We start from the raw sequence: 51295 nt of genomic DNA, 5'->3' as shown, positions 1-51295 counted from the left end.
CCGTCGGGCAGGGCGACGGCGGCGCGCGTCACGGTGGCTTCGCCGAGGTTGAAGGGGGCCCCGTCGCCGCCGACGCGGCCACGCACCATGACGAGGCCGATCTCCGGGGCGCGCAGCACTTCGGCGCGGTCGCCGGCCATGGCGTCCAGGGCCGCGAGCTCGCCGACGGTCGCGCGGGCGACGGTCGCCATGGTAGCCTTGCGGGCGCTTTGAAATGAATCGGTGGGTTCGTGGCGATCTGTCATGATTTGTATATTCGTCTAGACGATTATGGTTTTATGACAGTTCGGGCCCTGGGGCAAGCAGCGTGATGCGCCGGGGCCGATCGGGTGACGGGGATGATCCGCATATCGGCCGCCGGCCGTGACACGCGGATGACGGGAGGGCCGATGCTGGCGAGGGGCAGGGGAGTGACGGTCTGGCGGCAGATCGCCGAGGCGATCGAGGCCGAGATCGCCGGAGGCGGCCTCGTGCCGGGCACGCGCCTGCCGACGGAGGCGGCGCTGACCGAACGATTCGGCGTCAACCGCCACACGGTGCGCCAGGCGGTGAAGTCGCTGGTCGACAAGGGCCTCGTTCGGGTCACCCAGGGCTCCGGCACCTATGTCGAAGCCAAGCCCCTCTCCTATCCGATCAGCACGCGCACGCGCTTCTCCGAGATCGTCGTGGGGCAGGCGCGCGACCCCGCCGGACGGCTGCTCGGCCACAGGCAGGCCGGCGCCAGCCTTGAGATCGCCGAGGCGCTCGACCTGTCGCCGGAGGATCCCGTCGTCCTCGTCGAGAGCGCCCATTTCGCCGATGGCGTGCCGATCTCGTGGGCGGTGGCAGCCTTTCCGCTGCCGCGCTTCGCCGACGTGCCCGGGGTCTACGGCGCGACCGGATCGATCACCGCGGCGCTGACGGCCTGCGGCGTGCCCGACTATCGCCGGGCCTCGACCCGCATCGGTGCGGCGGTGGCCGATGCCACCGACTCGGCCCGGCTGGAGATCGCCGAGGGGCGGCCGGTCCTCGTCATCGACAGCATCAACGTCGATCCCGACGGCGTGCCGATCCAGTGGGCCCGCTCGCATTTCTGCGCCGACCGGGTGCGGCTGACCGTCGGCGGCTGAGGCGGCTGGGGCATCATCCCGATGCGCCGTTTCGAGACTAGGGCGCGGCGCGCTCGCCGATGAGGGCGAAGCGCAGCCGCGTCGAGACCTGGTCGATGATCGCCACGGTGACGAGGATCATCAGGATCAGCGCCGAGACGTGCTGGTATTCCAGCACGCGGATCTGTTCGGCCAGATGAAGGCCGATGCCGCCGGCGCCGACGATGCCGATGATGGTCGCCGAACGCGTGTTGCTCTCGAAGAAATAGAGCACCTGGCTGCCGAAGATCGGCAGGACCTGCGGCAGGATGCCGAAGCGGATGCCGTGCAGCTTGCTGCCGCCGGTCGAGGCGATGCCCTCGGAGGCCTTGCGGTCAGCCGCCTCGATGGCCTCGGAGAAGAGCTTCGAAAACAGGCCGAAATTGGCGCAGAGCAGGGCGAGAACGCCGGCGAAGGGGCCGAGGCCGACCACGCTCACCCAGATCAGCGCCCAGATCAGTTCGTCGACGCCGCGGATCGTGTCGACGATGCGGCGGGAGAGGAAATGGACGACCGCATTCGGCACGACGTTCTTCGCAGCGAGGAACCCCACCGGCAAGGCCACCAGGGCTGCGGTAAAGGTGCCGAGGAAGGCAATGGCCACCGTTTCGGCCAGGGCATGCAGATAGACGAAGAACTTCGCCCAGGTGCCGGTGGATGGCGGCAGCATGAACCAGAGGAACTGGCCGAGCTTGCCGACGCCGGTGGCGAGCTTCGCCGCATCGAAGTCGAGCACGACGAGCCCATAGCCGAAGAGGCCCGCGAGCAGGGCGAGGATCAGGCCGGTGCGGATCCGCCGCATCGGCGAGGGGTGGAAGATCTCGGGATGGCGCCGCATCAGGCCGTCGCGGTCTGCGCGGGCGGCGAGGCGCAGCGGATGGTCGGTGGCCGGCATGGTCATGAGCGGTTGTCCATGCCGATGAGGTGATGACGCAGCCGCTCGGTGGAGAGGTCGATGATCATGACGGTGGCGATGATCAGGACCAGGATGGCGGAGACGTCGGAATAGTAGAACTTGCGGATGGCCTCGACGAGGTCCTGGCCGATGCCGCCGGCGCCGACGAAGCCCATGACGGCCGCGCCGCGCACGTTCACCTCGAAGCGCAGCAGCGCGTAGCTGGCGAAGTTGGAGAGGACCTGCGGCACGACCGCGAAGCGCATGCACTCCGCCCAGGTGGCGCCGGTGGCCGTCAGTCCGTCCACCGGCTTCATGTCGATGTTCTCCGCCACCTCGGCGAACTGCTTGCCGAGCGCGCCGAAGGTGTGGATGGCAATCGCCAGCACCCCCGGCACGGGACCAAGGCCGAAGGCGACGACGAAGATCAGAGCGAAGACGATCTCGGGAACCGTGCGGCAGAACTCCAGCCAGCGCTTGGCCAGGAAGCCGATGGTGGAATTGGGCGTGAGATTGCGGGCGGAGAGGAAGGCGAAGACGAAGCCGCCGACGGCGCCGGTGAGCGTGCCGACATAGGCGATGAGCAGCGTCTCCCAGAGGAGCTTCACCCACTTGTCGAAGCCCCACATCCATTCGACCACGTCGAAGAGGACGAAGCGGCCGGCGGCGGCGCCCTGCTCCAGGGTGAAGATGCGGCCGAGATAGTCGGTGAAGCGCCAGAGGTTTGTGAAGAAGGTGGTAGGGCGGACCTCCGCCACGATGCCGGCCACGACATAGGCGAGCGCGAACAGCGCGAGGCCAAGATAGAGCTGGCGCCGCTTGGCGGAGACCGCCTCGGCATAGGCGGTGCCGTGGGCGGCGAGCTGGTGATCGGGCAGGCGGGGAACGGCGCTGGACATGGGAAGGGTTCAGCTCCGCCGGCGACGCATCTGGTCGATGAAGCGCGAGAGATCGATCATCACCTGGTAGTCCTCGCTCCTGACGGGAACGTAGCTGGTTGCAGCGCCGTCGCTGATGCGCAGGAAGGCCTCGCGATCGGCCGCAGCGGCCTCGATGAAGGCGCGGCGTACCGCGTCCCTCAAAGCCTCGGGCGCCGTGCGCATCATGGTGATGGGCGAGCCGGGGATGAGGTCGGACTTGAAGATGATGCGGTAGTCCTCGGCGCGCGCCATGTTCTTGGCGGCCATGCGCAGGAGGTTCGATTCCCGTTCGGTGTTCCACCAGTTGAAGGCGGCGTCACAGGTGCCCTGGGCGAGGCCGATCACCGCGTTCTCGTGGCTGCCGGAATAGACGATCTTGCCGAAATGGGCCTCGGGGTCGATGCCGAGCTTGTTCAGGGCAAAGCGCGGCACGTTGTTGCCCGAGGCAGAATTGGGATCGACGAGGCAGAGGTTGCGGCCCCTGAGGTCCGCGAGGCCCTGGGCCGGATCGGCGGCGCGCACGTAGAGCACGGAATAGTAGCCGATCGCCCCCTGGGAGTTGGCCATGGTCACGAGCGGCTCGACGCCGTTCTGGGTGACGATGGCGGCCCGTGCATAGGCGGCCGGGCCCATATGAGCGAAGTGCACCTGGCCGGCGCGCAGGCTCTCGATCACCGCAGCGTAATCGCTGGCAACCCTGAGGGTCACCTTCACGCCGAGGGCCTTCGACAGATAGGCCATGAAGGGGGAGTAGCGGTCGAGGACGCCCGAGGAATTCTCGGACGGGATGATCGAGAAGACGAGTTCGGGATGGGTGCGGCGCCAGTCCTCGCCCTGCGCCACGGCGGGCACGGCGAGGGACAGGCTGGCGGCAAGGGCCAGGGCGAGCCGGCGCGAGAGCATGGCGGATGTCCTGGGAGGTCTTCGAACGAGGAGGGGCCCCCGCGCGGCGGGAGCCCCGGTTCATGCCGTCAGGAGCGGGCGCGGCGCATCTGGTCGACGAACTTCTGCAGCTCGACGACGGGGATGTAGTCCTGATGCGTCACCTTCTGGAAGCCGCGATCCTTGCCGTCGGAGAGACGGTCGAAGGCCGCCTTGTCCTTCTGCGGCGCCTCGAGGAAGGCCTTCATGATGGCGGCCTTGGCATCGGCCGGCAGCGAGGTGAGCCAGGCATAGGGCGAGCCGGCGATCAGGTCGGACTTGAAGATGATCTTGAAGTCCTCGTTGCGCACCATGCCCTTGTTGACCATGCGCGAGAAGTTGGAGTCCTGCTCGGAGTTCCACCAGTTGAAAGCGGCGTCGCAGGTGCCCTGAGCGACCGCCGTGATGGCGTTCTCGTGGCTGCCCGCATAGACGACGCGGGCGAAATGCTGGTCGGGGTTGGCAATGCCCATGCGGCTCATGGCGAAGCGCGGCACGTTGTTGCCCGAGGTCGAGTTGGGGTCGACGAGGCAGAGGTTCTTGCCCTTCAGGTCCTGGATGGAGGCGGCGGTGCTGTTCGCCTTCACGTAGAGCACCGAGTAGTAGCCGATGGAGCCGTCGGAATTGATCGTCGTGACGAAGGGCTCGACGCCGCCATTGGTGACGGTGTGGGCGCGGACATAGGAGGAGGGGCCGTAATATCCGAGATGAATCTGGCCGGCGCGCTGGCCCTCGATCACCGCGGCGTAGTCGTTGGCGATGCGCAGCGTCACCTTCACGCCGAGCTCCTTCGACAGGTAGGCGTTGAAGGGCGCCATGCGCTCGGTGAGGCCCGAAGCATTCTCGGCCGGGACGACGGCGAAGACGAGCTCGGGATAGCGACTCTGCCAAGTGCCCTGGGCGGAGGCGGCGACGGAGGCGAGGGGCAGGCCGGCGAGGCCGGCGACGATCTGGCGGCGGTCAAACATGGGATGGTCTCCGGGACCCGGGGTGGATGAGGGAATGCGTCAGGCGAAGGCCGCCGCTGCCGGCAGGGCAGGCGCGGGGACGGGCGTGTGGCCGTCGAGAACGTCGCCGGATTCGATGCCGTAGAGGTCGCGGGCGACGTCATCGGTGAGGGCTGAGGGGGTGCCGTCGAAGACGACGCGGCCCTGGGCCATGCCGACCAGCCGGTCGCAATAGGACCGGGCGAGGTCGAGGGAGTGCAGATTGCAGACGATGGTGATTCCGTAGTGGCGGTTGATCCGCTGCAGCGCGTCCATGACGATGCGGGTATTGCGCGGGTCGAGGGAGGCGATGGGCTCGTCGGCGAGGATGATCCGCGGCTCCTGCACAAGGGCACGGGCGATCGCGACGCGCTGCTGCTGGCCGCCGGACAGGCTCTCGGCGCGCTGGGCGGCGAGCGAGGCGATGTAGAACTGCTCGAGGGCGGAGAGCGCGACGGCCTTGTCCTCCGGGCTCCAGAGCTTGAGGAGGGAACGGGCCTGGCCGACGTGGTTCAGCCGGCCCATGAGCACGTTGGTCAGCACGTCGAGGCGGCCGACCAGGTTGAACTGCTGGAAGATCATGGCGCAGGACTGGCGCCAGTCGCGCAGCGCAGCGCCCGACAGGGCGGTGACGTCGCGTCCCTCGAAGAGGATGCGCCCCGAGGAGGGTTCCTGCAGGCGGTTGACCATGCGCAGCAGGGTGGACTTGCCGGCGCCGGAGCGGCCGATGATGCCGACGAAGGCGCCGCGGGAGACCTCCAGCGACACGTCGTCCACGGCGGTCTTCGCTCCGAAGCGTCGCGACAGTCCGTCGATCGTCAGCATCCGCCAGCCCTCGGTGAACAGCGAGTCGGCAAAGGACCGAGCCTCCGCCTTCCAGCGCTCTAGGCCAGCCGAATTACAGTCGTGTGACAGGTGACGTGCGGGACGGCGCCGGCCGAATTCTGGGGAATACACGATCGCCGTCATGCAGCCGTCATCATCACGTCATCCGTGGCGGGGACGTGCAGCCTTTCGCACGGACATGACCCAAGGATGTCGCCGCCATGAGCAAGCTCGGCCTCGAGCCCTCGATCCACCCCAGCGCCACCGTGCGGGACAGCCGGCTCGGCGCCTTTACGGAGGTCGGCGCCCGCACCGTGATCTCCGAGACGGTGATGGGGGACTATTCGTACATCGTGCAGGACGGGCAGATCGACATGTCGACCATCGGCAAGTTCTGCTCCATCGCCTCCCCTGTGCGGATCAATCCCGGCAACCATCCGATGGAGCGGGCGAGCCAGAGTCATTTCCTCTACCGCGCCTCCCGCTATTTCGACGGCGAGCCGGATGAGGCGGGCTTCTTCGACTGGCGGCGCTCCCATGCCGTGACGATCGGCCACGACGTGTGGATCGGCCATGGCGGCGTCGTGCTGGCGGGCAAGTCGGTCGGCACCGGCGCGGTGGTGGCGGCGGGCGCCATCGTCACCAAGGACGTGGCGCCCTACACGGTGGTGGGCGGCAATCCGGCGCGGGTGATCAAGCGTCGATTTTCGGAAGCGGTTGCCGAACGGCTGGAAGCGCTCGCCTGGTGGGACTGGGACCACGAGCGGCTGCGGCAGGCGCTGCCGGACTTCCGCACGCTGCCGGTGGAGGCTTTCCTCGAGAAGCATGGCGGCTGAGCCGCGTCGGCCTTTCTAGCGTCATGTGTGCGGTGCAGCATTGATCCATGTCGTCGCCTCGGAAGAGGCGATGACGGCGAGATGGCGCCGCCGGCCTTCCTGCGCCTTCGTCCTGTGCCTAGAGTGCGCCACCGGCCTCTGCCCCCACGCCCCGACGGAGACCTGCCATGTCCCTCTATCGTCTCGACCGGTTCTTCGCGCCGCGCTCCGTCGCGGTGGTGGGAGCCACCGACCGGCCACATTCCATGGGGCAGGCGCTGATGGCCAACATGGCCCGGGCGGGGTTCACTGGCGCGCTTCTGCCCGTCAACCCGAAGCACCGGACGGTCGCCGGCCTCACCGCCTACGATTCGCTGTCCAGCCTGCCGTCCGTTCCCGACCTGGTGGTCATGGCGACGCCCGGCCCGACCGTGCCGGCGCTGGTCGAGGAGGCCGCACGGCTCGGCGTGCCGGCGGCGGTCGTCATCTCGGCGCTGGACCGCAAGGGCTATGAGACCGCGAGCGGCCGGCTGGACGCGGCGGTGCGCGAGAAGGCGATCCGCCTCGTCGGGCCCAACTGCTTCGGCGTCATCGCGCCGCACGGCGGGGTGGACGCGAGCTTCGCCTCGCGCCGGACGCGGCCGGGATCGCTGGCGCTGGTGTCGCAGTCGGGCGCCATCGCGGCGGCGCTGCTGGAATGGGCGGAGGTGCGGCACATCGGCTTTTCCGGCGTCGTGACGCTGGGAGACCAGCTCGACGTCGATATCGGCGACTGCCTCGACTATTTCGCCGCCGACTATCGCACGCGCGCGATCCTCGTTTACATCGAGGCGATCAAGGACGTGAGGAAGTTCATGGCGTCTGCGCGCGCGGCCGCGCGCTCGAAGCCGGTCATCGTCCTGAAATCGGGCCGCAGCCTCGCGGCGGCGAGCGCGGCGAAGTCGCACACGGGCGCGCTCGCGGGCGCGGACGACGTCTACGCGGCCGCCTTCGCGCGCGCGGGCCTCGTGCGCGTCAACGATCTCGACGAACTCATCGCCGCCGCCGAGACGCTGTCGCGCTATCCCGCCTTCTCCGGCGACCGCCTCGGCATCGTCACCAACGGCGGCGGGCTCGGCGTCCTCGCGGTCGACGCCCTCGTCGACCACGGCGGCAGGCTCGCGGGGCTCGGCGAGGCGACGAAGGCGAAGCTCGACGCCGCCATGCCGCCGACCTGGTCGGGCGGCAACCCCATCGACATCATCGGCGACGCCGACGCCGCCCGCTACGCTGCGGCCATGGAGGCCGCGCTCGACGACCGCGACGTCGACGCGGTGCTGGTGATGAACTGCCCGACGGCGCTCTTGCCGAGCCTCGACGCCGCCGAGGCGGTGGCCGGCGTCGTCTCCGCCCGCAAGGCCCGCGGCGGGCGGATGAAGCCGGTCTTCACCGTCTGGCTCGGCGACCAGGAGGCGGCCACCGACCTCTTCGCCAAGGCCGGCCTGCCGAGCTATCCGACCGAATCGGAGGCGGTGCGCGGCTTCATGCACATGGTGCGCTACCGGCGCGGCCAGGACGCGCTGATGGAGACGCCGGAGAACGCCGAGATCGTCTCGCCGGGAGACCTCGCGGCGCTGCGTGCCGAGCTCGACGCGGCAGTGAAGGCCAGAAAACGCTGGCTCGACCCGATTCTCGTCGACCGCATCCTCACCGCCTACGGCATCCCCACCGTGCCGATCGCCGCGGCGGCCTCGCCAAGCGAGGCGGCGGACCTCGCCGAACTCTTCCTCAAGGCCGGCCAGGCCATCGCCGTGAAGATCCTCTCCCCCGACATCACCCACAAGTCGGACGTCGGCGGGGTCAGGCTCGGGCTCGCCACGCGGGAGGCGGTGGAGACGGCGGTCGCCGAGATGCTCGCCCGCGTCGCCGCCGCCATGCCGAAAGCGCGCATCGACGGCGTCATGATCCAGCCGATGATCCACCGCCCCGGCGCCATCGAGCTCATCGCCGGCCTCGCCGACGATCCGACCTTCGGCTCGGTGATGCTGTTCGGCCGCGGCGGCAAGGCGGTGGAGCTCATCAAGGACCGCGCCCTGGCGCTTCCGCCCCTCGACATGCGCATCGCTCGGGACATGATCGCCGCCACCCGCATCTCCAAGCAGATGGCGGGCTATCGCGACGTGCCGCCGGTGGACACGCCGAAGGTGGCGGAAATCCTGGTGCGGCTGTCGCAGCTCGCCGCCGACCTGCCCCAGGTCGCCGAGATCGACATCAACCCGCTGCTGGCGGACGCCTCGGGCATCCTCGCCCTCGACGCCCGCATCGCGGTCGGCGCGCCGAAGGCCAGGGGCCTGGTGCGCGGCGGCCACCCGCGCTTCGCCATCCGGCCCTATCCGAAGGAGTGGGAGCAGGATCTCGTCACCGAGAGCGGCTTCGCCTGCAAGGTGCGCCCGGTGCGCCCGGAGGACGAGCAGCTGTTCCGCAGCTTCTTCGAGCGGGTGAACCCGGACGACGTGCGCCAGCGCTTCTTCGCCCCGGTGAAGGAGTTCTCCCACGCCTTCATCGCCCGCCTCACCCAGATCGACTATGCCCGTTCGATGGTTCTGGTGGCCCTCGACCCGACGGGCGGCGACATGCTCGGCGCGGTCCGCCTGCATGCCGATCCGGACAACGAGAACGCCGAATACGCGATCTTCGTGCGCTCCGACCAGCAGGGCCGCGGCCTCGGCCTGTCGCTGATGAAGATGATCATCGCCTATGGCCGCAAACAGGGCACGCGGCGCATCTACGGCCAGGTTCTGGCGGAAAACGTCCGCATGCTGGCGCTGGCCCGGGACCTCGGTTTCCGCATCGGCGCCGACCCCGACGATCCCGCCCTGCAGAAGGTGGTCCTGGAGCTGGGGGAGGGGGGATAGATTTCGGCGCAAAGCCAGGCGCCGCCTGGGTTGGTGCGGAAAGTTATCCATCAGCGTTACGCTGCATGGTAGGATTTGGGCCAGGTTGGGGAGGTGCGCCGGGAGGGTGCCGGCGCGGTGCGGGACGCTCCTTCACCTCTGCTCTGGAGAAAGGTGGCACTGCTCATTCGTCGGGGCGTGCCACGTTCGCATGCCCCACCCTTACCCTGCCTGCTGGCGCGGGGAGGGGGCGCTCCAGCGTGCCGCCCGTGCGATGGCGTCGTCGTCGACCCTACAGGCTGCCGCGGTGCGGTCGGCCTGGTGGCGCGGACTGCAAGAGGGCGGGACGTTGAAGTCCCCCTCTCCTCGCGGAGCGAGGGGAGGGTGCGGGTGGGGCATGTCCTTGCATTCGCCTCGCACGCCCCGCGTTGTGCGGTGTCGGCCTTCCCCTGCCGGGGAGAGGTGGCCGAAGGCTGCATGAGGCTGTTGCATCGCCCGTCACCCCCGGCGGGGCCGAAGGCCGAGGGAAGGGGGTCCAGAAGGGGACAGGTGGTGAGGGCGGGGCTGCGTCCGAGAGGCTGCTGTCCTGCAACCCCTGGATCCCCATCCCCTCGCTGCGCTCGGCCGGGGATGACGGGACCGCCACTGCCACGCCCCGCTCCTGTCCCGATCGTCTGGCGCCAGAAGCGAAAGCTGGTGCCCCCTCCGCTTCCCTTGCATCGGCGCAAGTCCGGCTTGGGCGCCGGCGGCTTGCGTTGGCGGACCGCGGGAACGACCATCCTCCCGCACCGTTTCCCCCGAAGAGGAGCCTTCCCATGACCACCGCCGTCATCGACGTCGTCGACAATCCGGAAGCCCAGCAGTTCCAGGCGCGGGTGGACGGCCATCTCGCCTTCGCCGAGTACCGGCTGATCAAGGGCGCGATCCTGTTCACCCACACGGAGGTCCCGGAGGCCCTCGGCGGGCGCGGCATCGGGTCGGCGCTGATCCAGGCCGGGCTGAAGGCGGCGCGGGAGCGCGAACTCAAGGTCATGCCCGTGTGCCCGTTCTTCGCCGCCTGGTTCGGCAAGCATCCGGAGGACCGCGACCTGCTGCATCCGTCCTACCGCACCGCCCTCGGACTGTGACCGCCCGCTGGCCAAGACGGCTCTGCGGCTGCTTTGCCAGCGGTCGTTCCACCCTCTAGGCTTCCCGTGCGACCTGAGCGGGGGCCTGGCCATGGTCTACATCGCGGTATTCGGTGTCACCGCCATCCTGTTGTTGCAGGCGACTGGCATGATCCCTCTGGCCAGTGTGGGCGGGCCGCTCACGATCGGCGCAGTCATCCTGGGGATCATTCTGTCCGTGGGGATCCACGAGGCCTGGTCGAGGCGGCGCGGTCCCTTAGGCTGGCTCGTCAACCTCGTCGTCGCGACGATCGGCGGCCTGTTGGGCGCCCAGCTCGGCGGCTTCGCCGCAGCCATGTCCCTTCCATATACGGGTTCGCTGGCGGCCGCCGGCGGTGTCGTCTTCGCCGTCGCTCTGGTGGCCAGCGTCCTGTGCGCCATTGCCGGGGCGTGGGCTGCCATCGCACTCGTCAATCGCTGGCGCCAGGTCCCAGGCCGCTGACGGCCTCGGCGCCGGGCATAGGCCGAGAGACTTCAGGCGGCTCACGTTTCGCACCATTCCTTCGGCCGATGGCCGGGGGAAGCCGCCCGTGCCAGTCTCGCCGCCGCACCGCCCCCATCTGCGGAGAACCCGATGCCCCGTCACGCGCCGTCGACCCGCCTCGCCACCCACGAGGTGACGAACCAGCCGCCGGATTTCGCCGGCCGCAACCTGTTCACCGCCGATCCCGTGCTGCGCCACTGGGCGCTGCGGGAGGGCGGCGACTGGGTGGACGGGCCGCTGACCGCGCTCGGCGCCGCCGTCGGCTCGGAGGAGGTGCTGGCCTGGGGCGATGAGGCGAACCGCTATCCGCCGGAACTGACGGTCTTCGACCGCTATGGCCGGCGCATCGACGAGGTGCGCTTCCATCCGAGCTACCACCGGCTCATGGACCTCGCCATGGCGCACCGGATCCACGCCATCGCCTGGGCCGAGGAGCGCCCCGGCAACCACGTCGCCCATGCGGCGCTGCTCGCCCTCTTCACCGAGGCCGAGCAGGGAACGATGTGCCCGATCTCCATGACCTATGCGAGCGTGCCGGCGCTGCGCCACCAGCCCGACGTCGCCGCCACCTGGGTGCAGAAGATCGTCGGCGGAACCTATGACGCGCCGCTGAGGCCCATCGCGGAGAAGCGCGGCGTCACCATCGGCATGGCGATGACGGAGAAGCAGGGGGGAAGCGACGTGCGCGCCAACACGACGCGCGCCACCCGCGACGGCGACGCGTACCGGCTCGTCGGCCACAAGTGGTTCTGCTCGGCGCCCATGTGCGACGCCTTCCTGACCCTGGCGCAGACGGAGAAGGGGCTCTCGTGCTTCCTGGTGCCGCGCATCACCCCGGACGGCGAGCGCAACAGCCTCCACGTCATGCGGCTGAAGGACAAGCTCGGCAACAAGTCGAACGCCTCCTCGGAGATCGAGTATCACGACACCCATGCCGTGCTGCTCGGGGAGGAGGGGCGCGGCGTCTCGACTATCATCGAGATGGTGCACCACACCCGCCTCGACACGATCGCCGGTACGGTCGGCATCATGGGCATGGCGCTGGCGCAGGCACGGCACCACGTGGCGAACCGGCGGGCCTTCCAGAAGACGCTGATCGACCAGCCGGCGATGCGGGCGGTGGTGGCCGACCTCGCCCTCGAATATGAGGCGGCGGTGGCGTTGACGATGCGGGTGGCGCGGGCCTTCTCCGGCACGGGGGAGGGGGAGCGGGCCTTCGCGCGCCTCGCGGTGGCGGTGGCGAAATACTGGCTCACGAAACGCAACCCGAACTTCGTCTACGAGTGCATGGAGTGCCACGGCGGCGCCGGCTACGTGGAGGAAAGCCCGCTGCCGCGGCTGTTCCGCGAAAGCCCGCTCAACGCCATCTGGGAGGGCTCGGGCAACGTCATCGCGCTCGACATCCTCAGGACCCTCGGCCGCGAACCGGCGGCGCGCGAGGCCTTTGCGGCGGAGCTCGGGGCGGCCCGGGGGGCCAATGCGACTCTCGACGCGGCGATCGACGATCTCTTCGGCATGTTGCGCCGGGTGCCGGCGGAGGCGGACGCCCGGCGGGTGGCCGAGCGCATGGCGCTGGTGCTGCAGGCGGCGCTGCTGGTGCAGGGCGCACCGGCGGCGGTTGCCGACGCCTTCATCGCGACGCGGCTCGGGGCGGAGGGTGGCCGCAGCTTCGGCGTGCTGCCGTCGGGAGCGGACATGGACGCGATCGTCGATCGACGTGTGGGATGAGGAACGCAGCGGCGGGTTCCCCGAGACGCGAACGCAACCGTACCGCGCCGCAGACGGCGAGCCGGCGGATGGGTCAGCGGAAGTCGCGGGGGGTGCCGCCGGTCTCGCGCCGGAACGCCCGGTAGAAGGTGGCCAGGCTGTCGAAGCCGCAGGCGAAGGCGAGGTCGATCACCGCCTCGTCCGGCCGGTCGGCGAGGCGGCGGCGCGCCATGGCGATGCGCATCGCGGTGAGCGTGCGGTGGAAGCTGCTGCCGGTCGGTTCGAAGACGACGTGGAGTTGCCGGGGAGATATGGCGAGCATCCGCGCGACGTCTTCGGGCGTCAGGCCGGGGCGATGGATGTTGCGCCGCATGAGCCGCTGGGCTGCCTGCCGATAGCCGGCATGCAGGGCGAGGCGGCTCTCCGGCGTGCGTGCCGAAACGGCGCCGCGGGCGAGGAGAGCGAGCCGGGCGACATGATCGACGGCCGCATCGGCCTCCTGCGGTGCGAGGTCCTCCGCCATGTCGAACAGGGCGTGAGCCGCGGCATCCAGCAGAAGCGACAGGCGGGCGTCCGGTATGGCCGCCATATGCAGCCGGCGGGCGGCCTCGCCATCCACCCCGATGCGGGCCAGGGGAATCGTCACGATGTGGGCGAGAAAGTCGCCGGTCGTCGCAGGCGTGCCCCGCGAGGCGATGTCGGTGTGACCGACGGCGACGCTTCCGGCACCGACATAGGTCTGGCCGGACGGCGTTTCGCACCAGCCGGGTCCCGCCATCTGGAGGCCGACGACGAGGCTGTCCTTCGGCACCCTCGCGATGTCGGCGGCGGTGCGGCTGACCCGATAGGCCGAGGCACCGAGGGCGGCGAGCACGGCGCCGCCGGCATGCCGCGCGGAGAACGTGCCGCGGAACTGGTACCGGCGCTCCGGGGGCAACTCGATGGTGACACCGAAGAGGTGTCTTCCGCGCTCCTCGCGCCAGTAGTCGAAACGGTCGGCCGGCGGCAAGTCGTCGGTTGACCAGGAGAGCATGGAGACCTGCCGCAATACGGAACGTCATTGAAAGGTGCAAACAAATACAAGCCTCCGGGAAAAATCAATCCTGGCACGCGGTGGTTGAGTTAGGCCTGTGGAGGGATCGCGCCCCTGCGCAGGGGGCGGCCTGCGGGGGGCGGCACGAATACATCAATCGTGAACGGCGTGAGGGAGCCGTGATCTTGACCCCCTTCCCCGCATCGGGCATCGCTCGGGATGGCGATTGACGCGGCGCAGCACGCCGTGGCGGCGCCCGCCACGAGGCTCACGACATGACCAGCATACCGCAGGCGGTGGAGTTCGACGTCGACGACGAGGAAACCTTCGTCCCGGCGCTGGGCGAAACCCATTCCACGCGGGCAAAGCAGATCCTCAAGGCCCATCCCGAGATCCGCGGGCTGATCGGCCGCAATCCCTGGACCGCGGCGATCACCGCCGCCTATGTCGGCGCGCAGATCGCCGTCGCCGTCGCCTTCGGCTGGGCCGGCGCGTCGTACTGGTGGCTGGCGCTGATCGTCGCCTACGGGTTCGGCGCCTTCCTCAACCACGGGCTCTACGTCGTCGTCCACGACGCCACCCACAATCTCATCTTCCGCAGCCGCCTCGCCAACCGGCTGGTGCTGCTCGTCGCCGACATCCCCCAGGTTCTGCCCGGCGCCATGGGCTTTCGCGCCTGCCATCTCGCGCACCATTCCCATCTCGGCGAGATGGACGGCGACACCGACATCCCGCATGCCTGGGAGGCCCGGCTGATCGGCCATTCCACCTGGCGCAAGGCGCTGTGGTTCCTGTTCTTCCCCGTCTTCCAGGTGCTGCGGGTGACGCGGGTGAGGGGGGTCGCGACCTTCGACCGCTGGACGCTGGCCAATTACGCGGTGAATTTCGGCTTCGCGGCGCTGCTCGGCTGGCTCGCGGGCTGGACCGCCGTGCTCTACCTCTTCGCCTCGTTCTGGTTCGCCATCAGCCTGCATCCCCTCGGGGCCCGCTGGGTGCAGGAGCACTTCACCGGCGACGAGGAGCACGACACGGCCAACTACTACGGCCCGCTCAACACCGTGGCGCTGAACATCGGCTACCACAACGAGCACCACGACTTCCCGTCGATCCCGTGGAACCGCCTGCCGGAGGTGACGCGGCTCGCGCCGGAGTTCTACCTGACCCTGCCGAGCCACAGGTCCTGGACGCGGCTGCTCGTTACCTTCATCACCGACCCCGCGCAGTCGCTGTGGACCCGTACCGTGCGTCCGGAGCCGGGCGGCGCGTGAGCCGTCCCGCCGGTGGCCTAGTCCATCGGGCCGAATGGCGCATCGCCGCAGGCGGCCTAGGGTTGCCCCATGGGCAACCATGTCCCCGCGCCATGCGGGGCGTCGGCCAGGTCTGAGGGTTCCATGCTGCGCGTGATCATCGTCTTCGGACTGCTGGCCGTCGTCGGCGGCGTCGCCACCTGGCGGCCCGACCTGGCGGAGAAGGCCTATCACCAGGCGCAGGCGCTGATGGCGCCGAAGCCGGCCGCCGCGCCGCAGGGGCGTGGCCCGGGCGGCGGCCCGCCGCCGGTCGCGGTCACCATGGCCCGCGCCGAGAAGCGCGCCATGCCGATCATCGTCGAGGCGGTCGGCACGGTGCAGCCGATCGCCGCGCTGCAGATCAAGGCGCGCATCGACAGCCAGGTGGCGACGGTCCACGTCGCCGAGGGCGCGGCGGTGAAGGAGGGCGACCTCCTCTTCACCCTGGACGACCGGTCGCTGAAGGCCCAGCTGGCGCAGGTCGAGGCGCAGATCCTGCGCACCCGCGCCCAGCTCGAACAGGCGGTGCGCGACCGCGAGCGGGCCATCGACCTCAACAGGCGCAGCGTCGGCACCGAGGTGGCGCGCGACAACGCCATCACCAACGTGAAGTCGGTGGAAGCCCAGCTCGCCTCCGACGAGGCGAGCCGCAACAACCTGCAGACCCAGCTCAGCTACACGCAGATCCGCGCGCCCATCTCGGGCCGCATCGGCTCCATCGCCGCCAAGGTCGGCACCGCCGTGCGCAACGCCGACACGACGGCGATGACGACGATCAACCAGATCAACCCCATCCACATCGCCTTCGCCGTGCCGCAGTCGACCTTCTACGAGATGCGTGCCCTGCTCGGCGACGACCCGACCCGCATCAAGGTGGAGGCGAGCATCGGCGGGCGCACCTCCACCGGCGCCATCGCCTTCATCGAGAACCAGGTCGACCTGACGACGGGCACGGTGACCGCCAAGGCGCGGATGGAGAACGGCTCCGAGCAGCTCTGGCCGGGCTCCTTCGTGCCGGTGAAGGTGATGCTCGGCGTGCAGGACGACGCGGTGGTGGTTCCCTCGGTGGCGCTGCAGGTGGGGCAGAACGGGCCCTATGTCTTCGTCGTCCGCGACGGCCGGGCGGCGGTCGCCGCCGTGCGGGTCGCCCGCACCATGGGCGACCTCGCGATCCTCGCCGAAGGCCTGACGGGCGGCGAGCAGGTGATCACCTCCGGCCAGCTGCGCCTCGCCAACGGCACCCCGGTGGCGGCCCGCCCCGCCGGCACCGCCGAGGGCGCGCCCACGCCCCGCGCCCCGCAGAGCTGAGGAGATCGTCGCCATGCTCTCCGAACTCTGCATCCGCCGTCCGGTCATGACCATCCTCCTGATGGTCTCGTTCCTCGCCGCCGGCATGTTCGGCTACCGGCAGCTGCCGGTGGCGGCCATTCCACGCGTCGAGTTCCCGACCATCCAGGTCAGCGCCCAGCTTCCCGGCGCCAGCCCCGAGACCATGGCCTCCTCGGTGGCGCTGGTGCTGGAGAAGCAGTTCTCCACCATCGCCGGCGTCACCTCGATGACCTCGACCTCCTCGCTCGGCAACACCTCCATCGTGCTGCAGTTCGATCTCAACCGGTCGATCGACGGCGCGGCGCTCGACGTCCAGTCGCAGATCTCGACGGCCATGCGCCGCCTGCCGGCGGAGCTGACGACGCCGCCGAGCTTCAGGAAGGTCAATCCGGCCGACCAGCCGGTCATCTTCCTCGCCATTTCCTCGGATGTGGCGCGGCTCTCCGACATCGACCGCTTCGCCAATTCCTCCATCCTGCCGCGCATGGCCTCGCTGCCCGGTGTCGCCCAGGTGCTGGTCTTCGGCACACAGAAGTACGCGGTGCGGGTGCGCGCCGACCTGGAACAGCTGGCCGCCCGCGGCCTGACGCTGGCCGATCTGCAGAACGCTCTCACCGCCGCCAATTCCAACCGCCCGGTGGGGTCGGTCAACGAGGGCGGCCGTGCCGCCATCCTCGACGCCACGGGCCCGATCACCCGCGCCGCCGATTACGGGCCGGTGGTGGTGGCCTGGCAGAACGGCGCGCCGGTGCGCGTCTCGGACGTCGCCACGCCCATCGACAGTGTCGAGAACGACCGGATCGCCGCCTGGCTCAACGGCACGCGCGCCATCGTGCTCGCCGTGCAGCGCCAGCCCGACGCCAACACCGTCGACGTGGTCGACCGCGTGCGCGCCCTGCTGCCGCAGGTCCAGGGCGAGGCGCCAGCCTCCTATACGATCACCGTGCTGAACGACCGCTCCAAGTCGATCCGCGAGTCGGTGGCGGACGTCGAGTTCACCCTGGCGCTCGCGGCGGTGCTGGTCATCATCGTCATCTGGTTCTTCCTGAAGAGCTGGCGGGCGACGCTGATCCCGGCCCTGGCGCTGCCGATCTCCATCGTCGGCACCTTCGCGGTGATGCACGTGCTCGGCTATTCCATCGACAACATCTCGCTGCTGGCGCTGACGCTGGCGGTGGGCTTCGTGGTCGACGACGCCATCGTCATGCTCGAAAACATCATGCGCTACATCGAGGAGGGGATGGATCCCTTCCAGGCGGCGCTGGTCGGCTCGCGCGAGGTCGGCTTCACCATCATCTCCATGACCATCTCGCTGGTGGCTGTGTTCATCCCCGTGCTGTTCATGGGCGGCGTGGTGGGGCGCATGTTCGCGCAGTTCGGCGTCGTCATCTCCACCGCCATCCTGATCTCGGGCGTCGTCTCGCTCACCCTGACGCCGATGCTCTGCTCGCGCGTCCTGAAGCCCGTCGACCACCACGCCAGGCCGATCTTCCCGCTGCGCTGGTTCGAGGCCTTCTTCTCGGCCATGACGCGCGGCTACGGCTGGTCGGTGCGCAAGGTCGTCGCCATGCCGGTGATCATGCTCGGCATCACGCTGGGCACCTTCGCCCTCACCTACGTGCTGTTCCGCGACATCCCCAAGGGCTTCTTCCCCATCGAGGACAACGGCCTCATCACCGCCGCGACGATCGGTCCGGACGACGCCTCGTTCGCGGCCATGGTGGCGCGCACCCAAGCGCTCGCCGCGGCGATCCGCACCGATCCCGACGTCGCCATGGTGATGGCCAATGCGGGCGGCGGCAACGCCGCCAACACGCAGAACGCCGGCCGCCTGTTCATCACCCTGCGCGACAAGCCGGAGCGCAAGGATTCGATCCAGGTCGTCATTTCGCGCCTGCGCCGCATCGCCGCGCAGGTGCCGGGCATCCAGATCTTCTTCGTGCCGGTGCAGTCGATCAATGTCGGCGCGGTGCAGAGCCGTTCCCAGTACCAGTACACGCTGCAGGCGGGCGATCTGGACCTGCTGCGCCAGTATGCGCCGCTGGTCGAGCAGCGCATGCGCACCCTGCCCGGCATTCTCGACGTCAACTCGGACCTGCAGATGCGGGCCCGGTCGACCATCGTGGAGGTCAACCGGGATGCGGCCTCGCGCCTCGGCGTGACCGCCGACCAGGTGCGCAACACGCTCTACTCGGCGTTCGGGTCACGGCAGGTGTCGACCATCTACGCCTCGGAGGACACCTACCAGGTCATCCTCGAGGCGGATCCCAAATACAACGACACCGCCAACATGCTCCGCCGCCTGACCGTGCGCTCCTCGTCGGGGGCCATCGTGCCGCTCGACGCGGTGGCGAGCCTGCGCGAACAGCCGACGGCGCTGACGGTCAGCCATCTGGCGCAGCTGCCGGCGGTGACGATCTCGTTCAACCTGCCGCCCGGCGTCGCGCTGTCCCAGGCCGTGACGCTGATCGAGGGGGCTGCCCGCGAGGTGGGCCTGCCGGCGAACATCGCCACCAGTTTCCAGGGCACGGCGCAGGTGTTCCAGCAGGCGGTCGCCAACCAGGGCCTTCTGCTCTTCGCCGCGGTGCTGGTGATCTACATCATCCTCGGCATCCTCTACGAGAGCTTCATCCACCCGCTGACCATTCTGTCGGGCCTGCCCTCGGCCGGCATCGGCGCGCTGCTGACGCTGCAGCTGACCGGCTTCGACCTCTCGGTCATCGCCATGATCGGCCTCGTCATGCTCATCGGCATCGTCAAGAAGAACGCCATCATGATGGTCGACTTCGCCATCGAGCGGCGCAATGCGGGGGCCTCCGCCAAGGAGGCCATCGTCGAGGCGGCTGTGCTGCGTTTCCGCCCCATCATGATGACGACGCTCTGCGCCATCCTCGGCGCCGTGCCCATCGCCATCGGCCACGGCGCCGGCGCCGAGCTGCGCATGCCGCTGGGCGTCGCGGTGGTCGGCGGCCTCGCGGTGTCGCAGCTCCTGACGCTCTACATTACGCCGGTCGTGTACCTGATGTTCGACGGCCTGTCGGGCTGGATCTCGCGGCGTGGCAGCGCCCCCGCCGCGACCGTCTCGCCCGCCCCCGCAGGTGCGCCCCAGAGCCAGCCGGCCGAATAGTCTGCGGGCCGGCATGGCAGGGTCTCGGGGCTGTGATCGGCCCCGCGGCACAGCCGCATTGACAGCCGTCCCGCGCGGGCCCTACGCCTTGCGTCCATGTCGCGTATCGCCGTCATCGCCGACGACCACGGAATGTATCGGATGGGCCTCGCCTTCACGCTGAAGGACAGGCTCGGGTTCGACGGCGTAGAGGAGGCCGCCTCGCTGGACGAGGCGCTGGCCCGGCTCGGCGAAACCGACGGCATCGCCCTCGCCCTGTTCGACCTCTCGATGCCCGGCATGCAGAGCGCCGCCTCGCTCGCCGCGGTACGTGAATGCTACCCCGACCTGCCGATCGCCGTGGTGAGCGGGTCCGACAACCGTGCCGACGTGCTCTCCGCGCTCGCGGCGGGCGTCAACGGCTTCGTCCCGAAGGGCCTGAGGGACGACGATCTCGTGGCGGCGCTGCAGGCGATCCTCGGCGGGGCGATCTATGTGCCGGCGAGCCTCGCTCAGGGCGCCGCCACCGCGGCCGAACCCGCTTCCGGAACCATCGACCTCGCCCGCCTGACGCCCCGCCAGCGCGACGTGCTGGGCCTGCTCGTCGAGGGGCGCACCAACAAGGAAATCGCCCGGGCGCTGGACCTCGGCCACGGCACGGTGAAGATCCATCTCGCCGCCGTGTTCCGCCACCTCGGCGTCTCGAACCGCGCCGCCGCGGTTGCCGTCGCCGCACCGCTGCTGGCGCGCGGCTGACGCCTCAGACGACCAGCCGCGCCAGGGCGGCGCGCAGCACGTCGACCGCGACGGGCTTGGTCAGCCAGGGCGTGCCGCTCGCCTGGAGCCGCGCCAGCGTCTGTGGATCGGTGGCGCCGGTGACGATCAGCGTCGGCCTCGCATAGGCGCGCTCCCGCCGCCAGCGGTCGATGAGGTCGAGCCCGTCGACGCCGCGCTCGAGTTGCAGGTCGATGACGGCGAGATCCACCTCTCGCGCGCCGGCGAGCGCTTCCGTCGCCTCGGCGCTGTTGCAGGCGGCGGTGACGGTGGCGCCGTCGTCGCGCAGGGTGCGGGCGAGGGCGTCGACGATCATCGGCTCGTCGTCGAGGACGAGGATGTGGCGGCCGGCGAGCGAGAGGTCCGGCTGCACGCCCGGCGCCTCGACCAGCGGCAGGGCGCGGGCGGCGAGCGGCAGCTCCACGCGGAAGACGGTGCCGCGGCCATGGCGGCTCGTCAGCAGGATGCGGTGGTCGAGCAGGGCGCACAGGCGCCGGACGATGGACAGGCCGAGGCCGAGGCCATCGTTCTGCCCGTGGGCGGCGGCCTTGGTGCGCTCGAACTCCTCGAAGACGCGCTCGCGGTCCTCCTCGGGGACGCCGGGCCCGGTGTCGTGGATCTCCAGCACGGCACGGTCGCCGCGCCGGCGCACGCCGACCAGCACCTTGCCGGAGGCGGTGAACTTCAGCGCGTTGCCGACGAGGTTGCGCAGCACCGTCTCGATGAGGATGGGGTCGGAGACGACGGCGAGCCGGGACGGGACCAGGCGGAACTCGAGGCCGTGGGCGGCGGCCTGGGCGCGGAAGCCGGCGGCGACGCGTTCCAGGAGGTCGCCGATGACGAAGGTGCGCGGCTCGGCGACGACGATGCCGGCATCGAGCCGCGAGACGTCGAGCAGGGCGTTGAACATGTCCTGCAGGGACCCGAGCGTCGTCTCCATATTGGCGACGAGGCGGCGCGGCTCCTCGCCCTGCACGCGGCGCGACAGGGCGTTGGCGAAGAGGGAGAGGGCGTGCAGCGGCTGGCGCAGGTCGTGGCTGGCCGCGGCGAGGAAGCGCGACTTGGCGGCGGTTGCGGCGACGGCGTCGTCGCGGGCGGCGGAGAGGGCGCGGTTGGCCGCCTCGAGCTCGGCGGTGCGGACGGCAACGCGGTGCTCCAGCGTGTTGGCGAGGTGCTTCAGCGCCTCCTCGTTGTCGGCGAGGCGGTCGATCATGCCCTGCAGCGAGGCGGCGAGGGAGACGATCTCGCGCGAGGAGGACTTCGGCACCTCGATCTCGACGCCGTCCAGGGCCTCGGCGAGGCCGACGCGGTCGGCGCGGGCGGCGATGGCCTGGAGGGGACTGGCGATGCGGCCGGCGACCCACCAGCCGGCGGCGAGCACCATGAGGCCGACGATGCCGCCGGCGGCGATGATCTGGCGGCGCAGCTCGTCGACCGGGGCGAAGGCGACGGCGGCGCTGGAGGTGACGACGATCTGCCACCCGAGGCCTTCGATGCCGCGGCCGCCGGAGGCGCGGCTGGTGCCGATCACCATGACGCGCCCGTCCGGCAGGGTGTCGGTGGCGAAGCCGTCCGGGCGCTGGGCGATCTGGCGGGCGAGGGTGGGGCCGAGATGGTTCTGGTCGCCGATGACGGTGCGTCCCTCGCGGTCGAGAACGATGACCTCGAGGTCGGACTGCCGGCCCTGGGAGCGGTCGATGAGCGAACGGCGCAGGTGCCCGAGCCAGTCCCAGCTCACCAGCATGCCGAGGATGCCGACCGAGCCGCCGGAGGCGTCGCGGACATTGACGCCGATCTCGACGACGCGCTCGCCGGGCGTCGTCTGGATGGTGGGGCGTTCCGGCTCGCCCGGTGCACGGGCCGGCCGGTCACGCGCCGCGGCGAACCAGCGCCGGCCGGTGACGTCGGTCGCCTCGCCGACGCCGCCCGAGGCCACGGTGACGTGGCCGGACAGGTCGGCGAAGCCGATCCAGACGATCTCGTCCACATTGCCCTTCACCCGATCGAGGATGACGCGCTTGCCCGGGTAGCTGCTGGCGGGATTGGTGAAGGCGGGCAGGGTTGAGAGGGTGCGCGCCGAGCGCCACCGTTCGTAGACGTCGCTCTCCAGCGCCTCGCGCATATAAGCGGCAAGGTCACCGAGGGAACGGCCGATGGAGCGTTGGGCCTCGCGGGTCGCGGTCCAGACCACCACGGCGGTGACCGACAGGATCAGGGCGGCCGTCAGCACGGCCAGCGTGCCGGTGAGGATGCCGCGCAGGCCCGGCCGGGTCAGGAAGGTCGGATAGGTCGCCATGGCCGCACTGTCTGCCCTTCGCGGGGGACCGGCAAGGGGCGGCTAGGCGGCCGCGACGGGCGCGTGCCGGGCCGCGAGGTCACGGGCGCCGGCGACGATGAGGCTGGTGGCGAGGTCGGCATAGGCCTCGCGCGACATGGGTCCGTCGGTGCGGAACCACATGCAGTGCCAGTTCAGCATGCCAAAGAGCGACATGGTGACGGCGGTGAGGCGGGGCGAGCCGGCGAGCTCCGGTACCGCCGCCGCGAGAGCGTCGGAGAAGATGGCGACGAGCTCGCGCTCCACGGCCATGAGCGAGGCCTGGGCGGGGGCGGGCAGGCGGGCGAGCTCGTTGATGTGGATCTTGTGGAGGGCGTCGGTCTGCCGGTAGCCGTCGAGGAGCGCCTGGGCCACCGCGAGCAGCCGGCCCTCGGGAGCGGCCCGCCGCGCCGCCCGGCGCACGCGCTGGGTCAGGTCCTCGATATGGTCGGCGATGATGGCGACGAGCAGGTCCTCCTTGCTCGCCACGTAGTGATAGACCAGCGGTTTCGACATGGCGCAGGCGCGGGCGATGTCGCCGATGGACGTCCGGTCATAGCCCTTCTGGGCGAAGAGGACGGCGGCCGCCGCGCGGATCTGGCGGCGCTTGTCGTCGAAGTCGGCGGCGCGGGGGCGCGGCATGGTCAGCCCGTCCGTCAGCCGGGTGAGCCGGCAGCGAACCGATTGAAATGCCGCCCCGCCGCAGGTGTCAACGCGGGCGAAGGGAGGGGGCGGCGCCTCAGAACCGGACGGTGGTGAAGAAGCGCACGCCGCGGCCGGGCATCAGCACCTCGTCCTTCTTGAAGGAGACGTGGTTGCGGATGTCGGCGTTGAGCAGGTTGGTGCCGACGAGCCCGAAGGTGAGGCTCTGGGCGCCCTGGCCGGGCTTCAGGTCCATGCGGTAGCTGATCTCGGCGTTGAGCAGGTTGTAGCCGGGGGTGGCCGTCTCTTCAGCCGCGATCTGGTTCTGCGCGAAGGCGTGCAGCAGCGAGACGCGGGCAAACCAGTTGGCGTCGCGCCAGAACAGGCCGCCGCCGAGGCGGTGGGGCGGGATGCGGGGCACGTTGGTGCCGTCGGCGAAGGTGGCGCGGACGAAGTCGTACTGGCCCTCGACGCCGAAGGTGCCGCCGGCGATCTCGCCGAGGTCGACCTGGCCGCGCAGCTCGACGCCGTAGAAGGTCGCGTCCTGCTGCGAGAAGACGAGCTGGCGCAACTCGGTGCCGCCGCCGGAGCCGCAAGTGGCGAAGTCGTCGTCGCAGGTCAGGCCCGTGAGGCGCTTGTAGATGAAGCCGGAATAGCGGGTGTAATAGGCGGTGGCGTCGAAGCGCCAGGCGCCCTGCGCCCGCCTCAGGCCGAGTTCGATGGTCTGCGCCCGCTCCTTGCTAAGGTTCGGACTGCCGATCTCGAAGGTGCCGGAGGCCTCGTGCGGCCCCTTGGAGTAGAGCTCCTGGGCGCGCGGGGCGCGCTCTACATATTGCCCGGTGAGGCTGGCCACCCAGCCGCCCGGCAGGTTCTGCAGGAGACCGAGGCTGGCGCTCATCGGCGCGAAGTTGCGCACCGCGCCGAATTCGACCGGCGCGCCGCCGGCCGGATCGAACCCCGCCGGGAAGATCGAGGCGGTGCCGGAGACGCGCGCCTGCTCGATGCGGGCGGCGGCCTGCAGGCGCGTCGTCGGGGTCAGCGCCAGCTCGTTGAAGAGGAAGGCGGCGGCGGTGCGGGTGTTGGTGGGCGCGAGCAGGCCGCCGGCCTCGCCCGAGGTGCCGAGGCTCTGGGCGCCGAACTGCACGCCGACGGTGGTATTGAGCGTGCCGAGCCCCGTCTGGAACGGGCGGAACGCCGTCTCGACGCGTCCCTCCAGCTCCTGGTTCCGGAAGGTGGAGGCGGTGGCGAAGGAACCGAGCTCGAGCGCCTGCTCGTTGTGGCGGTAGAGCGAACCGCCGAGCCAGAAGCGGACGTTGTCGACGACCGAACCGTCGAAGCGGATCTCGCCCTTCGAGGTGAGGCGCGTCTGGATCATGTCGATGCGCACCCGGTCCGGCGCGGAACTGGCGCCGGGAATGCCGTAGAGCGAGCGGAACTGTGAGATGGCCGCGCCGATATAGCCCTGGTCGAAGAAGTAGGAGGCGCCGAAGGAACCGCCGAAGGTGCGGGCGAAGGAATTGTCCTGCCGCCCCTGCGGGGTCGCGTAGTCCCCGGCATTGCGGCCGAAGACGTCGGCGGAGAAGGCCCACTGCCCGGAGGAGCCGCGCACGCGGGCAGCGCCGTCGATGCCGCGGTCTACCGAGGAGAGGCCGCCGGTCATCATGCCGGTGACGCCGGGGGCGCCGAGGCGGGTCGGGATGCGCTCGTTGGTGACGTTGACGACGCCGCCGATGGCCTGCGATCCGAAGCGCAGGGCCGCAGGGCCGCGGACCACCTCGATGCGCTCGGCTGCGAGCGGGTCGATGGGCACGGCATGGTCCTCGGAGAGGTCGGAGACGTCCTGGGCGCCGATGCCGTTCTCTTGGATGCGGACGCGGGCATTGTCGAGGCCGCGGATGATCGGCCGGCTGGCACCGCCCGGAGCGAAGCTCGAGCCGGTGACGCCCGGCGTGGTGTTCAGCTGGTCGCCGAGCGTGCCGCCGCCGTTGCGGCGGATTTCGGTCTCCCGCACCACGGTGACGGGCACGAAGGCGCGGTCGATGACCTGCAGCTGGCCGTCGGTGAGACCGAGGTCGCGCGTCGCGCCGTCGGGGTTGCGCGGCGCCTCGATCAGGATCTCGGGCAGCGCCGTCTGGGCCGTGGCCGGCGTGGCGGCCATGGCGAGGACCAGGAGGCTTGCCGAGGAGACGGCGAGGCGGGCGGGGCGCATGACAACTCCACGGTATGCAATGTTACAACGTAACTTAATCCTGCTCCGGCAGCGCCCTGTCAAGCGGCGTCCATGCGCGGGGAAGCCGAGCCTGGCGGGCCTGTGGCTTTCAGTCCTGAAACGATGCCGGTGGTGCGGAGCGTCCGGCTGAAACCGCGGGGGACGACAAGCCGGGCCGAACAGCGGGCCATGTCCCGCCCCGCCATCCGGAGACAGATCCCATGACCGCCCTCATCCTGCGCCAGGCCAACCGCCGCCGCATCCTCGCCTCGCTCGCCGCCGCAGCCGCCCTCGCGCCGCTGGCGATCGCCCCCGTCCTCGCCGAGACGGCGGCCGTGACGCTCTTCAACGTCGTCGGCCCGCGCGACACGATCGTGGTCGGCCTGACCGCCCAGGAGATCGCCGGCCTCGGCGCGGGCAATCCGGTGGAGACCCTGGCGAAGACGATCGCCGCCCGCGGACAGATGACCGTCTGGCAGTATGGCGTTCGCCGTGGTGACGGCGGCGCGCTGGTCATGGCGCCGACGGCCAAGGTGGCCCTCATGGCCGCCGGTATCGTCCGCATCGAGCCCTATCGTGCCGCCCATCCGGTGGTGGCGCCGGCGGCCTGAGGCGCCTGTTGCCGCTTGCTCGACGAGCGGCCATTCCGCGCGTGAAAGCTGCCGCCCTGCATCGGCCAAGTGCGTCCTTCGAGGTTCGGGCCTTGCCCTCGCACCTCAGGATGAGGAACTTGGCGATCGGCATCGGGGTAAGGCTGCAGCGCGCCAGTGGAACTCACCGGGATCGGTGCAGTTCACAACCCTCCTCATCCTGAGGTGCGAGCCCCGGCGATGCGCCAGCATCGCCCGGAGGCGAACCTCGAAGGACGCACTTGCGCCCATGCAAGGCACCGTAACTCATTTCCGAATGGCCGCTCGCCCTTCTACCGGTCCGCCACCTGGAACCCCTCCCAGTAGGGGTCGCGGTGATCGACGAAGATCGTGTTGATGCCCGTCACCCGCGCCCAGCCCTCGATGGAGGGGATGATGGCGTCGAGGTCGCCGACCTTCGCGCGTCCCTCGATCCGGCCGGTGAACTTCGACCCGATGATCGACTCGTGGACGAACTCCTCGCCTTCCTTCAGCCTGCCGGTGGCGGCGAGATGGGCCATGCGGGCCGAGGTTCCGGTGCCGCAGGGCGACCGATCGATGGCCTTGTCGCCGTAGAAGACGGCGTTGCGGGCCGTGCCGCCGTTGCGCGGTGCGCCGGTCCACAGGACGTGGGTCAGGCGGTCGAGTGCAGCGTTCTGCGGATGGACGATGGCGTGGCGGGCGTTGAAGGCCCGGCGCAGGAGCCCGGAGAAGCGGATGACCTCCGAAGGCTGGAGGTCGTCGAGGTCGCCATAACCCGGCTGCGGCTCGACGATGGCGTAGAAGTTGCCGCCATATGCGACGTCCACCGTCAGCGTCCCCAGGCCCTCGACCTCGACTTCGTAGCCGCGCCCGAGCAGGAAGGACGGCACGTTGGTGAGGCGCACGCTCTCCACATAGGGGCCGTTCTGCACATAGCGGGCCTCGACGAGGCCGGCCGGCGTGTCGAGCATGAGTACGCCCGGCGTCTTCGGGGTGACGAGCCCGTGCTCGATGATGGTGGTCACCGTGCCGATGGTGCCGTGGCCGCACATGGGCAGGCAGCCCGAGGTCTCGATGAAGAGGATGCCAACGTCGCAGTCGGCCCGGGTCGGCGGATAGAGGATGGAGCCCGACATCATGTCGTGGCCGCGTGGCTCGAACATCAGGCTGGTGCGGATCCAGTCGTGGCGGGCGAGGAAGTCCTGGCGGCGCGCGAACATGGTGTCGCCGGCGAGCTGCGGGATGGAGCCGCCGGTGACGACCCGCACGGGATTGCCGCAGGTATGGCCGTCGATGCAGGTGAAGGTGAAGCGGGTCATGGCGCCGGGATCCCCATCAGGACGACACGGGTATGCGGCGGCGGCGGGCGCCGCGCAACCGGGTCTCAGGTCGGGCTGAGGTGCAGTCGCGCCGGCCGCGGCAGGGGGGCATCCGGTTCCGGCACGATGGAGGGCGCGCGCGCGATGGTCTCGCCGGCCATGACGACGGCCGGGGCGCTGCGGCCCTTGGCCGTGTAGAGCGCGGCGTCTGCGGCTGCCAGAAGGCTGGTGGCGTCGCGCCCCTGGGCGGGGGCGAGGGCGATGCCGACGCTGACGCCGATGACGCAGTCGTGCCCGTTCACGGCATAGCTGCGGGCGATACGCTCCGACAGGCTGTGGCCGAGGGCGAGGGCGGCATTCCGGTCGAGCCCGTCGGCGAGGACGACGAACTCGTCGCCGCCGAGACGGGCGGTGACGTCTCCGGCCCGAACGCTCGCGTTGATCTGCTCGGAGACGAGCTGGAGGAGGCGGTCGCCGGTGGCGTGGCCGAAGGTGTCGTTGACCTGCTTGAAGCCGTCGAGGTCGAGATAGAAGAGCGCGAGGCCATCGGGCCGCTCGCGGGCGAGGCGCTCGTCGAGCTGGGTGACGAGGTGGGCGCGGTTGCACAGGCCCGTCAGGTCGTCGTGGCAGGCGCGGTGGCGGATCTCGCGCTCGGCCACCATGGCGGAGACGACGGTGGCGTTCATCTGGAACGCCGACACGCTCATCGAGAACAGGAAGAGGGGCACCAGAATGGTGACGCCGATCAGCGCCGGCTCGCCCGACAGCAGGGTGGCAACGGGCATCGGCGACAGCGACAGGGCGATCATCGCCGAGGCGAGCCGCGGGGCGGCGAAGTTGCGGAAGCAGATGCCGCCGACCATGGCGGCCGCCGGCACACAGGCGACGGTGGCGATCAGCCAGTCGCCCGAGAGAATGGCCATCAGGCAGCCGAGGCCGAGATTGGCGCTCCAGGCCAGGGCCATGACGATGTGAAGGTCCGTCCAGGTCTTCTCGCCGCGCAGCGCCGCACGCCTGCCATGCACGAGCACGGCGAGGCGCACCGCACAGATGATCACCTCCATCGCCAGCCAGGCGATGAACAGGGCGCTCGGTTTGAAGACGACCACGCTGAGGGGGCCGACGAGGGTCGCGATCAGCCCGCCGTAGAACACCGGCAGGTTGCCGAAGAGTTCCGCGACGAGGCGTTGCCGGATGGCGTCCGGCGTGCCGGCAGGCGATTCCGCGAGCCAGCGGGTGAACCGCCATTCCGGTGCCGAAAACCTCGCCTTCTCAGTCTGCATTCGCGCGACTCCGCCGTGATTTGCGGGACTGATGACCCATCCGCCTCAACGTCACGTAAACGACGGTACAGAAAGACCGGTGGTTCACTGCACTGTGTCCCGGCGCCAACGGGCGCCGGGGTGCTAGCCGGCGCGTGCCAGCTGGTGGTCGCGGGGCCCGGCGCCGGCCCGGCGCATGGATTCCCAGAGCGAGCGGGTGTCGCCGTCGACCTCGCTGGCGAGTGCCACGGCGGCCTTGCCGCGGGCCTTGGCGACGTAGAGGGCGGTGTCGGCGCGGGTCATCAGCGTGTCTGCGTCGGTGCCGTCGGCGGGGGCGAGGGCGATGCCGATGCTGACGCCGATGCGGGCGGTACGGCCGTCGGCCAGCGGATAGGGCGCGGCGATGGCGGCGAGGAGGGCGCGGCCGAGGGCCAGCGCGGAAATCGCGCTGCCGCCGGCCGCGAGCACGACGAACTCGTCGCCGCCGAGCCTTGCGGCGGTGTCACCGGGCCCGACGATCTCCCGCAGGCGCTCGGCCACCATGGCCAGGACGCGGTCGCCGACGAGATTGCCGTAGGTGTCGTTGACCGCCTTGAAGCCGTCGAGGTCGAGATAGAGCAGGGCGAAGGGCGCCTCCTGTGCCGCACCGCGGGCGAGACGTCCCGCAAGGTCCTCGACGAGGCCGTTACGGTTGGCGAGGCCTGTGAGCACGTCGAGCCGGGTGCGCTGGCGCTGCTCGCGCTCGGCCATCATGGTGGCAACGAGCATGCGGTGGAGCTGGAAGGCGGCCATGCTCATGGCGACGAGCAGGGCGGGCGCCTGGACGGCGGAGACCAGCAGGATCGGGTTGCCGGACAGAATCGCGCCCGCGGTGGCTGGCAGCAGCGCGCCGGCGATGACGGCGGTGGCGAGGCGCGGCGCGCCGACATAGCGGAAGCACATGCCGCCGACCATGCCCGCGGCGGAGATGCAGACGACGATCGCGGTGGGCCAGTCACCGGTGACGAGGATGAGGCAGGCGCCGAGGCCCGTGGTGAAGCCCCAGGCGACCGCGAGGACGATGGTGAGGTCGGTGAAGGTGCGCCCACCGCGGCGCACGGCGCGGCGCGCATGCAGCAGGATGGCGAGGCGGGTGAGCGAAATCACGACCTCGAGCGCGCACCAGGCGATCAGCAGTGGGGCCGGATGCCAGAGCGTCACGAGGACGGCGATGGCGAGGGTATTGGCGACGCCGCCGAGGAAGATGGGAATGGCGCCGAAGAGGGAGGCGACGAGGGCGGCGCGCACGTCGTCCGGCACCGGCTGGCTCGTGCCGGCCAACCAGCGCGTCAGGCCCCAGTGCGGGGGACTGAACCCATGTTCATTCTCGACCATGACACCCTCAGGTGGCCGCACTGCAGCACGGCACACCCGAAGATTGCGTTAATTCCACATCACGTCATCGTTGGTGACGGCGGGAGTCAGGCGGCGACCTTGAGGCCGACGTCGGGCAGTTTCGGCCGGTTGGCGAGGGCCTTCGCCATCATGGCCTGGACCTCGGCCGCCTCGTGCGGCAGCAGGGCGAGGCGCGGCGGCCGGGTGAGCGCCGTGCCGCGGCCCATGATGTGCTCGCACAGCTTGATGCACTGGACGAGGTCGGGACGCGCGTCCAGGTGGAGCAGCGGCATGAACCATTCGTAGAGCGGCATGGCCTCCTTGAAGCGGCCGGCCTTGGCGAGGCGGAACAGGGTCTCGCCCTCGCGCGGGAAGGCGTTGGACATGCCGGACACCCAGCCGACGGCGCCCATGGCGACGCTCTCGACGATGACGTCGTCGAGGCCGGCGAACAGCACGAACCGGTCCCCGACCATGTTGCGGGTGTCGATGAAGCGGCGGGTGTCGCCAGAGGAATCCTTGAAGCAGACGACCGTCTCGACGTCGGCGAGCGAGACCAGGATGTCGGGGGTCACGTCGTTCTTGTAGATCGGCGGGTTGTTGTAGAGCATCACCGGCAGGTCGGTGGCGGTGGCGACCGTCCGGAAGTGCTGCGCCGTCTCGTGGGGCTTGGACGAATAGACCAGCGCCGGCATGACCATGATGCCGTCGATGCCGATGCGGGCGGCTTCCTTGGCCGTCTCGACCGCGAAAGCGGTGGTGAACTCGGCGATGCCGCAGAGCACGGGCACGCGGCCGGCGGCGACCGCCTTGGCCGTCTCCATGATCTGGATCTTCTCGCGCCGCTCGAGCGAGGTGTTCTCACCGACCGAGCCGCAGACGATGAGGCCCGACACGCCGTCGCGGATCAGGTTGTCCATCACCTTGGCGGTGGCGTCGATGTCGAGCGAGAGGTCGGCGTGGAACTGGGTGGTGACGGCCGGGAAGACGCCTTCCCAGGAAATGCGGGGTGCCATGGGGTTTTCTCCAGAGAATGTCGTGGCGCGGCGGCACTCGGCGCGCCGCGGGCGGGAATGGGTGAGGCTCGAGGGTCCCTCACCCCGGCGAGGCCGCAGGCCGAGGGAAGCGGGTCCAGGGGCCGCGAGCGCGGCGCTGCAACGCCTGGATCCCCGTCCCCTCGGCCTTGCTTCGGCCGGGATGACGGAGGGGGCTCCTGCCGCTCAGAGCGCCGCGCCGGCCTTGCGCAGGTCGGCGAGGATGGGCGCCTTGGGGAGCCAGATCTTGTCGAACTCGGCGACCACCGCCGCCGCATCGGCCGGATTGGCATTGCGGAAGGGGATGCCGGTCGCCTTGAACTGCTCGACGAGCTTCGGCTCGTTGCCGGCGAGCTCGTCGATCTGGATGTCGAGGGCGCCCTTCACCGTCTTGGTAATGAGCTCGCGGTCGGCCGCCGAGATCGTCTGCCAGACCCGGCCCGAGACGAGGGCGATGACCGGCATGAAGACGGCGTTCATCTGCAGGATCGACTTCGAGGGCTTGTCGAAGCGCTGGTTCCAGGAGAACTCGAGGTCCGCCTCGAGGCCGTCGACCTGGCCGTTGGTCATGGCGTCGAAGACCTGCGGCGTCGGGATCGGGGTCGGGGCGGCGCCGAGCAGTTGGTAGAAGTCGCGGTAGACCGGGGTCGGGTTGATGCGCAGCTTCATGCCGCGGATGTCGGCGACCTTGGAGATGTCCTTCGCGGCGAAGACGGCGCGCATCCCGGTGATGCCCCAGGCGAGGCCGATGGTGCCGGTCTCGCGGGGGAGCACGTCGAAGAGCTTCATGGCGACGGGGTCGCGCACCAGCTTGGCGATCTTCGGGGTGGAATCGACCACGTAGGGCGCCGTGATGGCGGCGATGGTCGGCACGCGCGAGCCGAGCTCGGCGGCCATGATCCAGCCCATGTCGAGGGCGCCCGACTGCATCTGCTGCAGCATGGCAGCCTCGTTGCCGAGCTGACCCGAGTGGAAGACGGTCAGGGTCAGGCGGCCGTTGGTGGCGGCCTTGAGGTCCTCGCCGACCTTCAGCGCGGCGCGGTTCCAGGGGTGGCCGGCCGGGGTGAGGATGCCGAGGCGGAACTCCTTCGCCTGCGCCAGAGCCAGGGAGGGCGCAGCGAGCGGCAGGACGGCGCCGGCGGCGAGGAGGTGGCGGCGGGAGAGGGTCATGGTCATGCTCCTGAGGGGTTGGAGGGAGGCATTCACTTGAGCAGGGCGAGGGACAGGAAGGGGTAGAGCGAGAGCAGGACCAGCAGGATGCAGCTGACCCCGAAGAACGGCATGGTGACGAGGAACATCTTCCCCGGCTTCGCCCCGGTCACGGCGGCGGCGACGAAGAAGCACAGGCCCACCGGCGGCGAGAGCAGGCCGAGGACGAGGTTGATGACCACCACCACGCCGAAGTGACGGGGGTCGATGCCGTAGACCTCGGTGGCGATGGGCAGCAGGATCGGCACCGTCATGATGAGGCCGGGAACGCCGTCGATCACCGTGCCGATGACCAGCAGGATGACGTTGGCCAGCAGCATGAAGGAGACGGGATCCTTGGCGACCGTCTGGATCCAGGCGGCGGTCTCCTGCGGCACCTTCCCGTAGATGAGGATCCAGGAGAAGACGGCGGCCGCGGCCACGAGGAACAGCACGATGGCCGAATAGACGCCCGCGCGCAGCATCATCTCGGGCAGGCGGGAGAAGGAGAACTGCTTGGTCCAGAAGCGGCCGACGAGAGCGGCGGCGACGGCCCCGACCGCGGCGGATTCCGTGGCATTGGCGAGCCCGCCGAGGATGGAGCCGACGATAACGACGGGGATGGCGAGCGTCGGGGCGGCATCGAGGATGGTGGCGATCCGCTGGCGCGCGGTCCGCTTCTCGGCCTTGGGGTAGTTGTAGACGTAGCCCATCAGGGCGATGACGACGAAGAAGAGCAGGGTCAGCAGCACGCCGGGCACGATGCCGGCGATGAGCATGTCCGAGACCGAGACCTGCGCCAGCACCGAATAGACGACGAACATGACAGAGGGCGGGATGATCGGCCCGAGCATGCCGCCATAGGCGGTGAGGCCGGCGGCGAAGGTCTTGTCGTAGCCCTGCTTCTCCATCTCCGGGACCATGATCTGCGACATGATCGCGACCTGCGCCGTGGCCGAGCCGAGGATGGAGGCGACGAACATGTTGGCGAGGATGTTGACGTAGGCGAGCCCGCCGCGCACCGAGCCGATGACCGCCATGGCGAGGTCGACGATGCGCTTGGTGATGCCACCGCCGTTCATGATCTCGCCGATCAGGATGAAGAGCGGGATGGCGATGAGGCCGTAGCTGTCGACGCCGCCGAACATCTGCAGCGGATAGGACTGGAACAGCAGCGGGTTGCCGGAGGCGAGGATGTAGACGATGCCGGCGAGGCAGAGGCACAGGCCGATCGGCACGCCGACCAGCATGACGGCCATGAAGGCGGCGGAGGTGATCATCAGTTCACCCCGTCGACGTCGGAGAGGACGAAGCCGCGGATGGCGGCGGGCGGCACCAGTCCGATGTCCTCGACGAGATTCGCGAGGCCATGGATGATCATGGACACCGCGAAGATCGGCAGGATCAGGTAGAGCACCCAGGTCGGCCAGTTCAGCGTCTGTGTACGCTCGGTGTAGAGGAAGTTGAAGGTTTCGCCGGCGAAGGCGCGGGCGTCGAAGCCGGCGCGGGCGATGCCGACCGGGTCCATCCACAGCCAGCACATGGCCGCGAGCGACAGGCCGAAGGCGACGACCATGGCGGTGGCGATGACCTTGGCCACATTCCGTCCCCGCTCCGACAGCCGCTCCGACAACATCGAGACGGCGAAGTCGAGCCTCAGCCGCGTCATGGCGGAGGCGCCGATGAAGGTCAGCCAGACGACCGAATAGACCGCGGATTCGTCGACCCAGTAGATCGGCACGCCGCTGTAACGGGTGACGACGTTGAGGAGGATGAGGCCGGCCAGCAGGAACATGAATCCCATGATGGCCAGCCGCTCGACCGCCAGGAGACCGGCGGAGAGGGACTGCAGGGCCTGGGCGGGCGCGCTGATGCGTCCGGAGGGAATGGCCTGGTGCGCCATCGGTGGATCCCCGATGTGTTTTGCTCTGGAACTGTGGTATCGTAGATTTTATACAATCAGGGAGTCAATGCCTTCGGAAGGACTTTCTTACCTCCCGTCGAGGGCGGGCATCCCGCGCCGGTGCTGCGCCCGGTGCGGATGGGCAAGGGCGGAATTTCGTGATCCGATGGCGCAATCGGGTTGTCAGGAATCGGATGTCAGCACCCCTCAAGCACCGCACGTTGTCGGCCGCCATCGTCGACAGGCTGCGCCAGGCGATCCTCGCCGGCGAGCACCCCGCAGGCACCCAGCTGCGCCAGGATGCGCTGGCCGAGACCTATGGCGTCAGCCGCATTCCCGTCCGCGAGGCGCTGTTCCAGCTCGAGGCTGAGGGCTTCGTGCGCATCGTGCCGCACAAGGGCGCCATCGTCTCGGAGCTCTCGCTCGACGAGGTGAACGACGTCTTCGATCTGCGCTGCCTCCTCGAGCCGCGGCTGCTGGCCCAGTCGGGGCCGCGGTTCGGCGCGGCCGACCTGGCGGCGCTGGACGCCATCCAGTCGCGCTTCGTGGCGGCGATCGCGGCCGGCGACGTCGGCCAGTGGGGCGTCATCAACGCCGAGTTCCACATGGCGCTCTACACCAAGGCGCGGCTGCCACGCACCCAGTCGATCGTCGCCGCGCTGCTGCAGACCAGCGACCGCTACACCCGCGTCCAGCTGTCCAACACCGCGGCCATGGGTATCGCCGAGCAGGAACATGCCGCCCTCATCAGGCTGTGCCGCGACGGCCGCTTCGAGGAGGCCTGCGCCTTTCTCCAGCGGCATATCGAATCGGTGCGCAGCGACCTTCTGAGGGTGCTGGTACGCTCCGGCGCGACTGGCGGAGAGGCGGCCTGACGGCCCGCAGCACTGGAATAGCTGCCAAGCGTCAACCATATGTCACGACAAGGTGGTTTGACGTTGACGTTCCGTGACGCTTTCTGTACCGGAGTGCAGTCGCGACGAGGCCTCCGGACATCCGGGGCGCGCCTCCCGCCTGCGACGTCCCTCCATCGCCCCCGTACCAGCCAGACGAACCAAGGATCACTGCCCTTTGTCCATCCATACCCAGAACGGCCTGTCCGAACGCCTTGAGACTGCCCAGAAGGCTAAGCAGGCACTGTTGGAGAAGTTCCGTTCGCGCCCGGGTCCGGATGATCCGGACTTCCAGAGGCGCCAGGCAGAGCGCCGTGCCGTCGCCGAGGCCCGCGCCGCGCGGGAAGCCGCGAAGGAAGCGATCCGCCGGGCCGAGGCCGAGCGCCTGGCTGCCGAGGAAGCTGCCCGCAAGGAAGCCGAGCGCATCGCGGCCGAAGAGGCCGAGCTGAAGCGTCTCGAGGAAGAAGAGGCCCGCGCCAAGGCGCGTCCGAAGCAGATCTACCGCGAGATCGCGGCCTATGCCGAGGCCCGCGCCAAGGCTGCCGCCCGCGGCGCCCGTCGCTGAGACCGACGCACATCACCTGACGATCCCAGGGCCGCCCGCAAGGCGGCCCTTTGCTTTTGGGCCCGCCGCGGCGCCTGCGCGCTCATGTCCCCTGGAACTCTCGGGCCTTCCGGCCGTTGCTATGACCGCGCCCCGCAGCGGCGCGTCATCCGGGGAACCGTTCACATGGCCGAGACAGGCATTTTCGGCATCGACGGCACGCCGTCGGTCGCCGTCCTGGCGAACAGCCGTTCCGGCTTCGGCGGCGGTGGCAGCCGGGCCGTCGAAGCCATTGTTGCCGCCATCACGGCCCGGGGCGTCTATCCGCGCATCTTCATGGCGGGGGGCGGCCGCCTGCCGGAGGCCATCGCCGCCTGCAAGGCGCAGCAGCCCGACATCGTCGTCGTGCTCGGCGGTGACGGCACGATCCTCGCGGCTGCCGAGGCCTTCTGCGACACGAAGACGGCGCTCGCCATCGTGCCCCAGGGGACGGTGAACCAGCTGGCGCGCGACCTGCTCATCCCCCTCGATCCCGTGCTCGCGGTGGCGGCCCTCGTCGACGGCGAGCGGCGCGCCATCGACGTCGGAATGGTCAACGGCAAGCTCTTCCTGTGCACCAGCGTCATCGGTCCGCTGGCCAAGCTGCAGCGCTACCGCGAGGAGGCGCGCGGCCGCATGGGCGCGACCATGCTGTCCTTCCTGCGTACCGGCATGAAGGCGATGACCCTGCGCCCGGCGGCGCTCGCCATCCGCGACGACCGCAGCGCCTGGACGGAGGAGACGCGCGGCGTCATCGTGTCGGTCAATCCGCTGGCCGAAATCGTCTCGCGGGTTCCCTTCCGCGAGAAGCTCGATGCCGGGCTTCTGGCGGTCTATGCGGCGAGGGAGCGCGGCTACCTGACCCTGTTCAAGCTCGCCGCCTCGATCTTCGGCGGGAGGGCGCGCAATGATCCGGACATCGCCTATCGGGAGACCCCCGTGCTCACCATCGACGCCCGCCGCCAGTGGCTGACCATCCTCAACGACGGCGAGATCCGGCGGGTGAACACGCCGCTGCGCTTCGCGGTGAAGCCGGGTGCGCTCGCCGTCATCGTGCCGCGTCCTCTGGAGCTCTCGGCATGACGCATCCGTCATGACGGTGGTCGCGCATATCTCCGACATTCATTTCGGGCGCGAGCTGCCGGGCGTTGTGGACGCGCTCCTCGCCGACCTCGGGGCGGCGAGGCCGGATGTGGTGGTGATCAGCGGCGACCTCACCCAGTTCGCCAGCCATGGGGAGTTCGCCGCGGCGCGCGCCTTCCTCGACCGCATCCCCGCTCCCTATCTGGTGGTGCCCGGCAATCACGACATCCCGACCATCCCGCTGTGGGAGATGGTCTTCCGGCCCTTCCGCCGCTGGCGGCGCTACATCACCGAAGGGCTTGCGCCCGAATGGTCCGGCGGGACGGTGCTGGTGAAGGGCATCAACAGCGCCCGGCCCTATGGCCCCTATCTCAACTGGTCGCGCGGGCGGATCGCCCCGGCGCAGATCGCCGCGGTGGCGACCGCCGAGCGGGATCCGCGCATCCTCGTCGTCACCGCCCATCACCCCGTGGCCTATGGCGAAGATATGGAACACGACTACGACCTGGTGACGCGCGGCGACCTCCTGCTGGCGACGCTGGCGCGACGCCCGCGCAGCCTCATCCTGCTCGGCCACCGGCACCGGGCCCATGCGAGCCTCTGGAATCCTGCCGAGGGCGAGCGCACGGCGGTGACCGGCACGTCGGTGGGCCGTGACGACGTGCTCATCATCCATGCGGGGACGGCGACGTCGGACCGGCTGCGCGGCCAGGTCAACAGCTGGAACCTGATCACCCTCGCGGAGCAGGGCGTCGGGCTGGAGGTCCGCCAGTTCGCCTCCAACGCCTGGGGCACGGCCTCGCGGCTCGCCCTGCTCTGGCCGGAGCACGAGCCGGAGGTGGTGGGACGCTGAGCGAAAGGTTCAGCGCACCAGGATGTTGCCGTCCACGGTCCGGATGTCGCGCAGGCCGCAGAGCGCCATGGTGATGTCGAGCTCCTTGCGGATGATCTCGATGGCGGCGGTGACGCCCTCCTCGCCGTTGGCGCCGAGGCCGTAGAGGAAGGCGCGGCCGATATAGGTGCCCTTGGCCCCGAGGGCGATCGCCTTGATGACGTCCTGGCCGGAGCGGATGCCGCCGTCCATGTGCAGCTCGATCTTCGAGCCGACCGCCTGGACGATGCCGGGCAGGGCCTCGATGGAGGACATGGCGCCGTCCAGCTGGCGGCCGCCGTGGTTGGATACGATGATCGCGTCGGCGCCGGACCCGAGGGCGAGCTCGGCGTCCTCGGCGTCGAGGATGCCCTTCAGGATCAGCTTGCCGCCCCAGCGGTCCTTGATCCACTTCACGTCGTCCCAGTTCAGCGCCGGGTCGAACTGTTCCGAGGTCCAGGAGGAGAGCGAGGACATGTCGTCGACGCCCTTGGCGTGGCCGACGATATTGCCGAAGGTGCGCCGCTTGGTGCCGAGCATGCCCATGCACCAGCGCAGCTTGGTGGCGAGGTTGATGAGATTCTTCACCGTCGGCTTCGGGGGGGCGGAGAGCCCGTTCTTGATGTCCTTGTGGCGCTGGCCGAGGATCTGCAGGTCGAGGGTGAGCACGAGCGCCGAGCAGCCGGCCTTTTTCGCCCGGTCGATGAGGTTCGCCGCGAATTCGCGGTCTCGCATCACGTAGAGCTGAAACCAGAAGGGCTTGCCGGTGGCCTCGGCGATGTCCTCCAGCGAGCAGATGCTCATGGTGGACAGCGTGAAGGGAATGCCGGCCTTGTTGGCGGCGCGGGCGGCGAGGATTTCCCCGTCCGCATGCTGCATGCCGGTGAGGCCGGTCGGGGCGAGGGCCACCGGCATGGACACCGGCTGGCCGATCATCTCGGTGGCGAGTGTGCGGTTGCGCATGTCGACCGCCACGCGCTGGCGCAGCTTGATCTTCGCGAAGTCGGTCGTGTTGGCCCGGTAGGTGCCCTCGGTCCACGACCCTGAATCCGCGTAGTCGTAGAACATGCGCGGGACCCGCCGCTTGGCGAGGATGCGGAGATCTTCGATGCTGGTGACGACTGACATCCGAGCCTTCTCTGGGGATCTGGGGATGCGGGGGAACCTTGGACCGTCCCCGGTCTAGCACCGGTCCTTCGCCGCGACCAGACGCAGCGGCAGGGGGTCAGCCGGTGCAGCGCCGCGGACCGGTGTCCGACAGGTCGAGCCCGGCGAGACCGCCGCGGATCAGGGAGGAATTGCGGTAGCGGCGATCGTCGGTGACCTCCCGGCCGACCCAGTCCGGCAGGGTGATGACCTCGTCGGCCCGCTCCAGCTCCACCTCGGCGACGACGAGCCCGGCGAGCGCCCCCTCGAAGGCGTCAACCTGCCAGAGCTTGCCGGCATGGACGATCTCGTGGCGCTTCTTGACGATGGGGGGCTCCGGGCAGAGGCGGAGCATGGCCTCGGCATCGGCGAGCGGAACGGGATACTCGAACTCGTCACGCACGAGCCCCTCTGTCTCGCCCTTGACGGTGAGGGTGGCGGCTCCGTCCTGGATGCGGATGCGCACGGAACCGGGGGTGGTGGCGAGATAGCCCTGGGCGATGGCGCGTATGCGCGGCGCCTTTTTCCAGCCGTCGCCGACGACCAGGAACTTGCGCTCGATCTCGGTGGCCATGCCGTCTTCCGCTCCTCGCCAGCGGGCATCAAGCCCCAGGAACCGTGACGGCGCAATGTCGAGCTTCGGTCGCGTCGGCGGCGGCGACCGGTCTGCCCTGCGGGAGCCGGGCTCGCCTCGCGGCCGGAGCGGTGCTCTGATGGATGGGCCCCGCCGGCCGCGCCCGGCGGACAGAGCCCATGCAAGGGCCGGCATCGGGAGGACGGCATGGACATGGACTTTCGCGAACTCGCCTCGGGCCTCCTGTTTCCCGAGGGGCCGGTGATCCTCGCCGACGGCACGGTGCTGCTGGTCGAGATCGGCCGCGGCACGGTGACGAAGGTCACGCCCGACGGGACGGTCAGCTACGTGGCGCAGCAGGGCGGCGGACCGAACGGCCTGGCCCTTGGACCCGACGGCAAGCTCTACATCTGCAACAACGGCGGCTTCAAATGGACGCCGCCGGGCGACGCGCGCGGGCTCCTGCCGATTGGCCAGGCGGACGATTATTCCGGCGGGCGGATCGAGCGGCTCGACCTCACCACCGGCGCGCTGGAGGTGCTCTACACCGCCACCGAGGCCTGCCCGTTCAAGGGGCCGAACGACATCGTCTTCGACGACCAGGGCGGCTTCTACTTCACCGACCTCGGCAAGGCGCGGCCCCGCGACATGGACCGCGGCGGCGTCTATTACGCCAGGGCCGACGGTTCCTTCATCACCGAGGTCGCCCATCCCATGGTGACACCGAACGGCATCGGCCTGTCGCCGGACGGGTCCGTGCTCTATGTGGCGGAAACCGAGACGGCGCGGCTCTGGGCCTTCGATCTGGACGGGCCGGGCAAGATTCGGCGCCATCCCTTCCCCTCGCCGCACGGGGGCCGGATCGTGGCGGGGATCGGCGGCTACAACCGCTTCGACTCCCTCGCCGTGGACGCCGACGGCAACATCTGCGTGGCGACGCTGGTCAACGGCGGGATCACCGTCATCGCCCCGGACACGGGTGAGTTCAGGCACATTCCCGTGCCGGGCGAGCGCTGGGTGACCAACATCGCCTTCGGCGGGCCGGAGCTGCGCACCGCCTATATCACGCTGTCCTCGACCGGCCGGCTGGTGGCGACGGAATGGGAGAATTCCGGCCTGCTGCTGAACCACCAGCAGGCGTGAGGGGCGATTGGTTCGTCCGACTGGCGGATTTGTTTCTCACCTGCGTCTTCACTCCAAAAGCCCCACCCGCACCCTCCGCTGGCGCGGGGAGGGTACGGGTGGGGCCTCTTTTCTTCGCGCTCGCCTACAGCCGCTTGAACCGGTGGCCCACCGCCACCTCGCCGAAGCGCACGCGGTGGGGATGGAGACCGGGGGGAAGGTGCGCCCGGAAATGGCGCATCATGTCCTCGCGCGTCAGGCTCTCGCCGGGACGCAGCTGCACCGTCACCTCGATGTGCTCGCCGGTGATCGGATTGCGCCCGCCCCAGGCGCTGGCGAGGTCGACGGAGGGGTGGAGGAGCGCCACCCGCTCGATCTCGCCGGGCAGGATCTTCTGGCCGCCGACATTGATGACGTCGCTGGTGCGGCCGACGATGCGGACGAGGTCGCCCTTCACCTCCACCACGTCGCGGGTGTCGTACCAGCCGTCGTCGGAGAAGGGGGAGGGGGCGTTGAGATAGCCGATCATGCGGTTGGCCGCGCGGATCTCCAGCACGGCGTCGTCGCGCACCCGCGTCTCCACGCCCTCGCCGCCGACCTTCATGAACAGGCTGTCGCGCGCCTCGGACTTCACGCGGAGGATGCCGAGTTCGGACATGCCATAGGTCTGACGGAAATCGACCCCCGGCAGGACCTCGCAGAGCGCACGGAGCGTCGGCTCATCCATGCGCTCGGTGCCGTAGGTGACGACGCGGAGCGCTGATCCGGCGAGGCGCGGCAGCAGGCCGCTCATCAGCGCCATGCGCAAGAAGGTGGGGGTCGTCGGCAGAAGCTCGATGCCATGCGCGATGATCTCGGCGACCACCGCCTCGGCCGTGCGCTTCGACGGCACGACGATGCGCCCGTTGTTGAACAGCGTGTGGAGCAGCGTGTTGATGCCGCCGATATGGTCGAACATCAGGAAGCTCATCGTCACCAGCGCCTCGCGCGGCGTGCGGAACCTCGCGAGGAATGGCGCGAAGTCGTGGAGGATCGCCTTCGGCCGCCCCGTGGTGCCGGAGGAGAAGAGCACGAGGCCGGCATGGCCGCGGGCGCGCAGCTCGGCGAGCATGGGGTGGTCGAGGCCGGCCTGGGGACGCCGGGTGACCGTGCCGTCCACGATGACGACGTTCACATGGGCGGCGTCATGGAAATAGGAATGGTCGGCAGCGGTCTGGCGGGTCAGCGGCACGATGACGGCCCTCGCGTCGACGAGGCGCAGGAGGGTGGCGACGCTGTCCGGCTCGAAATCACCGACGAGGGCCACCACGTCGCCGGGCTGGACGGCGGAGAGGTCCGGCCCCTTCGCTGCGACGATGTCGGCGAAGGCGAGGCTCCCGGCCGCCGACACGAGGAAGGGCCGGGTCGGATCGGCCTGGCGCGCGAGGATCTCGTCGACGAGCCCGGCCATCACGCCCCCCCGATGGCGAGGACCTGGCCGGAGATCATGCCGGCCGCGTCGGAGAGGAGAAAGGCGGCGACGTCCCAGACGTCGTCGGGCGTGCCCTTCCGCTGCACCACCTGGCGGCGGACGATGCGGTCGATGGCCTCGGCCGGCACCTTGGCGATGAGGTCGGTGTCGATGGGACCCGGCGCGATGCAGTTGACGGTGACGCCGAAGCCCGAGACCTCGCGCGCGAAGGTGCGGGCAAAGCCCTCGACCCCGGCCTTGGACGCGACATAGACGGCTTCCCCCGCGAGGCCCAGCGGCACGGCGATGGTGGAGAAATGGATGATGCGGCCGCCCTTGGCCCGCACCAGCGCCGGCGCGAAGGCCTGGGACACATGGATGGCGCCCATCAGGTTGGTGGCGATCACCTTCTGCACGGTCGCGGCCGGCGTCATCAGCGCGAGGTTCATTGAGGCGATGCCGGCGGCATTGACGACGCCCCAGAGCGGCGTCTCGCGCGGGAGTGCAGTGGCCACCGCCTTCACCGCTGCGGCGTCGGCGACGTCGCAGGCATGGATGGGGAAGGGCGCCTCGGCCTCGGTCCGGGCGATGCCGACGACGTCGTAGCCTGCCGCCAGGGCGCGTTCGGCAATGGCGCGGCCAAGCCCGCGGCTCGCACCCGTGACCAGGAGCGTACGCCTCACGCGCCGCCCACCATCTGACCGGCCATGTGGGCGGCGAGCGTGCCGATGGTGCGGAAGGGGCTGCGGGAGGAGGAGAAGGCGGCGTCGTTCATCCAGTCGAAGGGTTTGCCGAAGCGCTCGCCGGCGAAATCCTCGAGACCCAGCATGATTTCGAGGAGGCCTTGCGAATCCACCACAGCCTTCTCGCCGATCAGCGGGGACGCGTCGTCGTAACCCGCGGCGTCCTCGCCGGTGATGAAGGCGACGAGATCGCGGATCTTCGCCTCGATGTCGCGGGCTGCCGCCTCTGCCGTCATGTCGTGCCCCGATTCGTCCAGGGGCCGATCATAATCGATCCGCGGCGCGGCCGCTGCCTCTGACGTCCCCGCTCAGCGGCCGGGTACCGCCACGCACTGGCGGAAGAGATGCTCGTAGAAGAAGCGGTCGGCATGGTCGGAGACGAAGGCGACGCGCGTCTCACCATCCTCGGTTAGGACCGAGACGGCGGCGATGGTGTGGTCGTTGAGGTCCATCACCTTGATCAGCGTGCCGCCGATGAGCGGCGAGCGCCGCACCAGGGGAATGCGCGTGTTGAACAGGCCTTCGATGCAGCCGGCGATGTAGGAGGCAGGCAGGTCGGAGCGGACCGTCAGGGGGCCCTGCGTCGCGTAGTTGGAGGCACAGGCGCCCAGTGCGAGCGCAAGGGCTGCGCCCGCCAGACCTTTCGCTGCTCGCAGGGTCCGCGGTTGGGGCATGCCGGGTTAACGCGGTATCAGAGGGCTGGTTCCCGTTTGGGGCTTTGCTCGGACAGCTGCACCACCCTATGGTACCAACGGGGCGCTGTAGGGGACATCATGATGTATCGACGTACCGCCGTGTCAGCGGCGCTCAGCATCGCCTTGTCTGTGGCACAGACGGCGGTCCAGCTGGCCAATGCGCAATCGGGGTCCGGATCCGGACCGTCGACCTCGCGGAATTCGCCGCCGCCACCGACCATCCAGCCACCGACCCCACGGCCACCGGCCTTCCAGCCGCCGGCCTTCCAGCCGCCGGCCATCCAGCCGCCGGCCTTCCAGCCGCCGGCCTTCCAGCCGCCGGCCTTCCAGCCGCCGGCCATCCAGCCGCCGGCCATAACCCCACCGACCACCCCACGGCCACCGGCCATCCGGCCGCCGACCATAACCCCACCGGCCATCGAGCCACCACCACCGGGCGGGCGGAGGTCGCGTTAAATCCCACCGGGTGCCATAGGCAACGTGGGTGAGGGGGCGGGCGCGAGGGGCAACGCTACGGGATCAGCCGCGGCGATGCTCCGGGAAATAGGCTGCCCGCGCCGCACCAACGAAAAACCCCGCCGGATCGCTCCGGCGGGGTTTTCGTCTGAATGGTGGGCACGACTGGGATCGAACCAGTGACCCCTACGATGTCAACGTAGTGCTCTCCCGCTGAGCTACGCGCCCTTTTGCGATCCGGGGACCGCGAAAGCGAGGCGCACCGTATAGCGGGGGTCGCGCGAGCGTGCAAGAGGATCGCGCGGCCCAAATGCGCCGCTGTGGACGAGGCCTCAGGCGGCCTGCTGGAGCATCTTCTCGACCTCGTTGACGAGGTCGCGCAGGTGGAAGGGCTTGGAGAGGATCTTGGCGTCCTTGGGGGCCTGCGAGTCCGGCTGCAGGGCCACGGCGGCGAAGCCGGTGATGAACATCACCTTGATGTCGGGGTCGAGCTCGGTGGCGCGGCGGGCGAGCTCGATGCCGTCCATCTCGGGCATGACGATGTCGGTGAGCAGGAGCTCGAAGGGCTCCTCGCGCAGGCGGTGATAGGCGGACAGGCCGTTGTCGAAATGGGCGACGTCGTAACCGGCGGTCTGCAGCGCCTTGACCAGGAACCGGCGCATGTCGTTGTCGTCTTCGGCCAGCAGAATCTTGCCCATGCTGAATGCGGTCCTTCGTCCGTCCGTGGTCCGGGTGGCGGTGTAGCGAACCCGGTTCCGCTTGTGCCTCATCAAGCACGAAGATGGTAAATGGGCCGTGAATGTCCACAGGCCCGCGCAGGGGGGCTGACGTTGGGGTAGATCCGCCCCGGTGACGTCGCCTCGCGAGCTCCGCCGGGTGCGCGGCGTCTCTTGCGGCGCTGGCCTGCCTGCGAGGCGGGTTCACACCGGCGCGCCGCGCGCTAGAGTAGACAGGCATGCAGCACGACGGACGCGTGACGATGGAAGCCGAGATCTGCGACATCGACCCCGCCTTCGAGGCGCTGGAGCCGGCGGAGACGCGGGCGCCGGTGATCTTCAACTCGCCCCATTCCGGCCGGCTCTATCCGCCGCACTTCATCGACCAGGTGCGGCTCGACCTGCCGCTGCTCCGCCGTTCCGAGGACACCGGCGTGGACATGCTCTTCGCCGGGGTGGTGGAGCGCGGCATGCCGCTGATGCGCGTGCATTTCCCCCGCTCCATGGTGGACGTGAACCGGGAGCCCTACGAGCTCGACCCGCGCATGTTCGACGGACGGCTGCCGACCTTCGCCAACACCCGCTCCATGCGGGTGGCGGGCGGGCTCGGCACCATCCCGCGCGTCGTCGGCGAGGCGCAGGAGATCTACGCCCGCCGCCTGCCGGTGGACGAGGCGCTGGTCAGGATCGAGACGCTGTACAAGCCCTACCACCGGGCGCTGCGCCGCCTCATCGCCTCGGTGCACCGGGCCTTCGGCGAGGCGCTGCTGGTCGACTGCCACTCCATGCCGTCCATGGCACCCGTGCGTGAGGACAAGCCGCGCGCCGACATCGTCATCGGCGACCGCTACGGCACCAGCTGCTCGCCGTCGGTCGGCGACCTCATCGAGGGCGTGCTGCGGGCGCGCGGCTACAACGTCGTGCGCAACAAGCCCTATGCGGGCGGCTTCATCACCGAGCATTACGGCCAGCCGCAGACCGGCGTCCACGCCGTGCAGATCGAGATCAACCGTGCCATCTACATGGACGAGCGGACCTATCGCCCCACCGCCGATTTCGGCCGCCTGCAGACCGACCTTATGACCCTGGCGGAGGCGCTGGCGCGGCTGCCGCTGGACCGGGCGGGCGACTGGCGGATCGCTGCGGAATAGCCACGGCAGCTCCGTCATTTTTGCATATCAGCCTGGTTGAGGGGCCGCCGCAGCGGAATCGTCTTGCCGTCACAAACGGGAGACTGATCGAATGATCAGGGTGCGACGCACAACGAGTCGTGCGCGTTTTCGATTGTATACGATGCCGGGTCAGGTCCTTCCGTGGCACGGAAGCCGCCGGTTACATCGTTGAAAACTCAACGGAAAAACCGGCCCGCCAAAGAAAGAGGCCGCTCACTTTCGTGAGCGGCCCAAGTCTAGGGAGGAAACGCCCAAGGAGGGCTGCGAGGCATCGCAGGGCGATACCGCGCTGCAACAATATGCCTAGGCTCTCCGGAAAAGGCAAGAAGGCTGTCCCATTTTTTTGCGGCCGTCGTTCGGCCGATGAGGCGCCTCGTCTCAGACGCCCGGGCGGCGGGGTTCCGGCGCCCTGAGATAGACGAGGGTCGCGACCGCCAGCAGCGCCGCCTGCAGGGCGAAGGCGATCTGGAAGGCCGCCACCGGATAGACCGCGGCGCCGCCCGCCACCGCCTTCACCGCGAGGCCCGTCAGCCACTGGGTGACGAAGGTGCCGCTCATCGTCCCCATGTTGATGAGGGACAGGCCACGCCCGGTGATGTCGGGCGGGAACAGCGACTTCGAATGGGCGACGAGGACGGGCGTGAAGGCGCAGGAGAAGCCGAGGAGAGCGACGATGATCTCGGCCCGGAGCGCGCCGCCGTGTCCGAAGGCGATCAGCGCGGCGAGGAGGACCAGGGTGAGGACCGCGCCGGCCACCGCCAGCGGCTTGTAGGCGCCGGTGAACCGGTCCGCCGACCCCCAGGCGAGTGTGCCGACGACCTGGGCGAGAGCCATGACGAAGAGGGTGCGCCCCTGGGCCGCGAGGTCGGCGCCGTGGACATGGGCGAGGTAGGGCCCGCCCCACAGTCCGATGAACAGGGCAAAGGTGGAGAAGGTGGAGAAGGACATCAGGAAGAGCGGCCCGAATCCCGGGGTGCGCAGCACCGCCCCGATCCCGGCAAAGGCCTGCGGGAGGGTTTCCGCGGCCTTGCCCGGCAGGCGGCCGGCGGCCCTGCCGCGCACCAGAAGGACGATGCCGGCGAGGAGCAGCGCCGAGACGAGGGCTGCGAGGAGGAAGGCCGAGCGCCAGCCGAAGGCGGCGGTCATCCAGCCGAGCGGCGCCGTCGCCAGGATGGTGCCGAGGCTCGAGAAGGCGATCTGGAAGCCGGCGAGGCTGGCGAAGACGGTGGGCGGGAAGGCGCGGGCATAGATGACCAGCGGCGCCATGAAGAAGGTGGAGCAGCCGATGCCGAGGAGGAGCCGCCCGGCTATGAGCCCGGCCTGCCCCTCGGCCTGCGCGAAGACGAGGGCGCCCGCCACGGCGAAGAGGCTGGAGCCGAGCAGGGCGACGCGCGGGCCCCAGCGGTCGATGACGATGCCGACGGGGATCTGGCAGAGCGCGAAGATGAGGAAGAAGGAGGAGGCGACGAGGCCGAGCTGATCGGGGTCGAGACCCAGTTCGCCGGCGAGCGTGGTGGCGATGACGCCGACGGAATTGCGGAAGAACTGGCTGAGCGCGGTGGCGGTGGCGAGCACGGCGACGAGGGCGACGACCGCCGGCCGGGTCAGGCCCGCGGAGCTGGCGCCCCCGCGTTGTTCTTGGTGTGGCACGTCGTCCTCCGGGGCGCGGAAACTGCCTGCCGGGGCGTCGGGACGCAAGGCGCCATCGCACAGGCCTGCGGCCTTTCCGGCGCATGGAACCGGCCGGTGTTGCCGCCCGGCAGCCCCGTGCCTATAGGTCTCACGCCGGCAGGGCGAGGAGACGAGACGTGAGCGCTGTGGATTTCGAGAGCTTCGTGCGTGAACTCGCCCGCCTGTCGGGCGAAGCCATCCTGCCCTTCTTCCGCACCGCCATTGGCGTCGACAACAAGGCCGGCCTCGGCCATTTCGATCCGGTCACCGAGGGCGACCGCGCCGGCGAGGCGGTGATGCGGCAGCTCATCAAGAGCACCTTCCCCGAGCACGGCATCGTCGGCGAGGAACACGGCGACGAGAACGCCGATGCCGAACACGTCTGGATCCTCGACCCGATCGACGGCACCCGCGCCTTCATCGCCGGCATTCCCGTCTGGGGCACGCTGATCGGGCTCGCCCGCCATGGCGTGCCGGTCTTCGGCATGATGCACCAGCCCTTCATCGGCGAGCGCTTCTGGGGCGATGGGGCCGGCGCCCGCTACGAGGGGCCCGCAGGCAGCCGCAGCCTCAGGGTCAGGCCCTGCGCGGGCCTCGAGGCCGCGACCATCATGACGACGTCGCCGCGCCTCTTCGACGCCGAAACCCGCGGCCCCTTCGAGGCCGTGGAGGCGCGCTGCCGCACCTATCGCTACGGCGCAGATTGCTACGCCTATTGCATGCTGGCGGCCGGCCATGTCGATCTCGTGGTGGAGGCCGGCCTCAAGCCCTACGACATCGTCGCGCTGGTGCCGATCATCGAGGGGGCCGGCGGAATCGTCACCACCTGGGACGGCGGGCCGGCGGGCGCGGGCGGGCGCATCATCGCCTCGGGCGACCGGCGGGTGCATGACGAGGCGCTGGCGATCCTCAACGCCTGAGCGTCCAACGCTAGCGTCAGAGGAACGGCATTTCCCCGGGCACGAAGGCGTCGAAGGCGGCCCAGAACTGGCTGCGGATCTCGTCGCGCTCCTGCATCAGCTCGTGCAGGGCGCCGGGCACGACCACCGCGCCGCCTGTCTTCAGCCGGTGGGCGAAGTCCTCCACGCTCGGGGTGTCGACGAGAGGGTCGCGGGCGGCCCCGATCATCAGCATGGGCTGGCGCAGGCCGCGGGTGTAGAGCGGATGGGCGAAGCGGGCTGTGACGGCAAGAGCCTCGCGTACCCAGGCGACCGTCGGCGCGCCGAGGCCGAGCCGGGCATCGGCCTCGGCATAGGCGGCGACGCGGGCGTAGCGCACGGGATCCGAGGTGACGGGATTGCCGGCGAAGGGCTTCAGCGCCACCGGTCGGGCGGAGCCGCCGGGCACGATGGCGCTGCCGAGACCGGCGAGGCTCAGCGCCCGGAGCACCGGGCGGATGAGGGCCGGCCGCCTCACCTGGGCCAGCGCCACCATGGGCGCCGCCAGCACCATCCGGTCGAACCAGGTGCGGCCGGCATGGGCCGCCTCGATGAGGATGGCGCCGCCCATGCTGTGGCCGAGGGCATAGAAGGGCGGCCGGCAATCGGGGAGGCCGACGACGGACATCACCGTCTCGAGGTCGATCTGGTAGTCGGCGAAGCGGCGGGCGTGGCCCTTGCGCCCGTCGGCGAGGAGGCGGCCCGAGCCACCCTGGCCGCGCCAGTCGAAGGCGAGGACGCCGAAGCCGCGCTCGCGCAATTCGTCCACCACCTCGAAATACTTCTCGATGAATTCGGCCCGGCCCTGGCAGATCACCACCGTGCCGCGGCGCGGCGCGCCCGTCGCCTCCCACCGGGCATAGCGGATCGGGATGCGGTCGGCGGTGGTGATGGTGCCGGCCCGCACGCCCGCGGGAACCGGCCTGTCGGGCAGCGCAACGAGATCCATCGGAACCAGGGCTCGCGAACGAGGAAGGCGGGAGCATCACCATGCCCCCGCCTCGCTAACATCGCCTGAACGGTTGCGGATCAGCGCAGGATGCGCATGTCACGGCCGGTATAGGGATCGCGCTCCCAGCCGGGGGGCGGGGGACGGCGCGGGCGGTAGCCACGGTCCTCGTCATAGTAGCGCGGCCGCTCGCGGTAGACCGGGCGCTCGTCGTAATAGCGCCGCGGCGGAGGATCCCGGTAGACGGGCCGGTCGTCGAACGAGCGGCGCGGTCCGTCGCAGCGGCCGGGAATGACCTGGTCGATCATCGAGCCGGTGGTGGAATCGTAGACGCGGACGCGGCGCGGCGGGCCGCAATTGTACTGCACCTGCATGTGGTAGCCGGCGAAGCCTGCGGGGTCGACCGGCGAGGCGGCGGCGAGGTGAGGGGCGGCGATCAGGGCGATCGTCGCGATCAGGGTGTTGCGCATTGTCACCTCCCGGGTGTGGTTGGATACCAGTCTTCTCGATCGCCGCCCGTTCCGCAAGGTCATTGCGGGGAGGGGGCTATGGCTGCCGGCCGCCCGGTCCAGGGGCGCCACGACGTCTCGCGCTGCGGCGCCCGCCGCTCGCCGATCACCCTGAGGCCGATGATTTCGCCATTGCGGGCATCCATCACCAGCCGCAGCTGCTGGCCGTGCCTGTCCTTGCCGTGGGCGAGATAGGTGCTGCCGCGCCTCACCGGCGGCTCGCTGACGGCATAGCCGCGGGCGGTGAGGCGGCCGGTCACGTCGCCGGCGGAGAGGGTGCCCTCGGCGCGGGCGAGGCTGCTGGTGCAGGCGATCACCGCGACGAGGAGGGCCATGCCGGCGGTGCCGGCGAGAGCGCCGAGGGCGAGGCCGGGCAGGAAGGTTGCGCGCGGCGCCCGGCCGGAGAGGCGGAGGGCGCCGGTGGGGAGGGCTGAGGTCGTATGGGCCATGGCGGGTCTGTCCCGGTCCCGGTCTGCCGTGAGGCGAAGGCGGCTGGGAGGCAGGTCCCGGCCATCATGGGAGCGAGATTGCACCCTGCCGGGTGAACCGGTCCGGAAGCCGCCATTCACCCGCTCTTCATCCGTGAGAGCCTCGCGCGACCCCTCTTGCGCGGCCCGGGAGGCGTTCCTAACTCTGGTTCCGTGCAGGCCCGATGTGGCTGCACGCATCGACAGGCCCGGCCGATCAGGCGGGCCTTCCCTCTCTGGTGTCGCTTGAAGGAGGACATCCCATGCGCAGCTTCGATCTTGCTCCGCTCTATCGTTCGACCGTCGGTTTCGACCGCCTCTTCTCCATGCTGGACCAGGCGTCCGGCCTCGAGGCGGCGCCCTCGCCGACTTACCCGCCCTACAATATCGAGCGCACGGGCGAGAACGCCTATCGCATCACCGTCGCCGTCGCTGGCTTCACCGACAAGGACCTCTCCATCGAGGTCAAGGAGCAGGCGCTGACCATCCGCGGCGAGAAGTCGGCCGGCGAGGCCGAGGCGAAGCCCGACTATCTCCACCAGGGCATCGCCGCGCGCGCCTTCGAGCGCCGCTTCCAGCTCGCCGACCACGTCTCGGTGAAGGGCGCCGCCCTGGACCACGGCCTGCTCCATGTCGACCTCGTCCGCGAGATCCCCGAGGCCATGAAGCCCCGGCAGATCGCTATCGGCACGGGCTCCGGCCCCCGCGCGATCGAGGCCACGGCGAACCGCCAGGCCGCCTGACCCGCATCGAACTGACGGCAGGGCCGTCCTCCAACGGCCCCTCCTGAGATGCACGAACGCCCCGGTGAGGCATCACCGGGGCGTTTCGTTTGCGTCGGGTCGGGAGAGAGCGCCGTCAGCTGGAGGGCGGTGGTCAGTTCGATGGCGGAGGCGTGACCTGGCGCACGCCGGGCGTCGTCGTCGGGCCACCGGTCGGCGGCAGCTGTTCGCCGTTGGGGCCGAGGAAGCGGCCGTCGATCAGCACGCCATCGCTCTCGCCGGGCTTCTGCGCCGTCTCGGCCGGGGGCGTCGCCTCGGTCCGCGGCGGCTCTGTTGCGACCGGAGCGGCGGGCACCGCGGAAGGGTCCACCGTCGGAGCCGCAGGTGCGGCCGGCACCGGATCGGGCCCGGCCTGGGGCAGCGCCGCGGAGG

At 69.9% G+C, this 51295-nt stretch carries 48 protein-coding genes, 1 tRNA gene and 1 pseudogene; 19 read left to right on the top strand and 31 right to left on the bottom strand.

Going from position 1 to position 51295, the window contains the following annotated elements:
• The coding region (locus tag ACT6XY_RS07645) for a phosphonate C-P lyase system protein PhnG (RefSeq protein ID WP_444747738.1) at positions 1–245 on the bottom strand (245 nt) is incomplete at its 3' end.
• Between the two features lie 93 nt (positions 246–338).
• Here ACT6XY_RS07645 and phnF point away from each other — a divergent pair.
• Positions 339–1109, top strand: coding sequence for a phosphonate metabolism transcriptional regulator PhnF (gene phnF / locus ACT6XY_RS07640; protein WP_444747737.1), 771 nt, complete (start codon positions 339–341; stop codon positions 1107–1109).
• A 37-nt stretch (positions 1110–1146) separates the two neighbouring features.
• Here phnF and phnE (ACT6XY_RS07635) read toward each other — a convergent pair whose 3' ends face one another.
• From phnE (ACT6XY_RS07635) to phnC, 5 genes are all read right to left on the bottom strand, one after another.
• Complete coding sequence (gene phnE / locus ACT6XY_RS07635) at positions 1147–2028, bottom strand: phosphonate ABC transporter, permease protein PhnE (protein WP_444747736.1); 882 nt, start codon at positions 2026–2028, stop codon at positions 1147–1149.
• On the bottom strand, positions 2025–2921 hold the full coding sequence (gene phnE / locus ACT6XY_RS07630; RefSeq protein ID WP_444747735.1) for a phosphonate ABC transporter, permease protein PhnE: 897 nt from the start codon (positions 2919–2921) through the stop codon (positions 2025–2027). Before phnE (ACT6XY_RS07630) ends, phnE (ACT6XY_RS07635) begins: the two co-directional genes overlap by 4 nt.
• A 9-nt stretch (positions 2922–2930) precedes the next feature.
• Positions 2931–3845, bottom strand: coding sequence for a phosphonate ABC transporter substrate-binding protein (gene phnD, locus ACT6XY_RS07625; protein WP_444747734.1), 915 nt, complete (start codon positions 3843–3845; stop codon positions 2931–2933).
• A 68-nt stretch (positions 3846–3913) separates the two neighbouring features.
• Positions 3914–4831 (bottom strand): phosphonate ABC transporter substrate-binding protein, encoded by a 918-nt coding sequence (gene phnD / locus ACT6XY_RS07620; RefSeq protein WP_444747733.1) that lies wholly within the window; start codon positions 4829–4831, stop codon positions 3914–3916.
• Between the two features lie 39 nt (positions 4832–4870).
• Positions 4871–5674, bottom strand: a complete 804-nt coding sequence (gene phnC, locus ACT6XY_RS07615) for a phosphonate ABC transporter ATP-binding protein (RefSeq protein ID WP_444747740.1) — start codon at positions 5672–5674, stop codon at positions 4871–4873.
• A 221-nt stretch (positions 5675–5895) separates the two neighbouring features.
• Here phnC and ACT6XY_RS07610 point away from each other — a divergent pair, with 221 nt between their 5' ends.
• The 5 genes from ACT6XY_RS07610 (at position 5896) to ACT6XY_RS07590 (ending at position 12740) form a co-directional block, all read left to right on the top strand.
• Positions 5896–6510 (top strand): chloramphenicol acetyltransferase, encoded by a 615-nt coding sequence (locus ACT6XY_RS07610; protein ID WP_444747732.1) that lies wholly within the window; start codon positions 5896–5898, stop codon positions 6508–6510.
• Positions 6511–6677: 167 nt separating this feature from the next.
• Complete coding sequence (locus ACT6XY_RS07605; protein ID WP_444747731.1) at positions 6678–9383, top strand: bifunctional acetate--CoA ligase family protein/GNAT family N-acetyltransferase; 2706 nt, start codon at positions 6678–6680, stop codon at positions 9381–9383.
• Positions 9384–10177: 794 nt separating this feature from the next.
• On the top strand, positions 10178–10489 hold the full coding sequence (locus ACT6XY_RS07600) for a GNAT family N-acetyltransferase (RefSeq protein ID WP_444747730.1): 312 nt from the start codon (positions 10178–10180) through the stop codon (positions 10487–10489).
• 91 nt (positions 10490–10580) lie between these two features.
• A complete protein-coding gene (locus tag ACT6XY_RS07595) occupies positions 10581–10970 on the top strand; it encodes a hypothetical protein (RefSeq protein ID WP_444747729.1) in 390 nt (129 codons plus the stop codon).
• Between the two features lie 132 nt (positions 10971–11102).
• A complete protein-coding gene (locus ACT6XY_RS07590; RefSeq protein ID WP_444747728.1) occupies positions 11103–12740 on the top strand; it encodes an acyl-CoA dehydrogenase family protein in 1638 nt (545 codons plus the stop codon).
• A 73-nt stretch (positions 12741–12813) separates the two neighbouring features.
• Here the strand turns inward: ACT6XY_RS07590 and ACT6XY_RS07585 are convergent, their stop codons facing one another.
• On the bottom strand, positions 12814–13752 hold the full coding sequence (locus ACT6XY_RS07585; RefSeq protein ID WP_444747727.1) for a helix-turn-helix transcriptional regulator: 939 nt from the start codon (positions 13750–13752) through the stop codon (positions 12814–12816).
• Positions 13753–14027: 275 nt separating this feature from the next.
• Here ACT6XY_RS07585 and ACT6XY_RS07580 point away from each other — a divergent pair, with 275 nt between their 5' ends.
• From ACT6XY_RS07580 to ACT6XY_RS07565, 4 genes are all read left to right on the top strand, one after another.
• Positions 14028–15020, top strand: a complete 993-nt coding sequence (locus ACT6XY_RS07580; RefSeq protein WP_444747726.1) for a fatty acid desaturase — start codon at positions 14028–14030, stop codon at positions 15018–15020.
• A gap of 123 nt (positions 15021–15143) precedes the next feature.
• A complete protein-coding gene (locus ACT6XY_RS07575) occupies positions 15144–16346 on the top strand; it encodes an efflux RND transporter periplasmic adaptor subunit (protein WP_444747725.1) in 1203 nt (400 codons plus the stop codon).
• Between the two features lie 13 nt (positions 16347–16359).
• Positions 16360–19494: an efflux RND transporter permease subunit gene (locus tag ACT6XY_RS07570; protein ID WP_444747724.1), complete on the top strand. Its 3135-nt coding sequence runs from the start codon at positions 16360–16362 to the stop codon at positions 19492–19494.
• 96 nt (positions 19495–19590) lie between these two features.
• Entirely contained in the window at positions 19591–20229 is a 639-nt protein-coding gene (locus tag ACT6XY_RS07565; protein ID WP_444747723.1) for a response regulator, read from the top strand.
• A 4-nt stretch (positions 20230–20233) separates the two neighbouring features.
• On the opposite strand, the gene ACT6XY_RS07560 is transcribed toward ACT6XY_RS07565, so the two are convergent.
• The 3 genes from ACT6XY_RS07560 to ACT6XY_RS07550 all read right to left on the bottom strand — a co-directional run bounded on the left by ACT6XY_RS07560 (position 20234) and on the right by ACT6XY_RS07550 (position 25412).
• Positions 20234–22543, bottom strand: coding sequence for a hybrid sensor histidine kinase/response regulator (locus ACT6XY_RS07560; RefSeq protein WP_444747722.1), 2310 nt, complete (start codon positions 22541–22543; stop codon positions 20234–20236).
• A gap of 42 nt (positions 22544–22585) precedes the next feature.
• Positions 22586–23203: a TetR/AcrR family transcriptional regulator gene (locus ACT6XY_RS07555; RefSeq protein ID WP_444747721.1), complete on the bottom strand. Its 618-nt coding sequence runs from the start codon at positions 23201–23203 to the stop codon at positions 22586–22588.
• Between the two features lie 97 nt (positions 23204–23300).
• Positions 23301–25412 (bottom strand): TonB-dependent receptor, encoded by a 2112-nt coding sequence (locus ACT6XY_RS07550; protein ID WP_444747720.1) that lies wholly within the window; start codon positions 25410–25412, stop codon positions 23301–23303.
• A 221-nt stretch (positions 25413–25633) separates the two neighbouring features.
• Between ACT6XY_RS07550 and ACT6XY_RS07545 the strand changes: the two genes are divergently transcribed.
• Positions 25634–26023 carry a hypothetical protein gene (locus tag ACT6XY_RS07545; protein ID WP_444747719.1) on the top strand — a complete coding sequence of 130 codons (390 nt, stop codon included), beginning with the start codon at positions 25634–25636 and terminating at the stop codon, positions 26021–26023.
• Positions 26024–26334: 311 nt separating this feature from the next.
• On the opposite strand, the gene ACT6XY_RS07540 is transcribed toward ACT6XY_RS07545, so the two are convergent.
• The 7 genes from ACT6XY_RS07540 to ACT6XY_RS07510 form a co-directional block, all read right to left on the bottom strand.
• A complete protein-coding gene (locus ACT6XY_RS07540; RefSeq protein WP_444747718.1) occupies positions 26335–27342 on the bottom strand; it encodes a 4-hydroxyproline epimerase in 1008 nt (335 codons plus the stop codon).
• Positions 27343–27407: 65 nt separating this feature from the next.
• Entirely contained in the window at positions 27408–28625 is a 1218-nt protein-coding gene (locus ACT6XY_RS07535) for a diguanylate cyclase domain-containing protein (protein ID WP_444747717.1), read from the bottom strand.
• Positions 28626–28748: 123 nt separating this feature from the next.
• Positions 28749–29978, bottom strand: coding sequence for a diguanylate cyclase domain-containing protein (locus ACT6XY_RS07530; protein WP_444747716.1), 1230 nt, complete (start codon positions 29976–29978; stop codon positions 28749–28751).
• Positions 29979–30064: 86 nt separating this feature from the next.
• Positions 30065–30994, bottom strand: coding sequence for a dihydrodipicolinate synthase family protein (locus tag ACT6XY_RS07525; protein ID WP_444747715.1), 930 nt, complete (start codon positions 30992–30994; stop codon positions 30065–30067).
• A 204-nt stretch (positions 30995–31198) separates the two neighbouring features.
• On the bottom strand, positions 31199–32182 hold the full coding sequence (locus tag ACT6XY_RS07520; RefSeq protein ID WP_444747714.1) for a TRAP transporter substrate-binding protein: 984 nt from the start codon (positions 32180–32182) through the stop codon (positions 31199–31201).
• A gap of 32 nt (positions 32183–32214) precedes the next feature.
• The gene (locus ACT6XY_RS07515; protein ID WP_444747713.1) at positions 32215–33480 is read right to left on the bottom strand and encodes a TRAP transporter large permease; all 1266 of its coding nucleotides are present in this window, start codon (positions 33478–33480) and stop codon (positions 32215–32217) included.
• Positions 33480–34004, bottom strand: a complete 525-nt coding sequence (locus tag ACT6XY_RS07510) for a TRAP transporter small permease (RefSeq protein ID WP_444747739.1) — start codon at positions 34002–34004, stop codon at positions 33480–33482. The genes ACT6XY_RS07515 and ACT6XY_RS07510 overlap by 1 nt, the downstream gene beginning before the upstream one ends.
• 293 nt (positions 34005–34297) lie before the next feature.
• Between ACT6XY_RS07510 and ACT6XY_RS07505 the strand changes: the two genes are divergently transcribed.
• The 4 genes from ACT6XY_RS07505 (at position 34298) to ACT6XY_RS07490 (ending at position 37515) form a co-directional block, all read left to right on the top strand.
• Complete coding sequence (locus ACT6XY_RS07505) at positions 34298–34978, top strand: GntR family transcriptional regulator (RefSeq protein WP_444747712.1); 681 nt, start codon at positions 34298–34300, stop codon at positions 34976–34978.
• 73 nt (positions 34979–35051) lie between these two features.
• Entirely contained in the window at positions 35052–35561 is a 510-nt protein-coding gene (locus tag ACT6XY_RS07500) for a DUF6481 family protein (RefSeq protein WP_444747711.1), read from the top strand.
• 165 nt (positions 35562–35726) lie between these two features.
• Positions 35727–36662 (top strand): diacylglycerol/lipid kinase family protein, encoded by a 936-nt coding sequence (locus ACT6XY_RS07495; protein WP_444747710.1) that lies wholly within the window; start codon positions 35727–35729, stop codon positions 36660–36662.
• Between the two features lie 10 nt (positions 36663–36672).
• On the top strand, positions 36673–37515 hold the full coding sequence (locus tag ACT6XY_RS07490) for a metallophosphoesterase family protein (RefSeq protein WP_444747709.1): 843 nt from the start codon (positions 36673–36675) through the stop codon (positions 37513–37515).
• A gap of 9 nt (positions 37516–37524) precedes the next feature.
• Here the strand turns inward: ACT6XY_RS07490 and ACT6XY_RS07485 are convergent, their stop codons facing one another.
• Together ACT6XY_RS07485 and ACT6XY_RS07480 are read right to left on the bottom strand one after the other, a co-directional pair.
• A complete protein-coding gene (locus ACT6XY_RS07485; RefSeq protein WP_444747708.1) occupies positions 37525–38661 on the bottom strand; it encodes an alpha-hydroxy acid oxidase in 1137 nt (378 codons plus the stop codon).
• A 97-nt stretch (positions 38662–38758) separates the two neighbouring features.
• Positions 38759–39253 (bottom strand): CYTH domain-containing protein, encoded by a 495-nt coding sequence (locus ACT6XY_RS07480; RefSeq protein WP_444747707.1) that lies wholly within the window; start codon positions 39251–39253, stop codon positions 38759–38761.
• A gap of 207 nt (positions 39254–39460) precedes the next feature.
• Here ACT6XY_RS07480 and ACT6XY_RS07475 point away from each other — a divergent pair, with 207 nt between their 5' ends.
• Complete coding sequence (locus tag ACT6XY_RS07475) at positions 39461–40396, top strand: SMP-30/gluconolactonase/LRE family protein (protein WP_444747706.1); 936 nt, start codon at positions 39461–39463, stop codon at positions 40394–40396.
• A gap of 124 nt (positions 40397–40520) precedes the next feature.
• Here ACT6XY_RS07475 and ACT6XY_RS07470 read toward each other — a convergent pair whose 3' ends face one another.
• The 7 genes from ACT6XY_RS07470 to cpdR all read right to left on the bottom strand — a co-directional run bounded on the left by ACT6XY_RS07470 (position 40521) and on the right by cpdR (position 44417).
• Positions 40521–41825, bottom strand: coding sequence for a class I adenylate-forming enzyme family protein (locus tag ACT6XY_RS07470; RefSeq protein WP_444747705.1), 1305 nt, complete (start codon positions 41823–41825; stop codon positions 40521–40523).
• The gene (locus ACT6XY_RS07465) at positions 41825–42508 is read right to left on the bottom strand and encodes an SDR family NAD(P)-dependent oxidoreductase (protein WP_444747704.1); all 684 of its coding nucleotides are present in this window, start codon (positions 42506–42508) and stop codon (positions 41825–41827) included. Before ACT6XY_RS07465 ends, ACT6XY_RS07470 begins: the two co-directional genes overlap by 1 nt.
• A complete protein-coding gene (locus tag ACT6XY_RS07460) occupies positions 42505–42804 on the bottom strand; it encodes a hypothetical protein (protein ID WP_444747703.1) in 300 nt (99 codons plus the stop codon). The genes ACT6XY_RS07465 and ACT6XY_RS07460 overlap by 4 nt, the downstream gene beginning before the upstream one ends.
• A 72-nt stretch (positions 42805–42876) precedes the next feature.
• Positions 42877–43242, bottom strand: a complete 366-nt coding sequence (locus tag ACT6XY_RS07455) for a hypothetical protein (RefSeq protein ID WP_444747702.1) — start codon at positions 43240–43242, stop codon at positions 42877–42879.
• Positions 43243–43259: 17 nt separating this feature from the next.
• Positions 43260–43682, bottom strand: coding sequence for a hypothetical protein (locus tag ACT6XY_RS07450; RefSeq protein WP_444747701.1), 423 nt, complete (start codon positions 43680–43682; stop codon positions 43260–43262).
• 190 nt (positions 43683–43872) lie between these two features.
• Positions 43873–43947 (bottom strand) — tRNA-Val (locus tag ACT6XY_RS07445).
• A 104-nt stretch (positions 43948–44051) separates the two neighbouring features.
• Positions 44052–44417, bottom strand: coding sequence for a cell cycle two-component system response regulator CpdR (cpdR, locus tag ACT6XY_RS07440; RefSeq protein ID WP_106749214.1), 366 nt, complete (start codon positions 44415–44417; stop codon positions 44052–44054).
• A 257-nt stretch (positions 44418–44674) separates the two neighbouring features.
• On the opposite strand from cpdR, the gene ACT6XY_RS07435 reads away from it, so the two are divergent.
• A complete protein-coding gene (locus ACT6XY_RS07435) occupies positions 44675–45586 on the top strand; it encodes an N-formylglutamate amidohydrolase (protein WP_444747700.1) in 912 nt (303 codons plus the stop codon).
• Between the two features lie 399 nt (positions 45587–45985).
• Here ACT6XY_RS07435 and ACT6XY_RS07430 read toward each other — a convergent pair whose 3' ends face one another.
• A complete protein-coding gene (locus tag ACT6XY_RS07430) occupies positions 45986–47257 on the bottom strand; it encodes an MFS transporter (RefSeq protein WP_444747699.1) in 1272 nt (423 codons plus the stop codon).
• Between the two features lie 158 nt (positions 47258–47415).
• On the opposite strand from ACT6XY_RS07430, the gene hisN reads away from it, so the two are divergent.
• The gene (gene hisN, locus ACT6XY_RS07425) at positions 47416–48198 is read left to right on the top strand and encodes a histidinol-phosphatase (RefSeq protein ID WP_444747698.1); all 783 of its coding nucleotides are present in this window, start codon (positions 47416–47418) and stop codon (positions 48196–48198) included.
• Between the two features lie 16 nt (positions 48199–48214).
• Here hisN and ACT6XY_RS07420 read toward each other — a convergent pair whose 3' ends face one another.
• From ACT6XY_RS07420 to ACT6XY_RS07410, 3 genes are all read right to left on the bottom strand, one after another.
• Positions 48215–49165 carry an alpha/beta fold hydrolase gene (locus ACT6XY_RS07420; RefSeq protein ID WP_444747697.1) on the bottom strand — a complete coding sequence of 317 codons (951 nt, stop codon included), beginning with the start codon at positions 49163–49165 and terminating at the stop codon, positions 48215–48217.
• 80 nt (positions 49166–49245) lie between these two features.
• The gene (locus ACT6XY_RS07415) at positions 49246–49635 is read right to left on the bottom strand and encodes a hypothetical protein (RefSeq protein WP_444747696.1); all 390 of its coding nucleotides are present in this window, start codon (positions 49633–49635) and stop codon (positions 49246–49248) included.
• A 59-nt stretch (positions 49636–49694) separates the two neighbouring features.
• Entirely contained in the window at positions 49695–50123 is a 429-nt protein-coding gene (locus ACT6XY_RS07410; RefSeq protein WP_444747695.1) for a hypothetical protein, read from the bottom strand.
• 281 nt (positions 50124–50404) lie between these two features.
• Here ACT6XY_RS07410 and ACT6XY_RS07405 point away from each other — a divergent pair, with 281 nt between their 5' ends.
• Entirely contained in the window at positions 50405–50884 is a 480-nt protein-coding gene (locus ACT6XY_RS07405; protein WP_444747694.1) for an Hsp20 family protein, read from the top strand.
• A gap of 133 nt (positions 50885–51017) precedes the next feature.
• On the opposite strand, the pseudogene ACT6XY_RS07400 reads toward ACT6XY_RS07405, so the two are convergent.
• Positions 51018–51295, bottom strand: a pseudogene (locus tag ACT6XY_RS07400) (hypothetical protein); the annotation flags it as partial.

It is taken from the genome of Phreatobacter sp. (genome assembly GCF_052440005.1).
Taxonomy (GTDB): domain Bacteria; phylum Pseudomonadota; class Alphaproteobacteria; order Rhizobiales; family Phreatobacteraceae; genus Phreatobacter.
Note: the sequence above shows the minus strand (reverse complement) of the source record. Positions and strands in the feature narration are given on the sequence as shown.

What these genes read in the sequence shown, in the direction of transcription:
- phnF (WP_444747737.1), top strand. Translation starts at nt 339, where the DNA reads ATGATCCGCATATCGGCCGCCGGCCGTGACACGCGGATGACGGGAGGG.
- phnE (WP_444747736.1), bottom strand. Translation starts at nt 2,028, where the DNA reads ATGACCATGCCGGCCACCGACCATCCGCTGCGCCTCGCCGCCCGCGCA.
- phnE (WP_444747735.1), bottom strand. Translation starts at nt 2,921, where the DNA reads ATGTCCAGCGCCGTTCCCCGCCTGCCCGATCACCAGCTCGCCGCCCAC.
- phnD (WP_444747734.1), bottom strand. Translation starts at nt 3,845, where the DNA reads ATGCTCTCGCGCCGGCTCGCCCTGGCCCTTGCCGCCAGCCTGTCCCTC.
- phnD (WP_444747733.1), bottom strand. Translation starts at nt 4,831, where the DNA reads ATGTTTGACCGCCGCCAGATCGTCGCCGGCCTCGCCGGCCTGCCCCTC.
- phnC (WP_444747740.1), bottom strand. Translation starts at nt 5,674, where the DNA reads ATGCTGACGATCGACGGACTGTCGCGACGCTTCGGAGCGAAGACCGCC.
- ACT6XY_RS07610 (WP_444747732.1), top strand. Translation starts at nt 5,896, where the DNA reads ATGAGCAAGCTCGGCCTCGAGCCCTCGATCCACCCCAGCGCCACCGTG.
- ACT6XY_RS07605 (WP_444747731.1), top strand. Translation starts at nt 6,678, where the DNA reads ATGTCCCTCTATCGTCTCGACCGGTTCTTCGCGCCGCGCTCCGTCGCG.
- ACT6XY_RS07600 (WP_444747730.1), top strand. Translation starts at nt 10,178, where the DNA reads ATGACCACCGCCGTCATCGACGTCGTCGACAATCCGGAAGCCCAGCAG.
- ACT6XY_RS07595 (WP_444747729.1), top strand. Translation starts at nt 10,581, where the DNA reads ATGGTCTACATCGCGGTATTCGGTGTCACCGCCATCCTGTTGTTGCAG.
- ACT6XY_RS07590 (WP_444747728.1), top strand. Translation starts at nt 11,103, where the DNA reads ATGCCCCGTCACGCGCCGTCGACCCGCCTCGCCACCCACGAGGTGACG.
- ACT6XY_RS07585 (WP_444747727.1), bottom strand. Translation starts at nt 13,752, where the DNA reads ATGCTCTCCTGGTCAACCGACGACTTGCCGCCGGCCGACCGTTTCGAC.
- ACT6XY_RS07580 (WP_444747726.1), top strand. Translation starts at nt 14,028, where the DNA reads ATGACCAGCATACCGCAGGCGGTGGAGTTCGACGTCGACGACGAGGAA.
- ACT6XY_RS07575 (WP_444747725.1), top strand. Translation starts at nt 15,144, where the DNA reads ATGCTGCGCGTGATCATCGTCTTCGGACTGCTGGCCGTCGTCGGCGGC.
- ACT6XY_RS07570 (WP_444747724.1), top strand. Translation starts at nt 16,360, where the DNA reads ATGCTCTCCGAACTCTGCATCCGCCGTCCGGTCATGACCATCCTCCTG.
- ACT6XY_RS07565 (WP_444747723.1), top strand. Translation starts at nt 19,591, where the DNA reads ATGTCGCGTATCGCCGTCATCGCCGACGACCACGGAATGTATCGGATG.
- ACT6XY_RS07560 (WP_444747722.1), bottom strand. Translation starts at nt 22,543, where the DNA reads ATGGCGACCTATCCGACCTTCCTGACCCGGCCGGGCCTGCGCGGCATC.
- ACT6XY_RS07555 (WP_444747721.1), bottom strand. Translation starts at nt 23,203, where the DNA reads ATGCCGCGCCCCCGCGCCGCCGACTTCGACGACAAGCGCCGCCAGATC.
- ACT6XY_RS07550 (WP_444747720.1), bottom strand. Translation starts at nt 25,412, where the DNA reads ATGCGCCCCGCCCGCCTCGCCGTCTCCTCGGCAAGCCTCCTGGTCCTC.
- ACT6XY_RS07545 (WP_444747719.1), top strand. Translation starts at nt 25,634, where the DNA reads ATGACCGCCCTCATCCTGCGCCAGGCCAACCGCCGCCGCATCCTCGCC.
- ACT6XY_RS07540 (WP_444747718.1), bottom strand. Translation starts at nt 27,342, where the DNA reads ATGACCCGCTTCACCTTCACCTGCATCGACGGCCATACCTGCGGCAAT.
- ACT6XY_RS07535 (WP_444747717.1), bottom strand. Translation starts at nt 28,625, where the DNA reads ATGCAGACTGAGAAGGCGAGGTTTTCGGCACCGGAATGGCGGTTCACC.
- ACT6XY_RS07530 (WP_444747716.1), bottom strand. Translation starts at nt 29,978, where the DNA reads ATGGTCGAGAATGAACATGGGTTCAGTCCCCCGCACTGGGGCCTGACG.
- ACT6XY_RS07525 (WP_444747715.1), bottom strand. Translation starts at nt 30,994, where the DNA reads ATGGCACCCCGCATTTCCTGGGAAGGCGTCTTCCCGGCCGTCACCACC.
- ACT6XY_RS07520 (WP_444747714.1), bottom strand. Translation starts at nt 32,182, where the DNA reads ATGACCCTCTCCCGCCGCCACCTCCTCGCCGCCGGCGCCGTCCTGCCG.
- ACT6XY_RS07515 (WP_444747713.1), bottom strand. Translation starts at nt 33,480, where the DNA reads ATGATCACCTCCGCCGCCTTCATGGCCGTCATGCTGGTCGGCGTGCCG.
- ACT6XY_RS07510 (WP_444747739.1), bottom strand. Translation starts at nt 34,004, where the DNA reads ATGGGATTCATGTTCCTGCTGGCCGGCCTCATCCTCCTCAACGTCGTC.
- ACT6XY_RS07505 (WP_444747712.1), top strand. Translation starts at nt 34,298, where the DNA reads ATGTCAGCACCCCTCAAGCACCGCACGTTGTCGGCCGCCATCGTCGAC.
- ACT6XY_RS07495 (WP_444747710.1), top strand. Translation starts at nt 35,727, where the DNA reads ATGGCCGAGACAGGCATTTTCGGCATCGACGGCACGCCGTCGGTCGCC.
- ACT6XY_RS07490 (WP_444747709.1), top strand. Translation starts at nt 36,673, where the DNA reads ATGACGGTGGTCGCGCATATCTCCGACATTCATTTCGGGCGCGAGCTG.
- ACT6XY_RS07485 (WP_444747708.1), bottom strand. Translation starts at nt 38,661, where the DNA reads ATGTCAGTCGTCACCAGCATCGAAGATCTCCGCATCCTCGCCAAGCGG.
- ACT6XY_RS07480 (WP_444747707.1), bottom strand. Translation starts at nt 39,253, where the DNA reads ATGGCCACCGAGATCGAGCGCAAGTTCCTGGTCGTCGGCGACGGCTGG.
- ACT6XY_RS07475 (WP_444747706.1), top strand. Translation starts at nt 39,461, where the DNA reads ATGGACATGGACTTTCGCGAACTCGCCTCGGGCCTCCTGTTTCCCGAG.
- ACT6XY_RS07470 (WP_444747705.1), bottom strand. Translation starts at nt 41,825, where the DNA reads ATGGCCGGGCTCGTCGACGAGATCCTCGCGCGCCAGGCCGATCCGACC.
- ACT6XY_RS07460 (WP_444747703.1), bottom strand. Translation starts at nt 42,804, where the DNA reads ATGACGGCAGAGGCGGCAGCCCGCGACATCGAGGCGAAGATCCGCGAT.
- ACT6XY_RS07455 (WP_444747702.1), bottom strand. Translation starts at nt 43,242, where the DNA reads ATGCCCCAACCGCGGACCCTGCGAGCAGCGAAAGGTCTGGCGGGCGCA.
- ACT6XY_RS07450 (WP_444747701.1), bottom strand. Translation starts at nt 43,682, where the DNA reads ATGGCCGGTGGGGTTATGGTCGGCGGCCGGATGGCCGGTGGCCGTGGG.
- cpdR (WP_106749214.1), bottom strand. Translation starts at nt 44,417, where the DNA reads ATGGGCAAGATTCTGCTGGCCGAAGACGACAACGACATGCGCCGGTTC.
- ACT6XY_RS07435 (WP_444747700.1), top strand. Translation starts at nt 44,675, where the DNA reads ATGCAGCACGACGGACGCGTGACGATGGAAGCCGAGATCTGCGACATC.
- ACT6XY_RS07420 (WP_444747697.1), bottom strand. Translation starts at nt 49,165, where the DNA reads ATGGATCTCGTTGCGCTGCCCGACAGGCCGGTTCCCGCGGGCGTGCGG.
- ACT6XY_RS07415 (WP_444747696.1), bottom strand. Translation starts at nt 49,635, where the DNA reads ATGCGCAACACCCTGATCGCGACGATCGCCCTGATCGCCGCCCCTCAC.
- ACT6XY_RS07410 (WP_444747695.1), bottom strand. Translation starts at nt 50,123, where the DNA reads ATGGCCCATACGACCTCAGCCCTCCCCACCGGCGCCCTCCGCCTCTCC.
- ACT6XY_RS07405 (WP_444747694.1), top strand. Translation starts at nt 50,405, where the DNA reads ATGCGCAGCTTCGATCTTGCTCCGCTCTATCGTTCGACCGTCGGTTTC.